At 71.0% G+C, this 42,362-nt stretch carries 41 protein-coding genes and 1 pseudogene (1 of these 42 only partly in view); 29 read left to right on the top strand and 13 right to left on the bottom strand.

Going from position 1 to position 42,362, the window contains the following annotated elements:
- Positions 1-88 precede the first annotated feature (88 nt).
- From IE241_RS32215 to IE241_RS32185, 7 genes and pseudogenes are all read left to right on the top strand, one after another.
- Entirely contained in the window at positions 89-739 is a 651-nt protein-coding gene (locus IE241_RS32215; protein ID WP_190025414.1) for an HAD family hydrolase, read from the top strand.
- Positions 740-838: 99 nt separating this feature from the next.
- Positions 839-2,011, top strand: coding sequence for an acetoin utilization protein AcuC (locus IE241_RS32210; protein ID WP_190025402.1), 1,173 nt, complete (start codon positions 839-841; stop codon positions 2,009-2,011).
- 222 nt (positions 2,012-2,233) lie between these two features.
- A pseudogene (locus tag IE241_RS32205) lies at positions 2,234-3,034 on the top strand (phosphatase); the annotation flags it as partial.
- A 128-nt stretch (positions 3,035-3,162) separates the two neighbouring features.
- Entirely contained in the window at positions 3,163-3,372 is a 210-nt protein-coding gene (locus IE241_RS32200) for a helix-turn-helix domain-containing protein (RefSeq protein ID WP_158673778.1), read from the top strand.
- Between the two features lie 110 nt (positions 3,373-3,482).
- Positions 3,483-3,581 carry a 30S ribosomal protein bS22 gene (locus IE241_RS32195; RefSeq protein ID WP_003948845.1) on the top strand — a complete coding sequence of 33 codons (99 nt, stop codon included), beginning with the start codon at positions 3,483-3,485 and terminating at the stop codon, positions 3,579-3,581.
- 268 nt (positions 3,582-3,849) lie between these two features.
- A complete protein-coding gene (locus IE241_RS32190) occupies positions 3,850-4,896 on the top strand; it encodes an NAD-dependent epimerase/dehydratase family protein (protein WP_190025401.1) in 1,047 nt (348 codons plus the stop codon).
- Between the two features lie 14 nt (positions 4,897-4,910).
- Positions 4,911-5,966 (top strand): lysophospholipid acyltransferase family protein, encoded by a 1,056-nt coding sequence (locus tag IE241_RS32185; protein WP_190025400.1) that lies wholly within the window; start codon positions 4,911-4,913, stop codon positions 5,964-5,966.
- 76 nt (positions 5,967-6,042) lie between these two features.
- On the opposite strand, the gene IE241_RS32180 is transcribed toward IE241_RS32185, so the two are convergent.
- From IE241_RS32180 to IE241_RS32165, 4 genes are all read right to left on the bottom strand, one after another.
- Entirely contained in the window at positions 6,043-7,245 is a 1,203-nt protein-coding gene (locus IE241_RS32180; protein ID WP_190025399.1) for a DUF5667 domain-containing protein, read from the bottom strand.
- 205 nt (positions 7,246-7,450) lie between these two features.
- A complete protein-coding gene (locus IE241_RS32175; protein WP_190025398.1) occupies positions 7,451-8,287 on the bottom strand; it encodes an ECF subfamily RNA polymerase sigma factor, BldN family in 837 nt (278 codons plus the stop codon).
- Between the two features lie 510 nt (positions 8,288-8,797).
- On the bottom strand, positions 8,798-9,736 hold the full coding sequence (locus IE241_RS32170) for an HAD family hydrolase (RefSeq protein WP_190025397.1): 939 nt from the start codon (positions 9,734-9,736) through the stop codon (positions 8,798-8,800).
- Positions 9,737-9,877: 141 nt separating this feature from the next.
- Entirely contained in the window at positions 9,878-10,165 is a 288-nt protein-coding gene (locus IE241_RS32165; protein WP_373300816.1) for a glutaredoxin family protein, read from the bottom strand.
- Positions 10,166-10,607: 442 nt separating this feature from the next.
- On the opposite strand from IE241_RS32165, the gene IE241_RS32160 reads away from it, so the two are divergent.
- The 6 genes from IE241_RS32160 to IE241_RS32135 all read left to right on the top strand — a co-directional run bounded on the left by IE241_RS32160 (position 10,608) and on the right by IE241_RS32135 (position 17,028).
- On the top strand, positions 10,608-11,399 hold the full coding sequence (locus IE241_RS32160) for a redox-sensing transcriptional repressor Rex (RefSeq protein WP_190025395.1): 792 nt from the start codon (positions 10,608-10,610) through the stop codon (positions 11,397-11,399).
- On the top strand, positions 11,396-12,844 hold the full coding sequence (locus IE241_RS32155; protein WP_190025394.1) for a glutamyl-tRNA reductase: 1,449 nt from the start codon (positions 11,396-11,398) through the stop codon (positions 12,842-12,844). Before IE241_RS32160 ends, IE241_RS32155 begins: the two co-directional genes overlap by 4 nt.
- A complete protein-coding gene (hemC, locus tag IE241_RS32150) occupies positions 12,841-13,809 on the top strand; it encodes a hydroxymethylbilane synthase (protein ID WP_190025393.1) in 969 nt (322 codons plus the stop codon). Before IE241_RS32155 ends, hemC begins: the two co-directional genes overlap by 4 nt.
- The gene (locus IE241_RS32145; RefSeq protein WP_190025392.1) at positions 13,806-15,455 is read left to right on the top strand and encodes a bifunctional uroporphyrinogen-III C-methyltransferase/uroporphyrinogen-III synthase; all 1,650 of its coding nucleotides are present in this window, start codon (positions 13,806-13,808) and stop codon (positions 15,453-15,455) included. The genes hemC and IE241_RS32145 overlap by 4 nt, the downstream gene beginning before the upstream one ends.
- Positions 15,452-16,444, top strand: coding sequence for a porphobilinogen synthase (gene hemB / locus IE241_RS32140; RefSeq protein WP_190025391.1), 993 nt, complete (start codon positions 15,452-15,454; stop codon positions 16,442-16,444). Before IE241_RS32145 ends, hemB begins: the two co-directional genes overlap by 4 nt.
- 119 nt (positions 16,445-16,563) lie before the next feature.
- Entirely contained in the window at positions 16,564-17,028 is a 465-nt protein-coding gene (locus tag IE241_RS32135) for an ATP-binding protein (protein WP_190025390.1), read from the top strand.
- Between the two features lie 27 nt (positions 17,029-17,055).
- Here IE241_RS32135 and argS read toward each other — a convergent pair whose 3' ends face one another.
- The gene (argS, locus tag IE241_RS32130) at positions 17,056-18,834 is read right to left on the bottom strand and encodes an arginine--tRNA ligase (protein ID WP_190025389.1); all 1,779 of its coding nucleotides are present in this window, start codon (positions 18,832-18,834) and stop codon (positions 17,056-17,058) included.
- 161 nt (positions 18,835-18,995) lie between these two features.
- On the opposite strand from argS, the gene lysS reads away from it, so the two are divergent.
- Positions 18,996-20,744, top strand: a complete 1,749-nt coding sequence (gene lysS / locus IE241_RS32125; RefSeq protein ID WP_190025388.1) for a lysine--tRNA ligase — start codon at positions 18,996-18,998, stop codon at positions 20,742-20,744.
- A 225-nt stretch (positions 20,745-20,969) separates the two neighbouring features.
- Here lysS and IE241_RS32120 read toward each other — a convergent pair whose 3' ends face one another.
- Together IE241_RS32120 and IE241_RS32115 are read right to left on the bottom strand one after the other, a co-directional pair.
- Positions 20,970-21,689: a hypothetical protein gene (locus IE241_RS32120; RefSeq protein ID WP_190025387.1), complete on the bottom strand. Its 720-nt coding sequence runs from the start codon at positions 21,687-21,689 to the stop codon at positions 20,970-20,972.
- 151 nt (positions 21,690-21,840) lie between these two features.
- Positions 21,841-22,719, bottom strand: a complete 879-nt coding sequence (locus IE241_RS32115; protein WP_190025386.1) for a hypothetical protein — start codon at positions 22,717-22,719, stop codon at positions 21,841-21,843.
- A 163-nt stretch (positions 22,720-22,882) separates the two neighbouring features.
- Between IE241_RS32115 and IE241_RS32110 the strand changes: the two genes are divergently transcribed.
- Positions 22,883-24,076 (top strand): RtcB family protein, encoded by a 1,194-nt coding sequence (locus IE241_RS32110; protein WP_190025385.1) that lies wholly within the window; start codon positions 22,883-22,885, stop codon positions 24,074-24,076.
- An 82-nt stretch (positions 24,077-24,158) separates the two neighbouring features.
- Here IE241_RS32110 and IE241_RS32105 read toward each other — a convergent pair whose 3' ends face one another.
- From IE241_RS32105 to IE241_RS32095, 3 genes are all read right to left on the bottom strand, one after another.
- Complete coding sequence (locus tag IE241_RS32105) at positions 24,159-24,554, bottom strand: VOC family protein (protein WP_190025384.1); 396 nt, start codon at positions 24,552-24,554, stop codon at positions 24,159-24,161.
- 172 nt (positions 24,555-24,726) lie between these two features.
- Entirely contained in the window at positions 24,727-25,470 is a 744-nt protein-coding gene (locus tag IE241_RS32100; RefSeq protein ID WP_190025383.1) for an SDR family NAD(P)-dependent oxidoreductase, read from the bottom strand.
- 43 nt (positions 25,471-25,513) lie between these two features.
- Entirely contained in the window at positions 25,514-25,855 is a 342-nt protein-coding gene (locus tag IE241_RS32095; RefSeq protein ID WP_190025382.1) for a YnfA family protein, read from the bottom strand.
- Between the two features lie 529 nt (positions 25,856-26,384).
- Here IE241_RS32095 and IE241_RS32090 point away from each other — a divergent pair.
- From IE241_RS32090 to IE241_RS32080, 3 genes are all read left to right on the top strand, one after another.
- Positions 26,385-26,771, top strand: a complete 387-nt coding sequence (locus IE241_RS32090; protein WP_190025381.1) for an STAS domain-containing protein — start codon at positions 26,385-26,387, stop codon at positions 26,769-26,771.
- A gap of 68 nt (positions 26,772-26,839) precedes the next feature.
- Positions 26,840-27,583 (top strand): ANTAR domain-containing protein, encoded by a 744-nt coding sequence (locus IE241_RS32085; protein WP_229900140.1) that lies wholly within the window; start codon positions 26,840-26,842, stop codon positions 27,581-27,583.
- The gene (locus IE241_RS32080; protein WP_308433768.1) at positions 27,570-28,304 is read left to right on the top strand and encodes a GAF and ANTAR domain-containing protein; all 735 of its coding nucleotides are present in this window, start codon (positions 27,570-27,572) and stop codon (positions 28,302-28,304) included. Before IE241_RS32085 ends, IE241_RS32080 begins: the two co-directional genes overlap by 14 nt.
- A 34-nt stretch (positions 28,305-28,338) precedes the next feature.
- Here IE241_RS32080 and IE241_RS32075 read toward each other — a convergent pair whose 3' ends face one another.
- On the bottom strand, positions 28,339-28,974 hold the full coding sequence (locus tag IE241_RS32075; RefSeq protein WP_190025379.1) for a hypothetical protein: 636 nt from the start codon (positions 28,972-28,974) through the stop codon (positions 28,339-28,341).
- Positions 28,975-29,103: 129 nt separating this feature from the next.
- Here IE241_RS32075 and hemL point away from each other — a divergent pair, with 129 nt between their 5' ends.
- From hemL to IE241_RS32035, 8 genes are all read left to right on the top strand, one after another.
- On the top strand, positions 29,104-30,432 hold the full coding sequence (gene hemL / locus IE241_RS32070) for a glutamate-1-semialdehyde 2,1-aminomutase (RefSeq protein WP_190025378.1): 1,329 nt from the start codon (positions 29,104-29,106) through the stop codon (positions 30,430-30,432).
- Between the two features lie 20 nt (positions 30,433-30,452).
- On the top strand, positions 30,453-31,145 hold the full coding sequence (locus IE241_RS32065; RefSeq protein WP_190025411.1) for a histidine phosphatase family protein: 693 nt from the start codon (positions 30,453-30,455) through the stop codon (positions 31,143-31,145).
- 177 nt (positions 31,146-31,322) lie between these two features.
- Positions 31,323-32,531, top strand: coding sequence for a polysaccharide deacetylase family protein (locus tag IE241_RS32060; protein WP_190025377.1), 1,209 nt, complete (start codon positions 31,323-31,325; stop codon positions 32,529-32,531).
- Positions 32,532-32,637: 106 nt separating this feature from the next.
- Positions 32,638-33,261, top strand: coding sequence for a TlpA family protein disulfide reductase (locus tag IE241_RS32055; RefSeq protein WP_190025376.1), 624 nt, complete (start codon positions 32,638-32,640; stop codon positions 33,259-33,261).
- Positions 33,262-33,310: 49 nt separating this feature from the next.
- Positions 33,311-34,048, top strand: coding sequence for a cytochrome c biogenesis CcdA family protein (locus IE241_RS32050; RefSeq protein WP_190025410.1), 738 nt, complete (start codon positions 33,311-33,313; stop codon positions 34,046-34,048).
- A gap of 5 nt (positions 34,049-34,053) precedes the next feature.
- Positions 34,054-35,844 (top strand): cytochrome c biogenesis protein ResB, encoded by a 1,791-nt coding sequence (resB, locus tag IE241_RS32045; RefSeq protein WP_190025375.1) that lies wholly within the window; start codon positions 34,054-34,056, stop codon positions 35,842-35,844.
- Positions 35,844-36,995: a c-type cytochrome biogenesis protein CcsB gene (gene ccsB, locus IE241_RS32040; RefSeq protein WP_190025409.1), complete on the top strand. Its 1,152-nt coding sequence runs from the start codon at positions 35,844-35,846 to the stop codon at positions 36,993-36,995. The genes resB and ccsB overlap by 1 nt, the downstream gene beginning before the upstream one ends.
- 95 nt (positions 36,996-37,090) lie before the next feature.
- The gene (locus IE241_RS32035; protein ID WP_190025374.1) at positions 37,091-37,651 is read left to right on the top strand and encodes an SRPBCC domain-containing protein; all 561 of its coding nucleotides are present in this window, start codon (positions 37,091-37,093) and stop codon (positions 37,649-37,651) included.
- Positions 37,652-37,675: 24 nt separating this feature from the next.
- On the opposite strand, the gene IE241_RS32030 is transcribed toward IE241_RS32035, so the two are convergent.
- A complete protein-coding gene (locus IE241_RS32030) occupies positions 37,676-39,103 on the bottom strand; it encodes a phosphocholine-specific phospholipase C (protein WP_190025373.1) in 1,428 nt (475 codons plus the stop codon).
- A gap of 330 nt (positions 39,104-39,433) precedes the next feature.
- Positions 39,434-39,733 carry a PLD nuclease N-terminal domain-containing protein gene (locus IE241_RS32025; protein WP_190025372.1) on the bottom strand — a complete coding sequence of 100 codons (300 nt, stop codon included), beginning with the start codon at positions 39,731-39,733 and terminating at the stop codon, positions 39,434-39,436.
- 87 nt (positions 39,734-39,820) lie between these two features.
- On the opposite strand from IE241_RS32025, the gene IE241_RS32020 reads away from it, so the two are divergent.
- The 3 genes in view from IE241_RS32020 to IE241_RS32010 are tightly spaced (at most 49 nt apart) and all read left to right on the top strand, a layout consistent with a single transcriptional unit that may run on beyond the window.
- Positions 39,821-41,272, top strand: a complete 1,452-nt coding sequence (locus tag IE241_RS32020) for a menaquinone biosynthesis decarboxylase (protein WP_190025371.1) — start codon at positions 39,821-39,823, stop codon at positions 41,270-41,272.
- Positions 41,269-42,186, top strand: coding sequence for a menaquinone biosynthesis prenyltransferase MqnP (gene mqnP / locus IE241_RS32015; protein WP_190025370.1), 918 nt, complete (start codon positions 41,269-41,271; stop codon positions 42,184-42,186). The genes IE241_RS32020 and mqnP overlap by 4 nt, the downstream gene beginning before the upstream one ends.
- Positions 42,187-42,235: 49 nt before the next feature.
- A protein-coding gene (locus IE241_RS32010; protein WP_190025369.1) for a UbiX family flavin prenyltransferase crosses the window boundary here: on the top strand, positions 42,236-42,362 show its 5' portion. The gene runs 569 nt beyond the window's last position; the window shows 127 of its 696 coding nt (coding positions 1-127); the start codon lies at positions 42,236-42,238; the stop codon falls past the right edge of the window.

Genomic DNA, 42,362 nt, shown 5'->3' with positions numbered 1-42,362 from the left:
CCGAACAATTTTTCAGCCTCAGGCCCCGAGTGTTATCACTCGGGGCCTGAGGCATTTTTGCGTTCCGGACCTCTAGGGTGACGTCATGATGCGCTATGACCTCGTCATCTTCGACAACGACGGTGTGCTCGTCGACAGCGAACCGATCTCCAACCGGGTCCTCGCCGCCTACCTCACCGAACTCGGGCACCCCACCACGTACGAGGAATCCATCCGGGACTACATGGGCTCCGCCGTGCACCGCATTCACGACCTGGTGCTCGAACGCACCGGCCGGCAGCTGCCCGCCGACTTCGACACCACCCTGCACTCCCGCATCTTCGAAGCATTCGACCGCGAGCTGCAGCCCATAAAGGGTGCCGCGGAGGTCCTCGAGTATCTGGTGGCCTCCGGCATTCCGTACTGCGTCGCCTCCTCCGGGACCCACGAGCGGATCCGGGTCGGCCATGCCCGCACCGGCCTGGACGAATGGTTCGAGGAATCCTGGATTTTCAGCGCGGAGGACGTCGGCAGGGGCAAGCCGACCCCCGACCTCTTTCTCCACGCCGCCCGTTCCATGGGTGTCGAACCCGCCCGCTGTGTTGTCGTCGAGGACAGCCCGCTCGGGGTCCAGGCTGCGCGCGCCGCCGGTATGGATGTCTACGGTTACACCGGTATGACTCCTGCGGAGCGGCTGACCGAGGCCGGCGTCAACGGGCTGTTCGGCGCGATGGCGGAACTTCCTCAACTCCTCGCCTGATCCTCGCCTGATCCGTGCATGCTCCTTGCCCGATCCGCGCACGCTCCTCGTCCGGTCCCCCTCTGATTCCCGTCCGCGCCATCCATTACGGTGACGCTCATGAGCGGCCGTGCGCAGTTGATGTGGGACGAGGCGGTAACGGGCTATGACTTCGGGCCCGGTCACCCCATGGATCCGGTGCGGCTCGCGCTCACCATGCGGCTGGTCGAGGCGCTGGGGCTGGACCGGGCCCTGCGCGTCACGGCCGCCCGGCCCGCCGGGGATTCCACCCTGCGTCTGGTGCACCGCGAGGACTACATCGCCGCCGTGCGTGCCGCGTCCGCCGACCCGGCCTCCGCCGACGGCTCGTACGGCCTGGGGACCCCGGACGTCCCGGCCTTCCCGGCCATGCACGATGCGTCGGCGCTGATCGCCGGGCAGTCGGTGGGCGCCGCGGAATCCGTATGGCGCGGGGAGGCTCTGCACGCGGTGAACTTCGCCGGCGGGCTGCACCATGCGATGCCGGGCGCGGCCTCCGGGTTCTGTGTGTACAACGACGCGGCCCTCGCCGTGGCCCGGCTGCTGGAGCTGGGGGCCGAGCGGGTCGCGTACATCGATGTGGACGTGCACCACGGCGACGGCGTCCAGGCGGCCTTCTGGGAGGACCCGCGCGTCCTCACCATCTCTCTCCACGAGCACCCGAGCACGCTCTTCCCGCAGACCGGCTGGCCCCAGGAGACCGGTGGGCCGGGCGCCGAGGGCAGTGCCGTCAATGTGGCGCTGCCGGCGGGGACGGGCGACGCGGGATGGCTGCGAGCCTTCCACGCGGTGGTGCCGGAGCTGCTGGCAGCCTTCCGCCCCCAGGTGCTGGTGACGCAGCACGGCGCCGACACGCACTTCGAGGACCCGCTGGCCCATCTGGCGGTGTCGCTGGACGCCCAGCGGACGGCGGCCGAGGCCTGTCACGCGCTGGCACACGAGCACGCGGAGGGGCGGTGGGTGGCCCTGGGCGGCGGCGGGTACGCGGTGGTCGACGTGGTGCCGCGCTCGTGGGCCCATCTCGTGGCGATCGCCGCCGGGGCGCCGGTGGCTCCCGGGAGTGCCGTGCCGGAGGAGTGGCGGGCCGAAGTGTTCCGTCGCACGAGGCAGTTGGGGCCGCACCGGATGACGGACGGGCGTCACCCCGAGTGGAAGGACTTCACGGATTCGGGGTACGACCCGGGGGACCGGCTCGACCAGTCGATCCTCGCGACGCGGCGGGCGGTGTTCCCGGCGCACGGCCTGCTTCCGTAAGACGCTGCGTCACACGGGCCGTCCCACATCCCACAGTTCCTGCCGCGTCACACGGTCCTCGCCACGTCACGCAGGCCGTTAGGCCGACCGTGGGATCCCTGCGCGAATCCCCTTCGGCTCAGGGGCGGTTCCGTCAGCATCGGAACCGTGCTGACCGAGCTCCCCGCCCAGTCCTGCGAGTCCTGCCAGTCCTGCCAGTCCTGCGAGTCCTGTGCTCAACGTTCCCTCCGCAGTCACCTCCTTCGCTCCCGTATCGCCGGTGTCGTATCCACCTCCAGGGAACGGAGTCTGAGCCGCTATCGGATGTTCGTGGCCGGGGATCCCCGGGCGTTGCTCGGGCTGGAGCCCGAACGGGACTGGCGGCTGGGGGACTTGTTGCAACTGATGGGCCGCAAGTGCGGGGTTTCGGCCGATCCCGGCCACACTTCGGGGCAGGATGTCATCGACCCCGACCGTACGATCGTGGCACTGAGTGCCTTTGCGGACCGGCTCGCCGCAGTGGCCGCGGCCGCCGCACCGGTGCTGATCGGCACCGGTCACCCGCACCGGCTCCTGGGCTTCTACGCTTCCTTGGCCGCCGGTCTCTCGGCGGCGGGATGCACTGTCCTCCGCCCGGCGCAGGGTCGAAGTGTCGACATAACGACCCGGTTCGGGGTACGCACCTACAACCTGGACTACGTTCGAGGCGTCGCGCTGGTGCGTGAACCCGGCGCGCGTGGGTGTGGAAGTGAGCCCGGCGTACATACGCATTCTCCGCTCCCGCTTCGGGTGGCCCTGGGTGCGGCGATGGACGGTGACGGGCCGCTTCCGGCGATGGTCATCGGGGACCACGGCTGGGTCTGCGGGGCAGGTCAGCTGGGTATTGAGGCCCTCGGCCTGGCGGATGCGGACGACCCCGCGCCGTTCGTCGGCCAGGCGGAGGGGCGGGTGTCCGTCGTCGTTCCGCTTGATGACACTGTGCGGTCTGATTACTACCGACCGCTTACTCGCTATGTACTCAATCGAGCGTGTCTGTCACAGTAGGCGGCCGATGGCTGCTCCTCTTCCCCACTCGCATCACCCGCCCCTAACCTGGGGAGTGAGCGCGCAGCGACGAGGAGTCACCGGAGGGGAAGCCGGTGCGCGTCATGTGCGGAAGGTTCAGGTGTGTCATGGCTGCTGACCAGAGGCCTCTCAACGAGGTCGTGTTCCTGACCGTGGCGGAAGTCGCCTCGGTGATGCGAGTGTCCAAGATGACCGTGTACCGCTTGGTGCACAGCGGTCATCTGCCGGCGATCAGGGTGGGCAGGTCGTTCCGGGTCCCGGAGCAAGCGGTGCACGAGTACCTCCGAGAGTCCTACGTGGGGGTGGAAACAGCCTGACGGGGGCCCTGGATTACGCTGATCGCCCGGTGCCGGGTAGGCTGGCCCGATGTAGGTCGTGTGGGCTCGGACGCCCCGCACCGAGTGAATCGATGTAAGCGAGGGTAGTCGTGGGCTCTGTTATCAAGAAGCGGCGTAAGCGGATGGCCAAGAAGAAGCACCGCAAGCTGCTCAAGCGCACGCGCGTTCAGCGTCGCAACAAGAAGTAAGCAGCACGCCGCTGTGCTCGTCCCGCAGCCCTCCCACCGATCATGGTGGGAGGGCTGCGGTGCGTTGCGGGCAGGCTGCGGTGCGTTGCAGACGGGGTGCGGCCGGGTTGTGGACGGGTTGCAGCGAGTGAAGCCTCGGCTACGGCTTGAAATGTAGCTCCGCGCATCGGCCGGTCATCACAGCGCAACAACGACCCGCTACGGTGGCCGCGGCAGCACCACTCATGGGTGATCGTGGGCGGATCGTGGCAGAAGGAAGGCGCTGATCTTGGGCAAGGTCGTGCTCGTCACCGGAGTCGCACGGCAGCTGGGGGGCCGGTTCGTCCGCCGCATCCAGCGCGAGCCCGACGTGGACCGGGTGATCGGGGTGGACGCGGTGCCACCCGCACACCATCTGGGCGGGGCCGATTTCGTACGGGCGGACATCCGCCATCCCCGGATCGCACGCGTTCTGGCCGAACACGCTGTGGACACGGTGGTCCACATGGATGTGAACGGCACCCCGCTGGGCAAGCGCGGCAGCCGGGCCTCGGTCAAGGAAACCAACGTCATCGGCACGATGCAGCTGCTCGGCGCCTGCCAGAAGACGCCCTCGGTCAAGCGCCTGGTGGTCAAGTCCAGCACCAATGTCTACGGATCCGCGCCACGCGATCCCGCGATCTTCACCGAGACCACCCCGCCCAAGTCGCTGCCCAGCGGTGGCTTCGCCAAGGACGTGGTGGAGGTCGAGGGCTATGTGCGCGGCTTCGCCCGGCGCCGGCCCGACGTGGCCGTGTGCGTGCTGCGCTTCGCGAACATCCTCGGGCCCTGCGCCGACTCGCCGCTCGCGGAGTACTTCGCGCTGCCCGTCCTGCCCACCGTGCTCGGCTTCGACCCCCGGTTGCAGTTCGTCCATGAGGACGATGTGATCGAGGTGCTGCGGATCGCCTCGGGCGAGCCGCGCAGAGGCACGCTCAACAGCGGCACCTTCAACGTCGCGGGTGACGGGGTGCTGCTGCTCTCGCAGGCGGCCCGCCGCCTCGGGCGTCCCACGCTCCCCTTCTTCCTGCCGACCGTCACCTGGGTCGGCTCCGCTCTGCGTTCGGTCGGCGTGACGGACTTCTCGCCCGAGCAGATCCGGCTCCTCACCCACGGGCGGGTCGTCCGGACCACCCAGATGCGCGAGACCCTCGGCTTCGACCCGCGCTACAGCACCGCGGGGGCCTTCGAGGACTATGCGCGCAGCCGAGGGCCCGGGCTGCTGCCGCCCGAGACCCTTGCCCGTACCGTCGACCGGATCGCCGCGGCACTGCCTGCCGGCCGCGGCCAGAAGTGAGGAGCGCACCCACCATGGCGGACGCGAAGGTCATCCCGTTCGGCGGCGAGGAGCCGCGGTCCAAGCGCGGCAAGGGCAAGCGGACGGGGCGGGCCCGCACGGGCCGGGTGTCGTCCCTCGCCCCCGTGCCGCCGCAGCGGGACCTGGACCAGGCCGCGGCGGCCGCGCCCGAACAGTCGCCGGCCGCGGACGGCAGCGCCCGGGTGCGGGAGCCCGAGGCCGCGCAGGAGGGCGGCTGGGACCGGAGGCTGGCGCACGGGCTGAGCTTTCTGCGGCGGCGGATCACCGGCGAGTACGAGGTCGACGAGTTCGGCTACGACGAGGAGCTGACCGACCAGGTCCTGATGTCCGCGCTGCGGCCCTTCTACGAGAAGTACTTCCGGGTCGAGGTGAAGGGCATCGAGAACATCCCGGAGAAGGGTGCGGCCCTGGTCGTCGCCAACCACTCCGGGACGCTCCCGGTGGACGGGCTGATGCTGCAGGTCGCGGTGCACGACCACCACCCGGCCGAACGGCACATCCGGATGCTCGCCGCGGACCTGGTCTTCATGCTGCCGGGCGTCAACGAGATCTCCCGGAAGCTCGGGCACACCCTCGCCTGCGCGGAGGATGCGCAGCAGCTCCTGGAGCGGGGCGAGGTGGTCGGCGTGATGCCGGAGGGGTTCAAGGGGATCGGGAAGCCGTTCTCGGAGCGGTACAAGCTCCAGCGGTTCGGCCGGGGCGGCTTTGTGTCGACGGCACTGCGTGCCGGGGCTCCGATCGTGCCGTGCTCGATCGTGGGGGCCGAGGAGATCTATCCGATGCTCGGCAACTCCAGGACGGCCGCGCGGCTGCTGGGGATTCCGTACTTCCCGCTGACGCCCGCGTTCCCCTGGCTGGGGCCGCTGGGGCTGGTGCCGCTGCCGACGAAGTGGACGATCCAGTTCGGGGAGCCGATTCCGACGGACGGGTATCCGGCGGAGGCCGCGGACGACCCGATGCTGATGTTCAACCTGACCGATCAGGTACGAGAAACGATTCAGCACACCTTGTACAAGCTGCTCGTGCAGCGGCGATCCGTGTTCTTCTGACCGGCCCACGGGTGGGCCCGGCACGGCAACGGCGGTCGGTGTTCTTTTAAGAACACCGACCGCCGACCGCCTCGCGCTACTTCGGATCGTCGCCGTGGATCCCCAGCCCCGGGAGGATGTCCGGGAGGACCGGCGGGATCGTGATGCTCGGCTGCTTGGCCGGCTTGCTGTCCTTGCCGCGCTGCGTGCCGTCCGGGCTGGCGCTGCCGGGCGCCGAAGGGGGCTTCAGCAGCCCCGTACCGCCGAGGAGGCCCTCGTGCTCCTCATGGCCGCCGGGGGCCGCCGAGTGCGGGCGGCCGCCGCCGGCGTGCTTGCCCTCGCTGCTGGACGAGGCCGACGGCTTGGGCGTGGAGTGGCCCGCGCGGCCGGACGTGCCGGGCGCGGAGGTCTCCGGCCGGACGGACGAGCCGTGCTTGCCGTGGTGGGCGGGCAGCAGGGACTGCAGCGGCTCGACCTCATCGTCTATGGCGGAGAGGACCGAGCTCACTTCGGCGCCCACGTCGGCCAGTTGGACCGGGAGCTTCTCGCGCAGCTGGCTCCAGCTCTCGCGGTGCGAGGAGGCGAAGCTGGAGAGGCGCTGGATGGGGCCGAGCGAGCGGTCGCGCTTGTAGGCGGTGTGCAGCAGGCGGTGGCCCTCGGAGGCGTCCTGGCGCATGCCCGAGAGGGTCTTGCGGATCTCGCCCAGGACCTCGTGGTCCAGACTGCCGCCCAGCTTGCCGCGCTCCATCAGGCGGCGGGCCTCCTGCAGGCGCGTGGAGGCCCGGTCGAGGAGCAGGCCGCCGCGGTCGGAGTCGTCGTCGGCCATGCCGAGGCGGAGATCCTCCATGCCGCGCTTGAGCGGATAGAGCGAATCGCCGGGCAGGGCATTGGAACTGGCGGCCGCCACGCCGCCGAACGCGCCCGCTGCCACGCCCACGGTCAGGCCGCCCGCGGCGAGCCCCTTCGACCAGCGGGAGCGCGGCCGGAGCCGGCCCAGGGCGCGGTGGGCGCCGCGGCCGGACCGGCGGGCCTTCGGCTCGGGGGCGGCGGCGGAGTCACCCCCGGCGAACTGGGTCTCCATGGCAGCGATGAGCTGCGCCCGCTGCACGGTCTTGGTCTCCGGGTCGAGCCCGGGGCGGGGCAGCTCACCGAGCCGGCCCGTCAGGGTCAGCAGCCTGCCCTGCTCGGCGCCTTCGGCCGGCGGATCGGGCTGTGTGGCCGCCGCGTCCTGGACTTCCTGCTGCTCCAGGGACCGGGCGAAGGCGTTCGCCCGCCGGTGCGCCGATACGTTCGCGATCACAGGCGGCACCTCCTCTCGTCATGACGGTCGACTCCTCTGAACACCTGGAGGGTTGCACGCCGTGATGAGCATCCACTCGATCGAGTGAGTGGCTGCGGGCATGGCGTGACCGCAGGGAGTCTGCAACCCGCACAACGACTGGCGCGCCAGCCGGGTTACGCGCACTGGACGATGTGACCGCTGGTGAGTGAACGGGCGCGCATGGTTAACGCGCGTCCTCGGGAAGGAGGCGGGCCAGGGTGCGGACCGCGCGGTACTGAAGGGTCTTGATGGCGCCCTCGTTCTTGCCCATGACGCGGGCGGTCTCGGCGACCGAGAGGCCCTGCAGGAAGCGCAGGGTGACGCACTCCTGCTGCTGGGGGTTGAGCTTGCGCACCGCCTCCAGCAGCGCGGCGTTGGACAGGGACTCGAGGACGGAGTCCTCCGGGCTGCGCTCGACCTCATTGGCGTCGAGCATCTCGCCGGTGGTCACTTCGAGCCGGAACCTTGACGACTTGAAGTGGTCGGCGACCAGATTGCGGGCGATCGTCACGAGCCAGGCGCCGAAGTCGCGGCCCTGCCAGGTGAAGGTGCCGATGCGGCGCAGGGCGCGCAGGAACGTCTCACTGGTGAGGTCCTCCGCGGTGGCCCGGCCGCCTACCCGGTAGTAGATATAGCGGTAGACCGTATCGGCGTACTGGTCGTAGAGGCGGCCGAAGGCTTCGGCCTCCCCGGCCTGGGCGCGCTCGACGAGGTCGAGCATGCGGGCGCTGTCGCTGTCCGCGCTGGGACGGCGCGTTGACGTGGCGGAGCCGGAGGGCGCGGCGGACGGCGCGGTGGCCGCACCGCCCCGGCGGGCGGCACGTCTGCCGACCGCCGCGCCGCTCTCGGCGAGGGCGTAGCAGGGGCCGGCATGACCGGCGCGGCCGCCTCCTGCGGCAGGGGCGAGCGTGGCGAGGGCGGGGACGGCGTACGCGGTGGGGACGAAGCCGCGCAGGCGGTCGAGGACCGTTGCGCGAAGCGTAGCCAGGCCCGAGGCGTCAACCCCGACGTGTGGGTACACGGGACTCCCAGAGGCAGAGCTTCCATCACGTGCAGTACGGAACCGTTCACTCGTCGTAGGGACAAGGGGGTACCGGTTTGCGTCTGAGGAGAATAACGCTTCGTACAGGCAGCACTACACCGAGTTGCTCAAATCATCGTTTCCGTTCGATCTCTTACCGGTTCGGGATCGATCAAATATCGAACTATGAAAGGAGGTTGAACAGATTTGGTCATGGTGTGGCCGAATGGGCGGCGTGTTGTGGCAATCCGGACGCGGAAGGACTGAGGAGGAGGATGTGAGGGTATGAAGACAGGATTGCCTGAGAGTGACGCCCGGCTACGCACTGTTGCCGAACCTTTGTGGCGGCAGCGCGGCGTAGTGGCCCGAAGTGAGCGGCGTCGTACGGCGCGCCGCCGTGTGAAGCCGCCCCGGAGCCGCTAGGGGCGGGCCGGGGCGGGGAGCCGGGTGCGTCTGCGTCCGGTGTCTGTTCGGTGTCTGTGTCGGTGTCTGCGGGACTGTGGGGCTGCGTCAGCGCCGGCGCCGGTGCAGGGCGACGGCCGCGGCCGCGCCGCCCGCCAGGGCGCCCACGCCGGCCGCCGCCGGGATGCCGACCTTGGCCGCCTTGCGGCCCGTACGGTAGTCGCGCAGCCGCCATCCGCGCTCGCGGGCGTGCTTGCGCAGCCGGGCGTCGGGGTTGACGGCGTAGGGGTGGCCCACGAGCGAGAGCATCGGGATGTCGTTGGCCGAGTCGCTGTAGGCGGCGCAGCGCGAGAGGTCGAGCCCCTCGGCCGCGGCCAGGGCGCGGACGGCCTCGGCCTTGGCCGGGCCGTGCAGCGGCTCGCCGACGAGCTTGCCGGTGTAGACGCCGCCGATCGACTCGGCGACGGTGCCGAGCGCGCCGGTCAGCCCGAGGCGGCGGGCGATGATCGTCGCGGCCTCGACGGGCGCGGCGGTCACGAGCCACACCTTCTGCCCGGCGTCGAGGTGGGCCTGGGCGAGGGCCCGGGTGCCGGGCCAGATCCGCTCGGCCATGTACTCGTCGTAGATCTCCTCGCCGATGGTCATCAGCTCGGAGACGCGGTGGCCCTTGACGATGGACAGGGCGCTGTCGCGCGCGTCCTGCATGTGCTCGGCGTCCTCGCCGGCCAGCCGGAACCACACCTGCTGCCAGGCGAAGCGGGCGAGCTCGCGCTTCTGGAAGAACCGCCGCTTGTACAGCCCGCGGCCGAAGTGGAAGAGGGAGGCGCCCTGCATGACCGTGTTGTCGAGGTCGAAGAAGGCGGCGGCGTGTACGTCGCCGACGACGGGGAAGTCCGGCTCGGACGGCTGCTGCGCGATGCCCTCCGCGCTCTCGGCAGCGCTCTCCTGAGCGTTTTTACGGGCTGCCTCCGCCGCGGCCTCGCCTGCCAGCACGCTGCGTGCCGTGGCAGAGCGCCTGCGCGGAGTGATCCATCCCAGTGCGGCCATGGCCCGAGCATAGCCAGTTTGTTCGGGGTAACCGGAGTCGGGATGATTCCGGGGCGTGAACTTACCTTGACGCTCCGGTTACGCCCGGCGGGTCGGCGTGCGCGAGGGTGGGGAGAGTGCGGGGGAGAGGGCGGGGAGAGGTCAGCCCGTCAGGGCCTTGCGCAGCCGGTCGGGGTTCACGCGCCAGAAGTCGTGCTGCGCGCCGTCGACGAGGATCACCGGGATCTGCTCCCAGTACTTGCGGTGGAGCTCCTCGTCCTGGGTGATGTCCTTCTTCTCCCAGCGGGCGCCGAGTTCGCCGCAGACCTCGGCGATCACGGTCTCGGCGGCATCGCACAGGTGGCAGCCGGGCTTGCCGATCAGGGTGACCGTGCTGTCGGCGGGGTTCTTGGGGGTGCGGCGGCGCAGCAGGGGGGACATGTCCGCCATTGTGCCCGCTGTGCCCGCCGCCGGTGCGCCTGCGTGCCCGCCGCCGGTGCGCTTCCGTGCGCGCCCGCGTGCACCCGTATGCAATGACGTGCTCCCCGCTCGCTCAAACGTGCTGGATGGGTGCCTGAGTCGACTACCATCATGTGGCGATTTGTTGGTGTCCGGGGGTATCGAAGGTCAGGAGTGAGCGCCCGTGTCCCCGTCGACGCTCCCCTGGGTCGCGTGTGACAGGTGTGGCTGCTGTGGCAGTGCAGCCCGTCGTCTCCGGAAGGGGCCGAATGGTTCCCGGAGAGGGCCGAAAGGCCGCGTGACCCCGGTCACTTTGACCGGGCAAAACGGACACCATCTTTGTGCACGCGTTCACAAAGGCATAGCCTGCGTTCGACGGGGCGGTCCTGGGACGAGGCGCCGCCCGCAGCCCCGCTCTACCCGCAGGAGCACCGTGGCAACTGGCCGAACTCACCGACCGGCGACCCGAAGCCGAGGAATTCCCGAGGCCACCGTCGCCCGGCTTCCGCTGTACCTGCGTGCACTCACCGCGCTCTCCGAGCGCTCGGTGCCCACGGTCTCCTCCGAGGAGCTCGCGGCCGCGGCGGGCGTCAACTCCGCCAAGCTGCGCAAGGACTTCAGCTACCTCGGCTCCTACGGCACCCGCGGGGTCGGCTACGACGTCGAGTACCTCGTCTACCAGATCTCCCGTGAGCTCGGCCTGACCCAGGACTGGCCGGTCGTCATCGTCGGCATCGGAAACCTCGGCGCGGCCCTCGCCAACTACGGCGGCTTCGCCTCCCGCGGCTTCCGCGTCGCGGCCCTGATCGACGCCGACCCCGCCATGGCCGGCAAGCCGGTCGCCGGGCTGCCCGTGCGCCACACCGACGAGCTCGAATCGATCATCACCGACAACGACGTCTCCATCGGTGTCATCGCCACCCCGGCCGGCGCCGCCCAGCAGGTCTGCGACCGGCTCGTGGCCGCCGGGGTCACCTCGATCCTCAACTTCGCGCCCACCGTCCTCTCCGTGCCCGAGGGCGTGGACGTGCGCAAGGTCGACCTGTCGATCGAGCTGCAGATCCTCGCCTTCCACGAGCAGCGCAAGGCCGGCGAGGAGACCTCCCCCGCACAGGAGACCGCCGCCGCCACGGCGCCGCCCCGCTCCGGCGCGGGCGTGCGCGCGGGTGCCGCAGGCGGCAGGAAGGGACCGGACGGGGACGTACCCGCCGTGATGCCGGCATGAGCCTTCTCGTCGTCGGACTGAGCCACCGCAGCGCCCCGGTGAGCGTGCTGGAGCGCGCCGCCCTCGCGCGCGAGGCGCAGGCCAAGCTGCTGCAGGACACCCTCGCGGCGGAGCCCGCCACCGAGGCGGCCGTCCTCGCCACCTGCAACCGGATCGAGCTCTACGCCGACGTGGACAAGTTCCACGCCGGTGTGGCCGAGCTGTCCACGCTCCTCGCCCAGCACTCGGGCGTCGGGCTGGAGGAGCTCACTCCGTATCTCTATGTGCACTACGAGGACCGCGCCGTCCACCACCTGTTCTCGGTGGCCTGCGGGCTGGACTCGATGGTCGTCGGCGAGGGCCAGATCCTCGGCCAGATCAAGGACGCCCTCGCCCTCGGCCAGGAGCTGCACACCGCCGGGCGGCTGCTGAACGACCTGTTCCAGCAGGCCCTGCGGGTCGGCAAGCGCGCCCACAGCGAGACCGGCATCGACCGGGCGGGCCAGTCCCTGGTCACCTTCGGCCTGGAGCGCCTGGCCGACGGCGTGCCGCTGGGCGACTGGGCCGGCGGCAAGCGGGCCCTCGTCATCGGCGCCGGATCCATGTCCTCCCTCGCGGCGGCGACGCTCGCGCGGGCGGGCGTGGCCCACGTGGCCGTCGCCAACCGCACGCTGGAGCGGGCCGAGCGCCTGGTGGAGATCCTCACCGAGCCGGGCGCCCGGTCCGCCGCAGGCTTCACGGCCTCGGCCGTGGAGATGGCCGCGGTGCCGCAGGAGCTCGCGCTCGCGGACGTGGTGGTCAGCTGCACCGGCGCCATGGGCGTCGTGCTGACGGCCGAGGCCATACGCGCTGCGCTCGCATCCCGTACGGACGAGGCCGGTGCCGGTGCCGGTCGTACGGACGCGGCCTGCGCCCTCGACGCCGCGTGCGGCGACGCGGCCCGCACCGGCGTCCGCCTCGCCCTCCTCGACCTCGCCATGCCGCGCGACATCGACGCCGCCGTCCACCGCCTGGAAGGCGCACGGCTCGTCGATATCGAGTCGCTCGCCGAGGCCTCCGCCGACGCGCCCATGGCCGCCGACGTCGACCGCGTGCGCGCCATCGTCTCCGACGAGGTCGCCGCCTTCGGCGCCGCCCAGCGCGCCGCCCACATCACCCCCACCGTGGTCGCCCTGCGCACCATGGCCGCGGACGTCGTCGCGAGCGAGATCGCCCGCCTCGACGGCCGCCTGCCCGACCTGGACGACAAGCAGCGCGCGGAGATCACCCAGACCGTGCGCCGCGTCGTCGACAAGCTCCTCCACGCGCCGACCGTGCGCGTCAAGGAGCTGGCCTCCACCCCCGGCGGCGCCGGCTATGCCGACGCGCTGCGAGAGCTCTTCGACCTCGACCCGCAGGCGGTCGCCGCCGTCAGCCGGGCCGACTCGCAGGCCGGTACGCACAACACGGCACGGGAGCCGGCATGAACGACACCTCTTCGAGGCCGCTGCGCCTCGGCACGCGTCGCAGCAAGCTCGCCATGGCCCAGTCGGGCCAGGTGGCGCAGGCCGTGCAGCAGCTGACCGGGCGTCCGGTGGAGCTGGTGGAGATCACCACCTACGGCGACGTCTCGCGCGAGTCCCTCGCGCAGATCGGCGGCACCGGCGTCTTCGTCTCCGCGCTGCGCGACGCGCTGCTCGCGGGCGAGATCGACTTCGCCGTGCACTCCCTGAAGGACCTGCCCACCAAGCAGCCCGAGGAGCTGGCCCTCGCGGCGATCCCGCCGCGCGAGGACCCGCGCGACGTGCTGATCGCGCGCGACGGCCTGACCTTCGAGACGCTGCCCGAGGGTGCCCGGATCGGCACCGGCTCCCCGCGCCGCATGGCCCAGCTCAACGCCTGGGCCCGCGAGCTCGGCAAGAACATCGAGACCGTGCCCATCCGCGGCAACATCGACACCCGCATCGGCTTCGTCACCAAGGGCGAACTCGATGCCGTGGTGCTCGCCGCCGCGGGGCTGTCGCGGATCGGCCGCAGCGCCGAGGTCTCGCAGTTCCTGGAGCCCGACGCAGTTTTGCCCGCCCCCGGCCAGGGGGCCCTGGCGATCGAGTGCGCCATGACCAACGCACCGCTCGCCGCGACGCTCGCCGAGCTCGACGACCCGTACACCCGGGTCGCCGTGACGGCCGAGCGTTCCCTGCTCGCCGCCCTGGAGGCCGGCTGCTCCGCACCCGTGGGTGCGTTGGCCGACCTGCTGGTTGATGAGCAGGTTGTCACCGAAATGCGCCTGCGGGGCGTCGTCGGCACGACCGACGGCAAGACGCTGGTGCAGCTGTCCATCACCGGCCCCGTGCCGTCGTCCAGCGAAGAAGCCGTGGCCATGGGCCGCGATCTCGCCGCAGCGATGCTCGACAAGGGAGCGGCCGGTCTTATGGGGGAGCGAGCACTTTGAACCCCACCGCCCCGAACCACCCCGTGCACGGGCACGTCACCTTCCTCGGTGCCGGCCCCGGAGACCCGGGACTGCTGACGCTCCGCGCCGTGGAGGCGCTCGCGGCCGCGGACGTCCTGATCGCCGATCCGCAGGTGCTCGACGTGGTGCGCACGCATACGCGCGCCCATGTGGACATGCCTGCCCAGACGGTTACTGACGAGGCATCAAAAACCGCGGACGTCCCTGTCCTTAGGGACACCGCCAATCTTGTCATGACGGCCGCGCACAGCGGCAAGCGGGTCGTCCGTGCCGTCCTCGGCGACCCCGGCCTCGACGGCAACGCCGCCGACGAGATGCTCGCCTGCGCCGCCGAGGGCATCACCTTCGAGGTGGTCCCCGGCGTCGCCACGGCCGTCGGCGTGCCCGCCTACGCCGGTGTGCCGCTGCACGACGGCAAGGGCGGCGACGTGCGCTTCGTCGACGCCCGCACGGCCTCGGCCACCTGCTGGTCCGAGGTCGGCGCCAGCGAGGTCACCGCCGTCGTCTCCACCACGCTCGACTCCGTCGTCTCCGCAGCCGGCGAACTGGTCTCCGCCGGCCGCGGCCCCGACACGCCGATGACCGTCACGGTCGCCGGCACCACCACCCGCCAGCGCACCTGGACCGCGACCCTCGGCACCCTGGCCCAGGTGCTCAAGGCCGCCAAGGCGCTGCCGTCCGCCGACGGCGCCCAGCCGGTCATAGCCGTGGTCGGCGAGCGCAGCGCTGCCGAGCAGCGCGACCGGCTCTCCTGGTTCGAGTCCAAGCCGCTCTTCGGCTGGAACGTCCTCGTGCCGCGCACCAAGGAGCAGTCCGCCTCGCTCTCCGACCAGCTCCGCTCCTACGGCGCCGTGCCCAGCGAGGTCCCGACCATCGCCGTCGAGCCGCCGCGCACCCCCCAGCAGATGGAGCGCGCGGTCAAGGGCCTGGTCACCGGCCGCTACGAGTGGATCGCCTTCACCTCCGTCAACGCCGTGAAGGCGGTGCGCGAGAAGTTCGAGGAGTACGGGCTCGACGCGCGCGCCTTCGCCGGCATCAAGGTCGCGGCCGTCGGCGAGCAGACCGCCAAGTCGCTCATCGAGTTCGGCGTCAAGCCCGACCTCGTGCCGTCCGGCGAGCAGTCCGCCGTCGGCCTGCTGGAGGACTGGCCGCCCTACGACCCGGTCTTCGACCCGATCGACCGCGTCTTCCTGCCGCGCGCCGACATCGCCACCGAGACCCTGGTCGCCGGCCTGATCGAGCTGGGCTGGGAGGTCGACGACGTCACGGCCTACCGCACCGTCCGGGCCTCGCCGCCGCCGGCCGAGACCCGCGAGGCGATCAAGGGCGGCGGCTTCGACGCCGTGCTCTTCACCTCTTCGAGCACGGTCCGCAACCTCGTCGGCATCGCCGGCAAGCCCCACAATGTCACTGTCATCGCCTGCATCGGCCCGGCCACCGCGAAGACCGCGGAGGAGCACGGCCTGCGGGTGGACGTGCTGTCGCCCGAGCCCTCGGTGCTCAAGCTCGCCGAGGCGCTCGCGGAGTTCGGCGCGGCCCGCCGCGACGCCGCCCTGGAGGCCGGCGACCCGGTGACCCGCCCGAGCGAGCGACGGCCCGGATCGCGTAGAAGGGCACGGAGTTGAGCACCACGTACGGCACGTTCCCGGGGTCCCGGCCCCGGCGCCTGCGCACCACCCCGGCCATGCGCCGCATGGTCGCGGAGACCCGCCTGCACCCGGCCGACCTGATCCTTCCCGCCTTCGTGCGGGAGGGCGTCAGCACGCCGGTGCCGATCTCCGCCATGCCGGGGGTCGTCCAGCACACCCGTGACACCCTGCGGAAGGCGGCCGTCGAGGCCCTGGAGGCCGGCGTCTCCGGGATCATGCTCTTCGGCGTCCCCGAGGACGCCAAGAAGGACGCCGCCGGCACCGCCGGCACCGACCCCGACGGCATCCTGCAGGTCGCCATCCGCGACGTGAAGGCCGAGGTCGGCGACGACCTCGTCATCATGTCCGACCTGTGCCTGGACGAGTACACCGACCACGGCCACTGCGGCGTCCTCGACGCCGCCGGCCGCGTCGACAACGACGCCACGCTCGAGCGCTACGCCGAGATGGCCCAGGTCCAGGCCGACGCCGGCGTCCATATCGTCGGCCCCAGCGGCATGATGGACGGCCAGGTCGGCGTCATCCGCGACGCCCTCGACCAGACCGGCCACGAGGACGTCTCGATCCTCGCCTACACCGCCAAGTACGCCTCCGCGTTCTACGGCCCCTTCCGCGAGGCCGTCGGCTCCTCGCTGCAGGGCGACCGCAAGACCTACCAGCAGGACCCCGCCAACACCCGCGAGTCGATGCGCGAGCTCGCGCTCGACCTCGCCGAGGGCGCGGACATGGTCATGGTCAAGCCCGCCCTGCCGTACCTCGACATCCTCGCCAAGGTCGCCGAGGCCGTCGACGTGCCGGTCGCCGCGTACCAGATCAGCGGCGAGTACGCGATGGTCGAGGCCGCCGCCGCCAACGGCTGGATCGACCGCGACCGCGCGATCATGGAGACCCTGACCGGCATCAAGCGAGCCGGGGCGAACATGATCCTCACCTACTGGGCGACCGAGGTCGCGCGGCAGCTCTGACAAGGGGCGTACAGCAGCAAGGGCCGGTGCCCGGGGGAATTCCGCCGAAACGGTGGAAAGCCCCCGGGCACCGGCCCTAGCTTGTGGCGCACACCGAACCCTTCCGCGGAGACGCGCCCATGAGCACCGACCCCGAGCTCCCCGAGAGCTGGGAGTACACCCTCCAGGTCCCCTCCGACCCGCTCGCCCCCTGCATCGCCCGCCGCACCCTCCGCACGATCTTCGAGGAGCACGGCTTCGCCCGCGTGGCCGAGACCGCCGAGCTGCTCACCTCGGAGCTGGTCACCAACTCCTACCGGCACTCCGAAGGGCCCGCCTCCGTACGCGTCAGACGCGAAGGCAAGGGAAAGGGCGTACGGGTGACCGTATGGGACACCAACCCCGCGCTGCCCGGCCTGCAGGCCACCGCGCTGCCCCGGGAGGACGCCGAAGAGGGCCGCGGGCTCGCGCTCGTGATGCGCTGCGCCGACAGCTGGGGAGGGTTCGCCCTGCGCCGGCAGCCGCAGGGGCTCACCGGCAAGCTGGTCTGGTTCGAACTGGGAGCGGGACTAGGGGCAGCAGGGCCGGGACCGGGAGCGGGGTGACATACCCCGCCCCGGTCCGGCGGTGTCTCAGAGCTGCTCGGGCGTCCGGATGCCCAGCAGCGACATGCCCTGGCGCAGCGTGCGGGCCGTCAGGTCGCAGAGGAAGAGACGGTTCTCGACCTGCTGCGGGGTGTCGGCCTTCAGGACCGGGCACTCGGCGTAGAACGTCGTGTAGAGCGAGGCCAGCTGGTAGAGGTAACCGGCCAGCTTGTGCGGCTCGTAGGAGGCCGTGACCTCGGCCAGGTTCTCCCCGAACTGATCCAGGTGCATGCCCAGCGCGCGCTCGGCCGGGGCCAGCGCCAGCTCCGGGTGGGCGACCGGCCGGGCCTCGCCCGCCTTGCGGAGGATCGACTGGATCCGGGCGAAGGCGTACTGGAGGTAGACGCTGGTGTCGCCGTTGAGGGACACCATCTGGTCGAGGTCGAACTTGTAGTCGCGGGAGACGGACGTCGACAGGTCCGCGTACTTCACCGCGCCGATGCCCACCTGGGCGCCGCGCTCGGCGATCTGCTCCTCCGTCAGGTCCTGGGCCTTCTCCCGGACGACGGCCGTCGCGCGGTCGATCGCCTCGTCGAGCAGGTCCACCAGGCGGACCGTCTCACCCTCACGCGTCTTGAACGGCTTGCCGTCCTTGCCGAGGACCGTGCCGAAGCCGAGCTGGACGGCCTTGACGTCCTCGGTCAGCCAGCCGGCCCGGCGCGCGGTCTCGAAGACCATCTTGAAGTGCAGGGACTGCCGGGCGTCCACCACGTACAGCAGGGTGTCGGCCTTCAGGTTCCCCACGCGGTCGCGGATCGCGGACAGGTCCGTGGCCGCGTAGCCGAAGCCGCCGTCGGACTTCTGGACGATCAGCGGCGAGGGCTTGCCGTCCGGGCCCTTGACGTCGTCGAAGAAGACACAGAGCGCGCCGTTGGAACGGACGGCGACACCGGACTCCTCCAGGAGGCGGCAGGTCTCGGCGAGCATGTCGTTGTAACCGGACTCGCCGACGATGTCCTCGTCGCGGATCTCCACGTCGAGCTTGTCGAAGACCGAGTAGAAGTAGATCTTCGACTCGTCGACGAACCGCTGCCACAGCGCGAGCGTCTCCTCGTCACCGGCCTGCAGGTCCACCACCCGGCGGCGGGCGCGGGCCTTGAACTCCTCGTCGGAGTCGAAGAGCGTCCGCGACGCCTTGTACAGGCGGTTGAGGGAGGACATGGCCTCCTCGCCGGAGACCTCGCCCTCGTGGTCCAGCTCGTGCGGGTGCTCGATCAGGAACTGGATGAGCATGCCGAACTGGGTGCCCCAGTCGCCGATGTGGTGACGGCGCACGACCTTCTCGCCGGAGAACTCCAGGATCCGCACCACCGCATCGCCGATCACCGAATTGCGCAGGTGGCCGACGTGCATCTCCTTGGCCACGTTCGGCTGGGCGTAGTCGATGACCGTGGTGCCCGGGGCTTCCGCGAACGGCACGCCCAGGCGGTCGTCGGCGGCACGCGCGGCCAGCGTCTTCACGATCGCCTCGTCCGTGATCGTGATGTTCAGGAAGCCGGGGCCCGAGACCTCGACGTCCTTGATCAGCTCACCGGCCGGCTCCGCGCCGGAGGCGCTGATCTGCATGGCTTCCACGACCTTCGCCGCCAGCTCGCGAGGGTTGCCCTTGAGCTTCTTCGCCAGCGCCAGCATCCCGTTGGCCTGGAAATCGGCCCGGTCGCTTCGGCGCAGCAGCGGGTCGGCGGCGCCGGCCTCCGGCAGGGCTGCCGAGAGGGCGTCCGCGATGCGCTGGTGGAGCGAGGAAGCGAGGGAGGGAACCGAAGCCATGGGATGGGTGCCATTCCGGTAGGCGGCATGTGATGGTCCCCCCGATTATCCCATGCGCCTACCACGGCCCCCGCGGTAATTTCACCGGAGCCGGGCAACCCCGGAGCCACCCCTCCCGTCTGGGACAATGGTCATGCCAGGACCGTAAGGAAGGAAGTGCCGTGGCTCAGGCTCAGAGCACCGAGGCCGATTGGGTCTCCCGTTTCGCCGACGAGGTCATTGCCGAAGCGGAGCGCCGGGCCCCCGGCAAACCGATCGTCGTCGCCTCGGGCCTGTCGCCCTCGGGCCCGATCCACCTCGGCAATCTGCGCGAGGTCATGACGCCGCACCTCGTCGCCGACGAGATCCGCCGCCGCGGCCACGAGGTCCGGCACCTGATCTCCTGGGACGACTACGACCGCTACCGCAAGGTGCCCAACGGCGTCCCCGGCATCGACAAGTCCTGGGCCGACCACATCGGCAAGCCCCTGACCTCGGTGCCCGCCCCCGCCGGCTCGGCGTACCCGAACTGGGCCGAGCACTTCAAGGCCGCGATGGTCGCCTCGCTCGCCGAGCTCGGCATCGAGTACGACCCGATCAGCCAGACCGAGCAGTACACCTCCGGTGTCTACCGCGAGCAGATCCTGCACGCCATGAAGCACCGCGGCGACATCGACGCGATCCTCGACCAGTACCGGACGAAGGACAAGGCGACCGGCCAGCCGAAGAAGCAGGGCCAGAAGCAGCAGCAGAAGCCCGTCGACGAGGCCGAGCTGGAGGCCGCCGAAGGCTCCGGCGCCGCCGCCGAGGACGACGGCAGCGGCTCCGGCGCGGGCTACTTCCCGTACAAGCCCTACTGCGGCGTCTGCGAGCGCGACCTGACGACCGTCACCGCGTACGACGACGAGACCACCGAGCTGGCCTACACCTGCGTGTGCGGTCACTCCGAGACCGTCCTGCTCAGCGAGTTCAACCGCGGCAAGCTGGTCTGGAAGGTCGACTGGCCGATGCGCTGGGCCTACGAGGGCGTGATCTTCGAGCCCTCGGGCGTGGACCACTCCTCCCCGGGCTCGTCCTTCGTCGTCGGCGGCCAGATCGTCCGCAAGGTCTTCGGCGGCGAGCAGCCCATCGGCCCGATGTACGCCTTCGTCGGCATCAGCGGCATGGCCAAGATGTCCTCCTCCAAGGGCGGGGTCCCGACCCCGGGCGACGCCCTGAAGATCATGGAGGCGCCGCTGCTGCGCTGGCTGTACGCGCGCCGCAAGCCCAACCAGTCCTTCAAGATCGCCTTCGACCAGGAGATCCAGCGGCTCTACGACGAGTGGGACAAGCTGGAGGCCAAGGTCGCCGACGGCACCGTCCTGCCCGCCGACGCCTTCGCCCACAGCCGCGCCGCCCGCACGGCCGCCGGCGAGCTGCCGCGCACCCCGCGCCCGCTCCCGTACCGCACGCTCGCCTCGGTCGTCGACATCACCGCCGGCCACGACGAGCAGACGATCCGCATCCTCAGCGACCTGGACCCGGCCAACCCGGTCACCGACCTCGACGAGGTCCGCCCGCGCCTGGACCGCGCCGAGCACTGGATCAACACCCAGGTCCCGGCCGAGTCCCGCACCATCGTGCGCTCCGAGCCCGACACCGAGCTCCTCGGCTCGCTCGACGAGCAGGGCCGCGAGTCGCTGCGGCTGCTCCTGGAGGGCCTGGACGACCACTGGTCGCTCGACGGCCTCACCACGCTCGTCTACGGCGTGCCCAAGGTCCAGGCCGGCCTGGAGCCCGACGCCAAGCCGACCCCGGAGCTGAAGGTCGCCCAGCGGTCCTTCTTCGCGCTGCTCTACCACCTGCTGGTGAGCCGCGACACCGGCCCGCGCCTGCCCACGCTGCTGCTCGCGGTGGGGGCGGACCGGGTGCGCAAGCTGCTTGCCGCGTAGGTTTCGGCGCACGAAAGGCGCCGGGCCGCTCGATCATGATCGAGCGGCCCGGCGCCTTTCGTCGTTTACCGGCTGCTGGCTGCTGGCTGCTGGCTGCTGGCTGCTGGCTGCTGGCTGCTGCCGCTGCTGCTGCCGCTGCCGCGCATGCCGCCGGACCCTCGCCGCTGTGGTGCTTCGCCGCTGCGGCGGAGGAAAACAGCGGCGAGGCCCCACGGGCCGGAGCCGCTAGCTCTTGTTCGCCGCGGCGACCGCGGCCACCGCCTCCTTGGCCGCGTCCTGCGCGCCCTTGGCGATCTCGTCCGCGGCCGGGTTCTTCGCGCCCTGGAAACCGGCGCCGCTGTACTTCACCGTGACGACGACGTTGCCCGTGCGGGCGACGACGGTCGCGTTGCGGTAGTCGTCGTCGTCCTTCTTGGTGTCCGTGGCGACCAGGTTCGCGCCCTCGCCGATGCCCTCGGCCTTGTCGGTCTTCGCGTCCTTGGCGCCGTCGGCGGTGGTCGCCTTGGTCACCTGCTGCTCGGCGAACTTCTCGGCGCGCTTCTCGCCGGAGCCCAGCGTCGGGTCGGAGGCCAGCCGCTTGTAGGAGACGGTCAGCGAGCGGAACTGCAGGTCCTTGACGTCCTCGTCGTTCAGGCCGTTCCAGAAGCAGCTCGCGGAGTCGTTGGCGTCGCTGGTCGGGAGGGCCTCGCCCTCCTTCTTCTTCGCCTTCGGCACCAGCTTGTCGATCGTCTTCTCGTCGATGGTCTTGCAGACCTCCGGCGGCAGCTTGGCGAACGTGGCCGCCTTGACCGACGGCGAGGCGGCCGGAGCCGACGCCGAAGCGGAGGGAGAGGGCGACTTCTTCTTGGCGCCGCCGTCGTCGTCCGAGCAGCCGGTGGCGACGAGCATCACCGGTACTGCGGCGCAGGCGAGGAGTCGGGCGAGTCGCGGGGCTGTTCGGTGCATGGGTCCTTCGCTCGTTCGGTGTCGAGGGGCGGGGCGCACGGGGCGCCCTCGCCCTGCCTGATCGGCACGGTACGCGGCCGACGCGGGCCAGTGGGGGATTGCCTTCCGGCGAGTGCCTTCCGGCGGCTGCCTTCCAGCGAGTGCCTTCCGGCTAATTGTTGAAGTGCCCCGCATCGAGCTCCCGGGCCAGGGTCTGTGCCTTGCCCTGGAGATCCTCGCTCCCGGGGACGTGCTGCTTGTCGTTCGACCACTGGTCGTAGGAGATGGTCACGATCACGTTCGCGGACCGGAAGACGATGTTGATGTCGCGGTGCACGCCGGAGCCGGCGGTGATCAGCTTGTCGTCGATGAAGGCGTCGTCGCCCAGGTCGTCCAGGACGCGCGGGGCCAGGGAGGCGCCGCCGGCCGGGGAGCCGGAGGCCGAGGGCGCGCCCGGCCGGGACGCGGAGGGCGACGGCGAGCCGCTCTGCGCGCCGCCCTGCGGGTGCGGGCCCGGGCTCGCACCCTTCGAGGGGGAGCCGGAGCCGGAGGCCGAGGCCGAGGCCGCGGGGGCGGAGGGCGAGCCGGAGGAGACCGGGATGTGCGCGGCGGCCGCCCGGCGGCCGTAGAGCTGCTCCGCCCGCTGCTCGTCGCTGACGCCGGGCTGGTACGAGACGACGCGCTCGAAGTCGACGTTCAGGTGCCGGGTGCCCTCGGGGGCCTCCAGCTTCCAGTGGCAGCCGACGCGGCGGTCGGTGTCGTAGGTGATGGCGGCCTGGCCCTTGTAGAGCTTGGCGAGGGTGTCGCGGTCGGCCTCGTCGTCACCCGTGGTGGGCAGGAGCTTGCGCAGCGTCTCGCGGTTCACGTAGCCGCAGGGCTCGGGGAGGCTGCGGTACTTGCCGGGCTGTGCGGCGGGCGCGGTGGAACCCGCGTGCCCGGGCTTGGAGTCGTCGCCGCCGTCGGCACCCGCCCCGCCGCTGCAGGCGGTGAGCGCTGCGGCGAGCACGGCGGCGGCCAGTGCGGCGGCCGGTGCGTGAGCCCTTCGCTGCACGGTCCGTGGCTCCTTCCACCGAAAACGTGTTGCTGCCGCGGAGGCGGCGGCTGGACAGTATGTCTACCGCACGTGCCGCTGCGTCTGCCGGTTCGCTGTCGCGAATCATGAGATATGTCCGGCTTTTGCGTTATCTTGCTTTTACGGGGTTATGAGGAAAACCATGTCCTACACCGAGGTGCCCGGCGCCCGTGTTCCGATCCGTATGTGGACCGACCCGGCCACGGTCGAGGACGTCGCCATGCAGCAGCTGCGCAACGTCTCCACCCTCCCATGGATCAAGGGACTCGCGGTCATGCCGGACGTCCACTTCGGCAAGGGGGCCACGGTCGGCTCGGTGATCGCCATGCAGGGCGCGGTGTGCCCGGCGGCGGTCGGCGTCGACATCGGCTGCGGAATGTCGGCGGTCAAGACGTCGCTGACCGCGAACGACCTGCCCGGCGACCTCTCCCGGCTGCGCTCGAAGATCGAGGAGGCCATCCCGGTGGGCTTCTCGATGCACGACGACCCGGTCGACCCGCGGCGGCTGCACGGGCTGCCGACGGCGGGGTGGGACGACTTCTGGGGGCGGTTCGACGGGGTCGCGGAAGCGGTCAAATTCCGTCAGAGTCGTGCGCTGAAGCAGATGGGATCGCTCGGCGGAGGGAACCACTTCGTCGAGTTCTGTCTTGATGAGACAAATTCGGTCTGGCTGATGCTGCACTCCGGCTCCCGCAACATCGGCAAGGAGCTGGCCGAGTACCACATCGGCGAGGCCCGGAAGCTGTCGCACAACCAGGGGCTGGTCGACCGTGACCTCGCGGTCTTCATCGCGGACACCCCGGAGATGGCCGCCTACCGGCACGACCTGTTCTGGGCGCAGGAGTACGCGCGGCACAACCGCGAGATCATGATGGCGCTCTACAAGGACGTGGTCCGCAAGGAGTTCAAGAAGGCCAAGCCCCTGTTCGAGCAGACCATCTCCTGCCACCACAACTACGTGTCGGAGGAGCGGTACGAGGGCATGGACCTGCTGGTCACCCGCAAGGGCGCGATCCGCGCGGGCGGCGGCGAGTACGGCATCATCCCGGGCTCGATGGGCACCGGCTCGTACATCGTGCGCGGCCTGGGCAACGAGGCCTCCTTCAACTCCGCCTCGCACGGCGCCGGTCGGCGGATGAGCCGCAACCAGGCGAAGAAGCGATTCTCCGAGCGGGACCTGGCGGAGCAGACGCGGGGTGTGGAGTGCCGTAAGGACCGCGGCGTGGTCGACGAGATCCCGGCCGCATACAAGCCGATCGAGCAGGTCATGGACCAGCAGCGGGATCTCGTCGAGGTCGTGGCGAAGCTCAAGCAGGTCGTCTGCGTCAAGGGCTGACGCCTACGGCCGTCCGACCCTCCGGCCCTGCGTCGCGTGACCCCGGTTGCCCGGGTCCGGCCGTCCGGACCCGGGCTTCCTGCTACTGCTGCACGTCCTGCGGGTACCAGCGCAGTTCGACCGTGTTGCCGTCCGGGTCGAGGACGTAGACCGACTCGGCGTCGCCGCGGGCGCCGTAGCGCTTGCCGGGGCCGTCGACGACGGTGAAGGTGCCGGCGTCGATGACGGCCTGCCAGTCCAGGGGCTCGACGACCAGGCAGATGTGGTCGACGTTGGAGGCGGCCGCGTCGCCGCGCTCGCGCTCCACCAGGTCGATGATCGTGGTGGGGGAGACGCGCACCGACGGGAAGGGGGCCCGGCCCGCGCGCCATTCGTCCACGCGGACGGGGTCGAGGCCGAGCGGGCCGGTGTAGAAGGCCAGGGACCGTTCAGCGTCGGAGACGTTGAGGACGAGGTGGTCGAAGGCGATGACGCGCATGGAGCTCCCCTGTTCGGTGCGGGCCGCCCGTCCGGGGGCGGCCGTCCGTACGACGGTAGCCCGGGAATGATCGTTTCCGCTTCGGTCGCCGGTCGCCGGTCGCCGGTCGCCGGTCGCCGGTCGCCGGTCGCCGGTCCGGGGACCGCGGTCCGGGAGCCGCGGTGCGGCCGGGTCAGCCCTCGCGGTGGACCTTGTAGTTCGAGGCCTGGGCGCGGGGGCGGACGACGAGCAGGTCGATGTTCACGTGCGGCGGGCGGGTGACGGCCCAGCCGATGGTGTCGGCGACGTCCTCGGCGGTGAGGGGCTCGGCCACGCCCTTGTAGACGGCGTCGGCCTTGGCGCGGTCGCCGCGGAAGCGGGTGAGGGCGAATTCGTCGGTGCGGACCATGCCGGGGGCGATCTCGATGACGCGGACGGGCTGCCCGCACAGCTCCAGGCGGAGGGTCTCGGCGACGGCGTGGGCGCCGTGCTTGGCGGCGGCGTAGCCGCTGCCGCCTTCGTAGGTGCCGAGGGCGGCGGTGGAGGAGAGGATCAGGACGGTTCCGTCGCCGCTCGCGGTGAGGGCGGGGAGCAGGGCCTGGGTCATGTGGAGCACGCCGAGGACGTTGACCTCGTACATGGTGCGCCAGTCGGCGGGGTCTGCGGTGGCGACGGGGTCGGCGCCGTGGGCGCCGCCGGCGTTGTTGACCAGGACGTCCACGCGGTCGAGCGTGGCGGCGAAGGCGTCGACGGCGGCGCGGTCGGTGACGTCGAGGGCGTGGGCGCGGGCGCCGGGGAGCTCCTCGGCGAGGGCGGCGATGCGGTCGGCGCGGCGGGCGGTGAGGATGACGCGGTAGCCCTCGGCGGCGAGCCGGCGGGCGGTGGCGGCGCCGATGCCGCTGCTCGCGCCGGTGATGACGGCGGTGCGGGTGCTCATGGTGGTGCCTCCTGAGGCGCGCGGGTGTCCCTGGGCAGGATATTCAGCGGCCGCGTGGCACGTACATGATGATCGCCACCCCGGCGAGGCAGACGAGCGCGCCGAGGACGTCGTAGCGGTCGGGCCGGTAGCCGTCGGCGACCATGCCCCAGGCGAGAGAGCCGGCGACGAAGATCCCGCCGTAGGCGGCGAGGATGCGGCCGAAGTGGGCGTCGGGCTGGAGGGTGGCGACGAAGCCGTAGGCGCCGAGGGCGAGGATGCCGGCGCCGATCCAGGCCCAGCCGGGGGACCGGCCCTCGCGTACGCCCTGCCAGACGAGCCAGGCGCCGCCGATCTCCAGGAGTGCTGCGAGGAGGAAGAGGGCGATGGAGCGGGCGATGAGCATGTTCGCAGGCTACGGGCCCGGGGCGCGGGGTCCGGGGCGCGGGTCCTGGGGCGCGGAGCGCGGGGCTGCGGAGCCGGCCGGTGGTCCTGCCCTCCCCTGACGGTGGCCTCCGGCCGGCTCGTTCTCGACCGCGGAGGGACCGGCTGGGCGGGAGGCATGCCCGGTGCGTCCGCGGGAGACGGAGGCCGGGGGCCGGGGCCACGGCTTCACCTTAGGGCGTGGGCGGGGCCTCCGGAAGGCGTGTGGAGGGGCCTTCGGGGAACGGCGGAAAACGTGGGGCGTGGGTGTGGGCGTGGGCGGTGGCGAGCCCGGCGGAAGGCGCGGTGGCGAGCCCGGGCGGCAGGCATGGTGGCGGGTTTCGCGAGGCTGTTCCGGGAAGTTTCATTCGTTCGAGCGTTGCATTCCGCCCGTGCCCTGTTCCGCCATCATCTGGCCATAGCCTCGTAGGAGCTGCCCCGGACCCTGGTGGCGATGGTGCACGGGTCGGCTTCGTGCACTGTTCCATGCAGCCCGAGCTGGGGGAGCAGTCGTGGCGGAGTGGCAGGGCGGCACAGCCCGTATCCGGGCGGTGGGCCGGTGGAGCGTTCTGGAGCTCGCCGGGGAGATCGACCTTGCGGCGGTTCCGGAGGTGGAGGAGCTGCTGGCCCGGCTGGTGGTGCGGGAGCAGCCGGCCGTGGTGGTCGACCTGATCGAGGTGACGTTCTTCGACTGCACCCTGCTGGGGCTGCTCAGCCGGTGCCGGACGAGGGCGCTCGGGGCCGGGGGCAGCTTCGATGTGCTGTGCATCCGGCCGTGGTCGTTGAAGCTTCTGCGGGTGGCCGGATTGCTGGAGGTCTTCTGTCCGGTCGCCTCCCTCGCGGATCTGGCCGATCTCGACGCCCTCGGAGGCCGCCGGCCCCGGGGTGCCAGGGCGTAACGTGAGCCTTGCGGGCCGTTCGTTCCGGGTGGCGCGTCACGGGTCGTTCCGGGAAGCGGGTGACATCGGTGGTCGTCGGCACAGAGATGGCCCGGGTGCTCCGCGAGCTCTCGTCGGGGCCCGGCCCGGGGCTGATCGGCGGTGACCCACGGGAGTGCGCGCGCGTTCTGGGCGTGGACGGGGTCGCCGTCTCCTTGGCCGTGGACGGAGCACTGAGTGAGCTGGTGTGGTGCTCCCCGGGCACCAGTGAGCGCCTCGACGACGAGCAGTTCACGCTCGGCGAGGGGCCGGGGATCGATGCCGTCGGCTCGGGCGCCCTGGTCATCGAGCCGGATCTGACGCAGGTCCGCCCCGACCGGTGGCCGATGCTGCTGCCGGTGCTGGCGGCGCTGGGCGTGGGGTCCCTTTTCTGCTTCCCGCTGCGGATCGGCGGCGCGTGCGTGGGGTCGCTGACCGCGCAGCGGGCGGCCGCCGGCCCGCTCTCGGATACGGCGATGGACGACGCCCTCGTCCTGGCCGCCGCGGTCACCGCGGTGGTGCTGGACGGGGGCGGCAGGGCGGTGCGGTTCTCCGGCGCGGAGCCCCCCACCCATGTGCACCGGGCCGTGGTCCACCAGGCCAGCGGGATGATCAGCGTCCAGGCGGAGGTCACGGTGGCGCAGGCCCTGATGCTGTTGCGGGCTCACGCGTATCGCTTCGAGCGTCCCCTGCTGCAGGTGGCGGAGGGCGTGGTGACCCGCCGTTTGCACTTCCGACACCATGGAGACGGGCCGGGCCCGTCCGCGAGCAAAGGGGATGATGGCCGTGGCTAGCCAGCAACGCATGCTGGAGATCCTGGTCGAGGCCGTCGATTCGCTGATCGACGACTTCGATCTGATCGATTTCCTGCACCGGCTGACCGCTCGCTGTGTCGAGCTGCTCGACATCGACGCCGTGGGCGTGATGATCGTCAACCCGTACGGCGAGCTGCAGGTCATCGCGGCCTCGGACGAGCACACCCGGCTGCTGGAGCTGTTCGCCCTCCAGCACGAGCAGGGCCCTTGTGTGGAGTGCTATCGCACGGGGCAGCTGCAGCTGAACATCAATCTGGAGTCTGCGCAGGACACGGCCGCCTTCGGCACGTTCGCGGAGCGCGCCCGCGGGGCGGGGTTCCGTGTCACGCACGCCATTCCCATGCGGCTGCGTCATCAGGTCATCGGCGCGCTGAACCTCTTCCACTCCCGGCCCGGCGGCATCACCGAGCCCGACGTCCGGCTGGCGCAGGCGCTGGCGGACGTGGCGACGATCTCCATCCTCCAGCAGCGCACCATCGAGCAGGGCAATGTCGACAAGGCGCAGTTGCAGGCCGCACTGAACAGCCGGGTGGTCATCGAGCAGGCCAAGGGCGTGCTGGCCGAGCGCTGCCAGATCGGCCTGGACGAGGCGTTCGAGAGGATGCGGGGCTATGCCCGTCCGCGTCAGCTGCGGTTGTCGGAGCTTGCCCGGCAGGTGGTCGAGGGCACGCTGGACACGGCGGTGCTGGCACCGGGCTGAGTTTCCCGGGGCGGGTGCGGGGGACCCGCGGGGGTCACGGCCAGACGAGGCAGTACGGCTGGTGGCCGTTCTCGTGGAGGCGGTGGGAGAAGTCCTGCCACTCGCGCAGGAGCTGGTAGACGCCGAAGGCGTCGCGGGGGCCGCCGCGGTCGGGGACGGTGGACCAGATGAAGGCGGCGGCGCCGACCGATTCCTCGCCGACGCCGCGCAGGGGGTCGACGACGGTCATGGGGAGCTTGACGACGGCGTAGTCGGGGTGGAGGACGACCAGCTCGAGCGGGGGGACCTTGTGCAGGGGTATGCCCTCGATGCCGGTGAGCACCATGGCGGCCACGGTCTCCGGCTTGATGCGGGTGAACATGCCGCCCATGCCGAGCTCGTCGCCGCCGAGCTCCTCGGGGCGCATGGAGATGGGGACGTTGGCCGCGGCCGCGCTGTTGGGTGCCCCGAAGTACTTGTAGGTCACCCCCACGCGGCCACTCCTGCTTCCTGTGCCTGCCTTGCCGCCGGCAAGACCGTCCGTGCTGCTGCCCGCGAGGCTTTCCTTGCCGCCTGCGAGGTCTTCTTCGCGCCGGTCGCGCCGGCCCCTGTGGCGCCCCCTGCGGGACTGCCGGGCGCGCTCGGGGCCCAGGTCACCGGTGCCCTCACCCACTCCGCCACCGCGCTGCATATCTCCACCTGACCGCTTTTTCCTACGCAGCACTGCCCCCGCCGCGCAACCCGATCATCGTCTCAGAGACCTCCCCCGTGAAGAGCGTGCGAAACGCCCGGACCCGAGTCCGCGGGAGGCTCTGAGACTATGGCTAGCGTGAGCTACCCATTCGATGCCCCAGTCTCGCAGGTCCTGTTCGATCGCGCCGCTGTCGTGACGCCCGGCGGCGTGAACTCCCCGGTCCGGGCGTTTCGTGCCGTGGGCGGTACGCCCCGGTTCATGGTGTCCGGTACCGGTCCGTACCTCACCGATGCCGACGGCCGGGAGTACGTCGACCTCGTGTGTTCGTGGGGTCCGATGATCCTCGGGCACGCGCATCCCGAGGTGATCGCGGCCGTCCAGCAGGCGGTGGCCCGCGGTACGTCCTTCGGTACGCCGGGTGAGGGGGAGGTCGCGCTCGCCGAGGAGATCGTCGCGCGCATCGAGCCCGTGGAGCAGGTGCGCCTGGTGTCGTCGGGGACCGAGGCGACGATGTCGGCGATCCGGCTGGCGCGCGGTTTCACCGGCCGGGCCAAGGTGATCAAGTTCGCGGGCTGCTACCACGGCCATGTGGACGCGCTGCTGGCGGCGGCCGGCTCGGGCGTGGCGACGTTCGGGCTGCCGGACACGCCGGGGGTCACGGGCGCGCAGGCCGGGGACACCATCGTGCTGCCGTACAACGACCTGGAGGCGGTGCACGAGGCGTTCCACGCGTTCCCCGGGGAGATCGCCTGTGTGATCACGGAGGCGTCGCCGGGCAACATGGGCGTGGTGCCGCCGCTGCCGGGCTTCAACCAGGGGCTGAAGGACGCGTGCGCGAAGAACGGTGCGCTGTTCATCTCCGACGAGGTGATGACGGGCTTCCGTACGAGCAAGGCGGGCTGGTACGGCGTCGACGGCGTGAAGCCGGACCTGATGACGTTCGGCAAGGTCATGGGCGGCGGCTTCCCGGCTGCGGCGTTCGGCGGCCGGGCCGATGTGATGGCGCACCTGGCCCCGGCGGGCCCGGTGTACCAGGCGGGCACGCTCTCGGGTAACCCGGTGGCGACGGCGGCGGGTCTGGCGCAGCTGCGGCTGCTGGACGACGCGGCGTACGAGAAGGTCGACGCGGTGGCCGCGGAGATCGGCGGCCTGGTGAGCGAGGCGCTGACCAAGGAGGGCGTGGCGTACCGCCTGCAGACGGCGAGCAACATGTTCTCGGTGTTCTTCACCGGGCGCGAGGTGCGGAACTACGACGACGCCAAGGCGCAGGAGTCGTTCCGTTTCAACGCCTTCTTCCATTCGATGCTGTCGCAGGGTGTGTACCTGCCGCCGTCGGCGTTCGAGTCGTGGTTCGTGTCGACGGCGCACGACGAGGCGGCGATCGAGCGGATCGCGGCGGCGCTGCCGGCGGCGGCGCGCGCGGCGGCCGCGGCGACCGAGGAGGGGGCCAAGTGAGCTCGGAGAAGAACGCGGAGATGACCGCGGAGAAGAAGCAGGACGAGATCACCGTGGTGCACCTGATGCGCCACGGCGAGGTGCACAACCCCGAGGGCGTGCTCTACGGGCGCCGGGCCGGCTATCACCTGTCGGACCTGGGCCGCCGGATGGCGGACCGGGTGGCCGAGCACCTGGCGGGCCGGGACATCACCCATGTGGTGGCCTCGCCGCTGGAGCGTGCGCAGGAGACGGCGACGCCGATCGCCAAGACGCACGGTCTGGACCTGGCGACGGACGAGCGGCTGATCGAGGCGGCGAACGTCTTCGAGGGCAAGACGTTCGGGGTGGGCGACGGCGCGCTGAAGAAGCCGGCGAACTGGAAGTACCTGACGAATCCTTTCCGCCCGTCGTGGGGCGAGCCCTACGTGGAGCAGGTCGTCCGGATGATGCGTGCGCTGGATGCGGCGAAGGATGCCGCGCGGGGTCACGAGGCGGTGTGCGTGAGCCATCAGCTGCCGATCTGGATCGTGCGCAGTTTCGTGGAGCGGCGGCGGCTGTGGCACGACCCGCGCAAGCGCGAGTGCACGCTGGCGAGTCTGACGACGTTCACCTATAGGGGGGACAAAATCGTCTCGGTCGGATACAGCGAACCGGCCCGGGATCTGGTGCCGACGCATCTTCTCGCGGGGGCCAAGCCGGTGAAGGGCGGGGCCAAGGCCTTCGGCGCCTGAGGGCCGTTCGGGGGCCGTGGTTGCTCCATCGGGCCGTGGCGACTGCGTAAATGCGGGGCAACTCCCTAAAGAGGGGGGAAACTGCGCAACCGTCGTACTCGACGCGCCCTCTCACGCAATGTCGTTTTATATGGACGACATACGGCGTGGGGCACGGCGAGTACGGACGGAGTCGACATGCGCGACATCAGCCGACGAGGTCTCCTCGGATGGGGAATGGGAGCGGCCGCGGCGCTGGGCGGCGTCGCCGGCTGCTCCGAGGGCGCGGCTCCCGAGCGGCGCGATCCGGCGGCGAAGGCGGTCGAGCGGGCGAAGGCCAGGCCGATCGGCGACGGCTCGACGGCGGACGCCGGGCCGCAGCCGCACCAGCCGCCGGAGCCGGAGCGGCTGGAGCCGGGGCAGCGTCCGCCGCAGTTCGTGATCTTCTCCTGGGACGGGGCGGGCGAGGTCGGCAACGGCCTCTTCCCGCGGTTCCGGAAGCTGGCGCAGGAGTACGACGCGCGCATGACGTTCTTCCTCTCCGGGGTGTATCTGCTGCCGGAGTCGAAGAAGCGGCTGTACAAGCCGCCCAACAACCCGGTCGGCGCCTCCGACATCGGCTACCTCACGGACGAGCACGTCCGGGCGACGCTTGTGAACCTGCGGGAGGCGTGGCTGGAGGGGCACGAGATCGGCACCCACTTCAACGGCCACTTCTGTTCCGGCGAGGGGTCGGTCGGGAAGTGGGACGGGGACGACTGGGAGTCGGAGATCGAGCAGGCCGTCTCCTTCGTCACGGAGTGGCGCACGAATACGGGGTTCAGCGATCTGGACCCGCTGCCGTTCGATTACCGCAAGGAGCTCGTGGGCGCCCGGACGCCGTGTCTGCTGGGGCAGGAGAATCTGCTGCCGACGGCTGCGAAACTGGGCTGGCGTTATGACGCGAGTTCTCCGGGCGGGACGCAGGTGTGGCCGTCGAAGAAACACGGCCTGTGGGATCTTCCGCTGCAGCAGATTCCCTTTCCCGGGCATTCGTTCGAAGTCCTGTCGATGGACTACAACATCCTCGCCAATCAGTCGAAGAACACCACGCGCGGGCCCTCGGTCCACTATCCGCAGTGGCGGCAGCAGGCCACCGACTCCTATCTCGCCGGATTCGAGCGGGCGTACGAGACGAATCGTGCGCCGTTCTTCATCGGCAACCACTTCGAGGAGTGGAACGGCGGGATTTATATGGATGCGGTGGAGGAAGCTCTCAAACGCATCGCCGACGATCGGCACAAGGACGTGCGGCTGGTCTCCTTCCGGCAGTTCGTCGACTGGCTGGACGCCCAGGACCCGGCCGTCCTGCGGGGCTTGCGCCGGCTGGAGGTCGGCGAGAAGTGGCACGCCCGGGCGGGTGACTGAAGCCGGCGGGCGGCCGTAGCCGCTCCCGGAAGGCCGCCCGGAGCCGTCCGGGACGCCTGCAGGGGGGCGCGGAAGATCCCTAAACGGACCATGCGAAACTTTTCACATGAGTGCCTGCCGCGCCTTTCGACGCCCCGGACCAGCCCGGCGTATCACCATGCCGGCCATCCTCGCCGCCGCCGCGGCGCTGTCCCTGACCGCCTGCGGCTCGGGCGACAACCCCAAGAGCGGCGGCCAGACCCAGTTCGTGCAGGGCGCGGGCGGCGTCAGCGTCGTCAGCGACAAGAGCGGGCGGCAGGACGCGCCCGACCTCTCCGGCAAGACGCTGGAGGGCAAGGCGCTCGACATCGCCGAGGACTACAAGGGCAAGATCGTCGTCCTTAACGTCTGGGGCTCCTGGTGCGCCCCGTGCCGCGCCGAGGCCAAGAACCTCGTCAACGTCGCCAACGACTACAAGGACAAGGGCGTGCAGTTCGTCGGGCTCAACACCCGCGACTCCGACCCCGCACCGGCGATCAAGTTCGAGAAGGAGTTCGAGGTCCCGTACCCGAGCCTCTACGACTCCGCCGGCAAGCTGCTGCTGCGCTTCCCCGCCGGCAGCCTCAACCCGCAGTCCATCCCCTCCACCGTCTTCATCGACCGCGACGGCAAGATCGCTGCGCGGGCGATCAAGGCACTGACCGAGGACGAGCTGCGCAAGACGCTCGACCCGCTGGTCGCGGAGAAGTGACCCGGTGACCCCCGCCACCTCCGCCGCCGTCACGGTCGCCGTCGGCGAGATGAACCAGACGGTGCTCTCCGGGGCGCTGCTGCTGGCCCTGCCCGTCGCCCTGCTCGGCGGGCTGGTCTCGTTCTTCTCGCCCTGCGTGCTGCCGCTCGTCCCCGGCTACCTCTCCTATGTGACGGGGGTCGGCGGGGCGGACCTGGCCGAGGCCCGCAAGGGCCGGATGCTCGCCGGGTCCACCCTCTTCGTCCTCGGCTTCACCTTCGTCTTCGTGTCCACGGGCACGCTCTTCGGCTGGGTCGGCCACGCGCTGCTGACCTACCAGCAGACCATCACCAAGGTGATGGGCGTGCTCACCATCGCGATGGGCCTCGCCTTCATGGGCCTGTTCAGCAGATTCGGGCAGCGCGAGTTCCGCTTCCACACCCGGCCCACGATGGGCCTGGTGGGAGCGCCGCTGCTGGGCGCGCTCTTCGGGCTCGGCTGGGCGCCGTGCATCGGCCCGACCCTCGCCTCCGTCCTCTCCCTCTCCTCCACCCAGGCCAGCGCCGGGCGCGGCGCGCTGCTGACCGTCGCCTACTGTCTCGGCCTGGGCCTGCCGTTCATCCTCAGCGCGGTGGCCTTCCGGCGCGCGCTGGGCGCGTTCGGCTGGGTCAAGCGGCACTATGCATGGGTCATGCGCGCCGGCGGGCTGATGCTGGTCGCGGTCGGCGTGCTCCTCGTCACGGGGGTGTGGGACAGCATGATCCGCGAACTGCAGACGTGGTCCAGCTCTTTCTCCCCCGAGGTCTGATGTAAATGGGCACGACAGAGACAACCCCCGCCGGCGGGGACAAGACCGAGGGCAAGACCGAGGACAAGGACGTCGGCGCCGCCGGCGCGCAGCTGTCCACGGCCCCCGAGGAGGAGCGCGGCCAGGCCGTGCCCGGCTCCTTCGGCGGGGTCCGGCAGCCCGGGGCGCTCGGATACGCGGCCTGGGCCGCCCGCGAGACGACCGGCTGGGTCCGCTGGTTCTGGCGGCAGCTGACCTCCATGCGGGTCGCCCTGATCCTGCTCTTCCTGCTCTCCCTCGCCACCGTCCCCGGCTCCCTCGTCCCGCAGACCAGCGTGGACGCGGTCAAGGCCGAGGGGTGGCGCAAGAGCCACGAGACGCTCGGGCCCCTCTACGACAAGCTCGGCCTCTTCCACGTCTACAGCTCGGTGTGGTTCTCCGCGATCTACATCCTGCTGTTCACGTCCCTGGTCGGCTGCATCATCCCGCGCACCTGGCAGTTCGTCGGCCAGCTGCGCGGCCGCCCGCCGGCCGCCCCGCGCAACCTCAAGCGGCTGCCCGCCCACACCACCTGGCGCACGGACGCCGACCCCGGGCAGGTCCTGGCCGCGGCCCGGAAGCTGCTGAAGAAGAAGCGCTTCCGCACCGACGCGGCGGGCGACGCGGTGGCCTCCGAGAAGGGCTACCTGCGCGAGGCCGGCAATCTCGTCTTCCACATCGCTCTCATCGTCATGCTGATCGCCTTCGCCTCCGGGCAGCTGTGGAAGTCCGAGGGCCAGAAGCTGATCGTCGAGGGCGACGGGTTCGCCAATACGCTCGTCCAGTACGACGACTTCAAGTCCGGCTCCCTCTTCGAGGCAGACGACCTCAAGCCCTTCAGCTTCTACCTCGACAGCTTCAAGGCCAGCTACGAGCGCACCGGCCCGCAGCGCGGCACCCCGCGGACCTACGAGGCCCACGTCACCTACCACGAGGGCGCCGACGGCCCCGGCCGCAAGGCGACGGTCAAGGTCAACGAGCCGCTGGAGACCTCCGGCTCCAAGGTCTACCTGATCGGCCACGGCTACGCGCCGGTCGTCACCGTCCGCGACGGCCAGGGCGACATCTCCTTCCGCGGCGGGATCCCCTCGCTGCCCATCGACAACAACATCACCGAGTCGACCGTCCTCAAGGTGGGGGACTACCGCACCAAGGACGGCAAGAAGGACCAGATCGGCTTCAAGGGCAACTTCGTGCCCACCATGGACCTGAAGACCGGCACGATGCTGTCCCAGTTCCCCGACCTGGACAATCCGCGGCTCGTCCTGACGGCCTACCACGGCAGCCTCGGCACCGACGCCGGCACGCCGCAGAACGTCTACCAGCTCGACGTGTCCAAGATGCAGCAGTTCAAGAACAAGGACGGCAACCCCTTCGCGCAGGCCCTCAAGGTCGGCGACACCATGACGCTGCCCGACGGCGGCACCCTGAAGTTCGACGGCATCAAGCCCTGGGCCACCTTCCAGATCTCCCAGCAGCCCGGCAACGCCACCGCCCTCGTCGGCGCGCTCGTGGCCCTCGTCGGAGTCGCCGGCTCCCTGTTCATCCAGCGCCGCCGCGTGTGGGTGCGGGCGGTGCGGGGTGCGGACGGGCACACCGTCGTCGAGATGGCCGGCCTCGGCCGCAGCGAGTCCGCCAAGCTCCCCGAGGAGCTCGCCGACCTCGCAGCCGAGCTGCAGGCCGACGCCCCGCCCGTAACCGCCACGGACGCCCCCGACCCCGCGGAGTCCGCCGAGTCCGCGGATTCCTCCGCAGCATCCGAAGGAGCGCGCGCGTGATCCCCATCGCTGCCGCAGCCAACGAGAACCTGGCCCACATCAGCAATGTGCTGATCTATTCGGCCATGGCCGTCTACACCCTGGCCTTCCTCGCCCACATCGCGGAGTGGGTGTTCGGCAGCCGCAGCGCCGTCGGCCGCACCGCCGCCGCGATCACCGCCGAGGCGGGCGCCGGCGCAGGTGCCGCGGCCGCCGCGAGCGCGCAGGGGGGCGGCACCGCCGTCCTGGAGCGCCCCAAGGTCGTCACCCGATCCGCCGCCGGCCGCCGCGACGTGCCCGACGGCCCGGGCGCGGCCGGCACCAGCGAGAAGGGCGACGTCTACGGCCGCATCGCCATCTCGCTGACCGTGCTGTCCTTCCTGCTGCACGCCGGCTCGGTGCTCACCCGGGCGCTGTCCGTGGAGCGGGCGCCCTGGGGCAACATGTACGAGTTCTCCACGACCTTCGGCATGACGGTCGTCGGCGTCTACCTCGGCCTGCTGGCCGCCAAGAAGAACGTGCGCTGGATCGGCCTGCCGCTGGTCACCACGATCCTCCTCGACCTCGGCCTCGCCGTCTCCGTGCTCTACACCGAGAGCGACCAGCTCGTCCCGGCCCTGCACTCGTACTGGCTGTGGATCCACGTCTCCACCGCGATCCTGTGCGGCGCCGCCTTCTGGGTCGGCGCCTGCTCCACCCTGCTCTACCTCTTCCGCGACGGCTACGAGGCCCGCCTGGTCGAGGGCCGCACCGGCGCCGGCCTGCGCCGCCACCTGGACGAGCTGCCGCAGGACCGCAAGTACGCCCGCTTCAAGGCCAAGCTCGCGCTGTACACCGACAACCCGATGTCGCGCCTGCCCTCCGCCGCCAGCCTCGACAAGCTGGGCTACCGCATCAACGCGACGGTCTTCCCGCTGTGGACCTTCACGATCGTCGCCGGCGCCATCTGGGCCGAGGCCGCCTGGGGCCGCTACTGGGGCTGGGACCCCAAGGAGGTCTGGTCCTTCATCACCTGGGTCGCCTACGCCTGCTACCTGCACGCCCGCGCGACCGCCGGCTGGAAGGGCCGCAAGGCCGCCTACATCGCGCTCGCCGCGTTCGGCTGCTACATCTTCAACTACTACGGCGTGAACATCTTCGTCACCGGCAAGCACTCCTACGCCGGCGTCTGAGCACTCACCCGCACTGCGCACAGCAGCCCCCGTACGGCCCGTTTCCCGCCCTCTCCGGAGCGCGGGAGGCGGGCCGCGGTGGTAGAGCTGGACCCATGGAGATCCCCTCCCTGTACGGCAAGTCCGAGCCCCGGGGCGAGGACAGCCACCTGCTGCGCTACGAGCTGTCGCTCCCCTTCCCCCGGGCCGAGGTGTGGCTGGCCGTCGCCACCCCCGAGGGCCTGCCGACCTGGCTGGCCGCGGCCGAGCCCTTCGAGCAGCGCGAGGGCGGGGCCATCACCCTGCGCTGGCAGAACACCGACGCGGCCGGGCACGCGACGGTCGCCCCCGGCCGCGTCACCGCCTGGCAGCCGGAGCGGCTGGCCGAGTACACCGTCGAGATCCACGGCCGGATCCGCTTCGAGCTGGAGGACGCCCCGGCCAGCGTCGGCGGCACCCTGCTGCACTTCACCAACGAGTTCACCGGCCCCGACAACGTCCGCCTGGACTGCCTGGCGGGCTGGCACCACCACTTCGAGTACCTGCTGGAGGCCCTCGCCGGCCGGCCCGCGGACTGGTCGGGGTGGACCCTCGAACGGTGGCGGAAGCTGCGCGCGGAGTACGAGCTGCGCGGCACCGGCGACCCCGGCGAGCCGCCGGGCGGCGGGAACGGCTGACGCCCGCCGGAACCGCGGCGCCGGTCAGCGCCTGGGCCGGCTGCCCTTCTCCTGCTCGGGCGGCTGCTGGCGGGCGCCCGGCAGCGTGGGCTTGGGCAGGTGGGCGACCTTCCAGCGGGCCTCGTCGAGCTGCTCCTTGGTGTCCGCGGGCAGCCGCGGCGGCCGCGTGGCCTTGTCGGTGAAGCCGAAGGCCGAGGTCAGATCGCCGAAGGTGCGGCGGCGCCAGGCGCTGATGTTCGGCTCCCGCACCCCCGTCCACACCTCCAGGAAGCGCAGCACCGAGGTGTGGTCGAAGGGGTCGCCCGCGGCCCAGCCGCCCACCGTCCACGGCGAGACGATCAGGCACGGCACCCGGAAGCCGCCGCCGATCGGCAGCTTCCCCACGAACTCGTCCGCCGTGCCCTCCGGGGGGACCGGCGGCGGCACGTGGTCGAAGAGCCCGTCGTTCTCGTCGTAGTTCAGGATGAACGCCGTCTTCGCCCACACTTCGGGGTTGTCGGCGATGGCCTCGATCTTCTTCGCCACGTAGTCCGCGCCGGCGGCCGGGAGGTAGCGCGGGTGCTCGGACTGCGCGGCGGTCGGGATGATCCAGGAGACGGCCGGCAGCCTGCCGTTGCGGGCGTCGTCCTCGAAGGTGCCCGCGGGCAGCCGGCGCATCCCCCGCTCGTACAGGGGATCGCCCGGTTTGGCGTCCTTGAACTGCGCGAACTGTTCCAGGAGGTTGCAGCCGTAGTTGTCCTCCTCCTGGTAGACGCGCCAGCTGACGCCCGCCGCCTGCAGCCGCTCCGCGTACGTCGTCCAGCGGTAGGGGGAGGGGGCGGTGTTGTCGATGACCGGGCCGCCGCGGCTCGCGCCGGGGTCGATCGTGCCCGTCATCCAGTAGAGCCGGTTGGGCCAGGTGGGGCCGAGGACCGAGCAGAAGTAGTTGTCGCAGAGGGTGAAGGCCTCCGCGAGGGCGAACTGGAAGGGGATGTCCTCGCGCGTGTGGTAGCCCATCACGTACGGCCCGTTCGCGCCGTCGGCCTTGCGGTGCGCCGGCATCCAGCGGTCCATCCTCCCGCCGTTCCACGCCTCGTGCTGGACGGACCAGGCGTGGCTGGTGGACGGGATGGCCTGGGCGCTGGTCTTCTGCGTGTCGAGCCGGAACGGCAGCAGATAGCCGGAGGGGTTCTTCTCGTCCGGCTGGTGGAAGACGTCGCGGCCGTCCGGCAGCTTGATGGCGCCGGGGTCGGCGAAGCCCCGGACGCCCTTGAGGGTGCCGAAGTAGTGGTCGAAGGACCGGTTCTCCTGCATCAGCAGGACCACGTGCTCGATGTCGCGCAGCGAGCCGCGCCGGGCCGGTCCGGCGGCGACCGCCCGCCGCACGCTCGGCGGCAGCAGCGACAGCGCCGCGGCGCCGCCCACGGCGCCCGCGGCGGAGCCGATGAGTCTGCGTCGGGTCATGTCGGGCATGGCGTGTGCCCCTCTCCCTGGAGTCGCGTGAGGCCTCAGTGTGGCCTGCCGGACTCTCCCGGCACGGGTGCGTCAAGGGAAGGAGAGGGTGTGTGAACGGGGTGCCAAATGGCTGTGAAGAGGGACGAGTTGATCTCTGGGGCGGCGTATGACGGCCGGGATCGGCTTTTCTTATTACCCGATCGGGGGATGGGCGCCTACGCCGTACGGCGGGTGACGCCCTGGACACCGGGTGACGGCCGCCCGGGCGAATCGCCTGACAGGGCGTCAGTACGTCTCGGTGCGTTCCAGGTACGCCTCATACGTCTCGGTGCGCGGAGCGGGGGCGGGTCAGGCCGCGGGCGGCGGGTCGCCCTGGTCGCGCCGGAGCGACTTCAGGAACTCGGGGTTGTCGTCGGGCGCGACCCACTGCCGGCCCCCGCGGTCGGCCCGCGGCCCGGCCGCGGCGCGCGGACGGCCCGCGATCAGCCAGGCGACCGGCCCGATCAGCACCTCGCCGAAGAGCAGGATCACGATCACCCAGCCGAGCTTCGGCAGGCCGCGGACCTCGTTCTCCGGAGTGTTCAGGCAGTCCACGAAGGCGTAGATCCACAGCGCCAGGATCAGCAGGAACGGCAGATACCTGAGCATGTCGGACGGCTCCCCGGGAACGGTGGTACGGGCCGCTCGGCGGCCCCGCTACCGGTCCAGCGTAGTGCGTGCTTGATACTGGAGCGCATGGCTTACGACGACCTTCGCTCGTTCCTCCGGGCGCTGGAGCGCGACGGCGACCTCAAGCGCATCAAGGCGGAAGTCGATCCGTACCTGGAAATCGGCGAGATCACCGACCGGGTGAACAAGGCGGGCGGCCCCGCGCTGCTCTTCGAGAACGTCAAGGGAGCGGCCATGCCGCTCGCCATGAACGTCTTCGGCACCGACCGCCGGCTGCTCAAGGCGCTCGGCCTGAGCTCCTACGACGAGATCAGCGACAGGATCGGCGGCCTGCTCAAGCCCGAGCTGCCGCAGGGCTTCACCGGCATCCGCGAGGCGTTCGGCAAGCTCGGCGCGATGACGCACGTACCGCCGCGGAAGATCAAGGACGCTCCGGTGCAGGAGGTCGTCCTCACCGGCGACGACGTCGACCTCGACCGGCTGCCGGCGCTCTTCACCTGGCCCGAGGACGGCGGCTCCTTCTTCAACCTGGGCCTGACCCACACCAAGCACCCCGAGACGGGCGTGCGGAACCTGGGCCTGTACCGCCTGCAGCGCCACGACAAGCGCACCATCGGCATGCACTGGCAGATCCACAAGGACAGCCGCAACCACTACCAGGTCGCCGCCAAGCGCGGCGAGCGGCTGCCGGTCGCCATCGCCTTCGGCTGCCCGCCGGCCGTGACGTACGCCTCCACGGCGCCGCTGCCCGGCGACATCGACGAGTACCTCTTCGCCGGCTTCATCTCCGGCAAGCGCATCGAGATGGTCGACTGCAAGACCGTCCCGCTGCAGGTCCCGGCCAACGCCGAGGTCGTCATCGAGGGCTGGCTGGAGCCGGGCGAGATGCTCCCGGAGGGCCCCTTCGGCGACCACACCGGCTTCTACACGCCGCAGGAGCCGTTCCCGGCGCTGACGATCGACTGCGTGACGATGCGCAAGCGGCCGCTGCTGCAGTCCATCGTGGTCGGCCGCCCGCCGACGGAGGACGGGCCGCTGGGCCGGGCCACGGAGCGGTTCTTCCTGCCCCTGCTGAAGATCATCATTCCGGACATCGTGGACTACCACCTGCCGGAGTCCGGCGGCTTCCACAACTGCGCGATCGTCTCGATCGACAAGAAGTACCCCAAGCACGCGCAGAAGGTCATGCACGCCATCTGGGGCGCGCACATGATGTCGCTGACCAAGCTGATCATCGTGGTGGACGCCGACTGCGACGTGCACGACCTGCACGAGGTGTCCTGGCGGGCGCTGGGCAACACGGACTACGCCCGCGACCTGACGGTCGTCGAGGGCCCCGTCGACCACCTCGACCACGCCTCGTACCAGCAGTTCTGGGGCGGCAAGGCGGGCATCGACGCGACGGCGAAGTGGCCCGAGGAGGGCTACACGCGCGACGGGGGGTGGCCGCAGATGGTCGAGTCCGATCCGGAGACGGCGGCGAAGGTCGACCGCAGGTGGAAGGAGTACGGGCTGTGACGTCCGCGGAAGGGGTCCTCACTCCGGGCCCGGCGCCGTCGAGCGGCAAGGTGAAGGCCTTCCTGCGCCTCGTGATGATCGAGCACTCGGTCTTCGCGCTGCCCTTCGCCTACATCGCCACCCTCACCGCGATGTTCCGCACCTACGGCAACGTCCACTGGACGCGGCTGCTGCTGGTCACCGTCGCGATGGTCGGCCTGCGCACGTTCGCGATGGCCTGCAACCGCATCATCGACCGTGAGATCGACGCCCGGAACCCGCGCACGGCCGGCCGGGAGCTGGTCACGGGTGCGGTGTCCGTGCGCTCGGCGTGGACCGGCGCCGGGATCGCCGTCTTCTTCTTCCTGGGCGCGGCGGCCCTGCTGAACCCGCTGTGCCTGGCGCTGGCCCCGATCGCGGTCGTGCCGATGGTGGTCTATCCGTACGGGAAACGATTCACCGACTTCCCGCACGCGATCCTGGGCCTGGCCCAGGCGATGGGCCCGGTGGGCGCGTGGCTCGCGGTGACGGGGGAGTGGTCCTGGGAGGCGGTGGTCCTGGGGCTCGCGGTGGGCGTGTGGATCGGCGGCTTCGACCTGATCTTCGCCTGCCAGGACGTGATGGCGGACCGTGCGCACGGGGTGAAGTCGACGCCGGCCCGCTTCGGCGTCCCGGCGGCGCTGCACGGCGCCCGCGTGTGCCATGTGATCACCACGGGCCTGCTGGCCTGGTACGGGGCGATCACGGATGCGGGGGTGTTCTTCTGGGCGGGTCTGGCCGTCGTGGCCGGGGCGTTCCTCTACGAGCACACGATCGTCAAGCCGCACGACCTGTCCCGCCTGAACAGGGCATTTTTCACGGTCAACGGTTTCATCGGCATTGCGCTTTTCGTGTGCGCCCTGCTGGATCTGGTGGCGCGGGGGCTCGGCGTCTAGCCGGGCCGCCTCGCGCGGGCGCTCCCGGGCCTGCGGCTAGGCTCGGGGCGTGGAGCCGTACGAACGAGTAACGCAGCGCCCGGAGCGCCGGCCGTGGGTGGTCGGGGTGTCCGGGGCGTCCGGTACGCCGTACGCCGCCGCCGTGGTGCGGGGGCTGCTGGCGGCCGGGGAGGCCG

This window comes from Streptomyces hiroshimensis (assembly GCF_014650335.1).
Taxonomy (GTDB): Bacteria; Actinomycetota; Actinomycetes; order Streptomycetales; family Streptomycetaceae; genus Streptomyces; species Streptomyces hiroshimensis.
Note: the sequence above shows the minus strand (reverse complement) of the source record. Positions and strands in the feature narration are given on the sequence as shown.

Coding starts and splice junctions, on each gene's coding strand:
- IE241_RS32165 (WP_373300816.1), bottom strand. CDS start 10,165: ATGGCGGACATGTCCCCCCTGCTGCGCCGCCGCACCCCCAAGAACCCC.
- IE241_RS32035 (WP_190025374.1), top strand. CDS start 37,091: ATGGAGATCCCCTCCCTGTACGGCAAGTCCGAGCCCCGGGGCGAGGAC.
- IE241_RS32095 (WP_190025382.1), bottom strand. CDS start 25,855: ATGCTCATCGCCCGCTCCATCGCCCTCTTCCTCCTCGCAGCACTCCTG.
- IE241_RS32030 (WP_190025373.1), bottom strand. CDS start 39,103: ATGCCCGACATGACCCGACGCAGACTCATCGGCTCCGCCGCGGGCGCC.
- IE241_RS32215 (WP_190025414.1), top strand. CDS start 89: ATGCGCTATGACCTCGTCATCTTCGACAACGACGGTGTGCTCGTCGAC.
- IE241_RS32075 (WP_190025379.1), bottom strand. CDS start 28,974: ATGCAGCGCGGTGGCGGAGTGGGTGAGGGCACCGGTGACCTGGGCCCC.
- argS (WP_190025389.1), bottom strand. CDS start 18,834: ATGGCTTCGGTTCCCTCCCTCGCTTCCTCGCTCCACCAGCGCATCGCG.
- IE241_RS32110 (WP_190025385.1), top strand. CDS start 22,883: ATGTCCTACACCGAGGTGCCCGGCGCCCGTGTTCCGATCCGTATGTGG.
- IE241_RS32050 (WP_190025410.1), top strand. CDS start 33,311: ATGAACCAGACGGTGCTCTCCGGGGCGCTGCTGCTGGCCCTGCCCGTC.
- IE241_RS32055 (WP_190025376.1), top strand. CDS start 32,638: ATGAGTGCCTGCCGCGCCTTTCGACGCCCCGGACCAGCCCGGCGTATC.
- IE241_RS32170 (WP_190025397.1), bottom strand. CDS start 9,736: ATGGCCGCACTGGGATGGATCACTCCGCGCAGGCGCTCTGCCACGGCA.
- IE241_RS32210 (WP_190025402.1), top strand. CDS start 839: ATGAGCGGCCGTGCGCAGTTGATGTGGGACGAGGCGGTAACGGGCTAT.
- hemL (WP_190025378.1), top strand. CDS start 29,104: ATGGCTAGCGTGAGCTACCCATTCGATGCCCCAGTCTCGCAGGTCCTG.
- IE241_RS32185 (WP_190025400.1), top strand. CDS start 4,911: ATGGCGGACGCGAAGGTCATCCCGTTCGGCGGCGAGGAGCCGCGGTCC.
- IE241_RS32155 (WP_190025394.1), top strand. CDS start 11,396: ATGAGCCTTCTCGTCGTCGGACTGAGCCACCGCAGCGCCCCGGTGAGC.
- IE241_RS32060 (WP_190025377.1), top strand. CDS start 31,323: ATGCGCGACATCAGCCGACGAGGTCTCCTCGGATGGGGAATGGGAGCG.
- IE241_RS32105 (WP_190025384.1), bottom strand. CDS start 24,554: ATGCGCGTCATCGCCTTCGACCACCTCGTCCTCAACGTCTCCGACGCT.
- IE241_RS32025 (WP_190025372.1), bottom strand. CDS start 39,733: ATGCTCAGGTATCTGCCGTTCCTGCTGATCCTGGCGCTGTGGATCTAC.
- IE241_RS32135 (WP_190025390.1), top strand. CDS start 16,564: ATGAGCACCGACCCCGAGCTCCCCGAGAGCTGGGAGTACACCCTCCAG.
- IE241_RS32200 (WP_158673778.1), top strand. CDS start 3,163: ATGGCTGCTGACCAGAGGCCTCTCAACGAGGTCGTGTTCCTGACCGTG.
- IE241_RS32020 (WP_190025371.1), top strand. CDS start 39,821: ATGGCTTACGACGACCTTCGCTCGTTCCTCCGGGCGCTGGAGCGCGAC.
- IE241_RS32080 (WP_308433768.1), top strand. CDS start 27,570: ATGGCCGTGGCTAGCCAGCAACGCATGCTGGAGATCCTGGTCGAGGCC.
- IE241_RS32120 (WP_190025387.1), bottom strand. CDS start 21,689: ATGCACCGAACAGCCCCGCGACTCGCCCGACTCCTCGCCTGCGCCGCA.
- IE241_RS32100 (WP_190025383.1), bottom strand. CDS start 25,470: ATGAGCACCCGCACCGCCGTCATCACCGGCGCGAGCAGCGGCATCGGC.
- resB (WP_190025375.1), top strand. CDS start 34,054: ATGGGCACGACAGAGACAACCCCCGCCGGCGGGGACAAGACCGAGGGC.
- IE241_RS32065 (WP_190025411.1), top strand. CDS start 30,453: ATGACCGCGGAGAAGAAGCAGGACGAGATCACCGTGGTGCACCTGATG.
- hemC (WP_190025393.1), top strand. CDS start 12,841: ATGAACGACACCTCTTCGAGGCCGCTGCGCCTCGGCACGCGTCGCAGC.